Origin of the sequence: Nocardia sp. CA-128927, assembly GCF_050955855.1 — a bacterium.
GTDB lineage: Bacteria > Actinomycetota > Actinomycetes > Mycobacteriales > Mycobacteriaceae > Nocardia.
Genome location: NZ_CP192087.1, coordinates 2517735 through 2575405, shown reverse-complemented (window position 1 = coordinate 2575405; position 57671 = coordinate 2517735). Strand labels below are relative to the sequence as shown.

The window sequence follows — 57671 nt, the reverse complement described above, 5'->3', positions numbered from 1 at the left end:
ACTCCCGGACCATCCACATGTCGAACGCGTAATGCAGGAACAGGTTCGCGAGTACAGGCGAGACCGCGGACCCCTGCGGGGTACCTCGATCTCGTTGCGCCACAGTGCCATCGGGCAGTTGAAGCGGCGCTTCGAGCCACCGCTTCACATACAGCACCACCCAACGCTGATCGGTGTGCGCCTGGACCGCTTTGAGCACGAGATCCCAAGGGACACTGTCGAAGAACTTCTCCACGTCCAAGTCGATGACCCAGTCGTATCTCCAACACCGCTGCCGAGCCACCCCGACCGCGTCCAACTGCGACCGCCCCGGCCGGTAACCATAAGAATCCGGATGAAAGATCGGCTCGACCCTCTTCTCCAGCCTCGCGGCCACCACCGTTTGAGCGATCCTGTCCGCAATCGTGGGCACCCCGAGCATCCTCGTGCCCGCGCCATGCGATTTCGGTATCTCCACCGCTTTGACCGGAGGCGGAAAGTAGCTGCCCGACGACATCCGATTCCAGATCCGATACAGATTGTTCTTCAGATCGGTTTCGAACTCCGCCAAGCTCACCGCGTCCACTCCCGGCGCACCCTTGTTCGCTTTGACCTTCTCGTATGCCTCCTGAACTTCCCACTTGAAAATCTCGAACGACTTCGCTGACGACTTCAGCTCGCTCACCACAGCTCCTCCCGGACCACACGGCCCGGTTGACAGGACAAACAACAGCCACAGACGACCCGGCCCCTTCGCTCCACACCCATTACAGAAGCTTCACCACTACTACGAGCCGGTCCGCCGGCGCACCCCGCGACGGGGGTTTCCCTCTCGCCGCCGATCTACTCGACGAAAACGGTTTCAGGGCACGCCTTCCCACGTTCCATGCCAAAGCCGCAGACCAGGCTCATGCCGCCTCAATGCCGGACGCCACCTGACCATCAATCGGGACAACCTGTCAGGCCCAGCTCCCGCAGCCCGGAACATGGCCACGGTTTCGACGTCACTTCGAACGTAACGACACGTCAACAGCGGTTCGGGTTCACTCATCTTCCTGGTCCCCACCTGACGCCTCTCACGACGCCTTTTCCACATCGCTCACCACGACGGTCTTCAGCCAACGCAGCATGTGGCGGTTTGAAGCCTCCGCCCGAGCGGCGACTCCGAAGGGCCAAACCTTCATCTCTGGCACAGCATCAACTCCAAGCTCAGCTACCTACACTGACCTCCTCGTTGTTCGTGGCACACGCTCCGGCGTTGTCGAATCCGTTGCGCCGGTATAGCGCAATAGCGTGTTCGTTGTCGGGCGAGACCGTCAGCAACAGAACGCGGGCACTTGTCTGCGTTGCCCACTGCTCGACAGTCTTAGTTCCCCGTGATCAGCCGACCAACTGCGTGAAGGCTCAGGCTGGGATGAGGCCTAGTTGTTGTCTGAGGGTGAGGGTGTCTACGAGGCCCCAGATTTCGGTGATTCGGTTGTTGGCGAAGCGGAGGAAGAAGACTTCGTTGTAGGTGACGGAGTTGCCGGTTGGGGCTAGGCCGTGGAAGTCGCCCTTGTGGGTGCCGGTTACCACTGATCTGCAGACGACCCTGTCCCCCTTTGCGATCAGGTCTTCGACTGCTACGTGAATGTCGGGGAAGGCCTGCAGGAGCATTGCCCAAACATGCTCGAGTGCCTCCGCGCCCGTTGCGGTTATCGGAAGTGGCGTGTGCAGCAGTGCTTCTGGGGCGACGACCTCGTGGATCGTTTGCGAAATCGCTTCCAGGTCATCGGTATTCACGATGTCGTGAAAGCGCCGGAAGATCGCGGTGTTGTTTGTTTCTTGGTCCGATGACATCAGCTTCTCCTCGTATCGGGCGAACGGGCTGTCCATAAGACCGATGCCAAGCGAGAAATGTGACACGGCGGGCCGTTGTCCAGGGCCCTGAAAACCAGTGGCTCAGGGGTTTCGGGGCGGGCTACGTTACGGCGATGACGGAGATCCAGGGCCGGTTCGATGGACGGTTCAGCGCGGTGGCGGAGGCGTTGGCGGACTCATTGGATGTTGATGACGTCGGCGCTTCGGCAGCGGTATATGTCGATGGTGAAGCGGTCGTTGACGTCTGGGGTGGGTCTGTCGACGCGGAGCGCAGTGTTGCGTGGGAGCGGGACACGATTGTCAATGTGTGGTCTACGACCAAGACGATGGTGGCGTTGTGTGCGTTGATTTTGGCGGATCGGGGGGAGCTCGATTTGGATGCGCCGGTTGCGTTGTATTGGCCGGAGTTCGCGGCTGCGGGGAAACAGGATGTGCGGGTTCGGCATTTGCTCGGGCATACGGCGGGGCTGCCGGGGTGGGATGGATCGATCACGGCGGCTGAGCTGTATTCGTGGCCGACGGTCACGGCTCGGCTGGCGGCGCAGGCGCCGGAGTGGGAACCCGGGAGTGCTGCTGGGTATCGCGCGGTGACGTTCGGGCATCTGGTCGGTGAGGTCATTGCGCGGGTGAGTGGGCGCAGTGTTGGCACGTTCTTCGCGGAGGAGGTGGCGGGGCCGTTGGGGGCGGACTTTCATATCGGGCTCGCTGCCGAGCATGATCGGCGCGTTGCGACGCTCATTGCCTCGCCCGAGGGTGACAAGCCGGAGGGGTTTCCGGTCGGGGTGTCCGATGCGAACACGCTGGCCTGGCGGCGGGCCGAGATACCGGCCATCAACGGACACGGCAATGCGCGTTCCGTTGGCGCGGTGCAGTCGGTGCTGGCGTGTGGTGGGACGGTCGGCGGCGTTCGGTTGCTGTCGGAGGCGGGGTGTGAACGCGTCTTCGAGGAGCAATTCCGCGGGGTCGATCGTGTTCTGGGACAACAGATCTGCTGGGGTATGGGCTACCGGCTGGAGGGGCGCACCTGCACGTGGGGCGGGTGGGGTGGGTCGCTGGTGTTCGTCGACTTCGAGCATCGGATGACGGTGTCGTATGTGATGAATCAGGTGCTGTGGGACGAAGGCTACGACCGGGCCCTCAGCATTCTGATGGCGGCCTACGAAGCGGTCTGAGTGCGATTCAGGCTGAGTCCGATTCAGGCTGAGTCTCATTCAGGACGTGGCACCGATCTGGGCTCGTAGCCGTTCGGCGAACGCGCGTGCTGCCGCGAGATCCGCGCCGTTGGGGCGGTTCTTTCTGATACCGCCGACGAGCTTGAACGGCGCGTAGGTGTCGAAGGCGCGGCAGGAGAAGGTGCCTGCTACCTCGAAACCCTTCTGCTGGAGCAGTTTTACCAAGGGGCGGGTGAAGGGCTGGAGACGCGCTTCGGGAAAACCACTGGTGGCGAAGACGAATGCCTTGCGTCGTTGTTCTTGTGGGAGGGATTCGATGAACTCGCGCAGCTGAGAGTGGAAGGCGCCCAGGAAGATTCCCGAACCGAATCCCACGATATCGTAGGTGGCGAGTTCGGCGGCATCGACCTCGTCGGGGGTGACGACGCGGGCCGATAGGACGTGGCCCATGAGGTCGGCGATTCGTTTCGTGTTGCCATGGGACACCGAGGTGCACACGATGATTGCCTTCATGACGATGCTCCTTCACATTGTGCTGATCCGGTCGTCCTCGGAGACACCGCTCGATCCGCGACCGTGACTGTGGTCTCCATCACTACGTCGGGAGGCGGCGCTGAAGCGTTGCACCGGAACGTGTTTGCCTCAGTTGTCCCGATCGAGCGGGCGCAGGACGTCGGCGGCGCGCAGCTTGTCGGGATTGCGGACCGCATAAAGCCCGGTGATGAGCTCGCCGTCGATTTCGATCATGAGGACGGTATCGAGATGCTGATCGGCACGGGATCGGAGCAGGAGCGCGGGCAGCGCGTTGAAGCTGCCGAACTCAACGGTCATGTCCGCCATGCTGTTTTGAGCGAGCGCGATGAGGAATCTGGCGACCCGCGCGGCACCGACGACGGGCCGCCCGGCGACGATGACGCGGCCGCCGCCGTCGGATATCTGCACGACGTCGGGTGCGAGCACGTCCATCAGATCTTGCACCGCACCGGTGCGCGCGGCGAGCAGGAACCGGCCGATCACCGCCTGATTGGTTTCGGCGTCGGGCTGGAAGCGTTTGCGGCGGGCCTGCACGTGTTCACGGGCCCGGTGCGCGATCTGGCGCACGGCGGTATCGGTCTTGCCGATCATCTCGGCGATCTCGACGAGGCTGTGGCCGAACACCTCGGACAGCAGGAACACGGCCCGCTCGGTCGGGCCGAGGGTCTCCAGCACGAGCAGCATGGCCATCGACACCGATTCGGCCAGCAGGACGTCGTGGCTGGCGTCGTGTTCGGTGCGGATCGGTTCGGGCAGCCAGTTGCCCACGTAGTCCTCGCGGCGGCGGCGCACGGACCGTAACTGGTTGAGCGCCTGGCGCGTAACGATCTGTACGAGGTAGGCGCGTGGGTGCTCCACCTCATCTTGGTCGATGTCGCGCCAGCGAAGGTAGCTGTTCTGCAACACATCTTCGGCGTCGGCGGCGCTGCCGAGGATCTCGTAGGCGATGGTGAACAGCAGCGGGCGGAACTGGTCGAACGCGTCCGGCGCGCTGGCGGTGTCTTCGGATCGCTCGGTCATCGGACCGCGGTCGGCGCGGGCACAGTCGGGCCCGGCAGCCACCGATAGGCACGCGGGAACCGCATCGAGGTGAGGGTGAAGCGGCACACCTGTTCCTTGACCACCGCGGCCACCCGTCCGGACAGCACGAATCCGCTAGCGGTGTCGTCTCGGTGCGCGGCTTGAATGAACCCGTCGCGCCGTCCCAGGCTGATCGCCTGTCCGGCCATGCCTAGCGACAGCGGTTCCGGGCGCTCGCCCCGGATCAATGCGAGCACTGTGTCGGCGCCGTGCGCGCCCATGGGTATCGCGGCCTGGCAGCTCATCCGCAAGTGATCCCCCACCAGTCGAGGCGGTGCGACGGCGTCCCCGACGCCGACGATCCGGCCATGGTCAACAGACACCAACGTATCGTCGGTGCGCAGTCGGCCGTCAGCGGCCACCGACAGGCCGCTGCGCAGTGCTAGGTCCGGCACCCCGAACGAACCCGCCCACACGGTGCAATCGCTGGGCAGCGTGCCCGCGTCGGTCACGACGCCGTCAGGGCGGACTCCGGTGACCCGCAGCCCGGTCCGCAGCCGAACGCCAGCCTTCACGAGCTTGCCTTCGATGCTCGCTCGACTCGCTTCGGGCAACCATCCGGCGACCGACTCCGAAACCAGCTCGACCACCAAAGACGGGTACCGGTAAGCGATTTCGGCGGACGTCTCGATCCCGGTCAAACCACCACCGATCACTACGACCCGCGCCCCCGCTGACAGTCTCGGCAGTCGCCCGCGCAACGCGTCTGCACCAGCGAGGTCGGCGATACTGCACGCGTATTCGGACCCAGGCAAGCCTCGGGCGGCCGAACTGCCCACCGCGTACACCAGATAGTCGAAATCGAGTGCGGCACCATCATCGAGCCGCACTGACCGCTCCCCGATCGCATCCACCGTCGCTACCCGCAGGCGAACGTCGCGGTGCAGCAGCCCTCTTCGCCGCTGCACCGCGCTCGACCCCCCCTGCCGCATGCTCGTGCAACCGGATACGTTCCACGAACTCCGTCCGCGGATTGACCACCGTCACGCGCACATCCGACTGCCCAACGGCCGCAAGCCGATTCGCCGCCATCAGCCCCGCGTACCCCATGCCGACGACCACCACGTTCGCCACCGCAACCACCTCCGATATCTCGAAGACACCGCCCGAACGGCAACCGTGACATCGGAGCATGTGGTGACGATCACAACCGGCCCCAAACGAAAACGGCGCTGGCCACGGAACCCGAGAACGGGATCCTGACCAGCGCCGGAACGCTTCTAATTCGTTGTCGGGGTGACAGGATTTGAACCTGCGACCCTCCGCTCCCAAAGCGGATGCGCTACCAAGCTGCGCTACACCCCGTTGTCCCTCGCGGCGGTTATCGGCCGCCGCCGAGGCTGAATTCCGTGTGGAGCGGGTGACGGGAATCGAACCCGCACCATCAGCTTGGAAGGCTGAGGTTCTACCATTGAACTACACCCGCAGGCATACGACATCGATGGGATCGCCACGATGTCGTGTGCGTCCCGACTGTACCGAACCCTGCTTCGCAAATGCCAATCAGCCCCCGCGCACGGGGATAGCGCGGGTGCGTGTTCGGTTGTCAGCGCAACGCCCTATGGTGAGTCTCGCATGCCAGTCGCCCCGGTCAGGGCGGGGCGCGCGGTTCAGAACTTAATGAAATTAAGAGGGATCTCTTCCTTGAAACTCGGGCGTGTCGGACCGGAAGCGGGGAGCATATGGGACGCGTGACGACTCCTGTCGGGGGGAGCCGTGGCCCACGGGGTGGCCACCAGTCACGCCCGACCGGTCGCGGAGAGGATGCCACCCTTGGGGACATCACGACTCGCCGATATCGCACTAGCAGGAATTTGCGCTGTGCCACCGACCGCCGGGTGTGCTGTGGGCAGGAAAAACCGGCTCCACACCCCTACTGGGCAGAAGACCCGCAGACCTTCGGCTACTCACACCGCTACTTCGACGCCGCGACCAGGCAGGCGGCCCAGCGGGCCGACCGCTCGGCCACATCGCGCCGAGGTGTCGCGAGTGGCCGGGGGGACCCGTTCGGCGCACCGCTACAGCGTGTCGCCAGCGTGTCTCGGCGCGACTTCTCAGCGAACGAAATCCAGGTGTAACGCCGAAGCGATTGCAGCGATCACATATCCGATCGCCATTCGCGAGGCATCGAGAACACGTTGCAAAACAGCGTTTTTTGATGCCGGGTGGCTTGCTAGGATCCTTTTTGCCGGACGGGGGTATCTGGAAAGGGGGCGGTGAGCGTGCGCCGAGCGAGGTGGACACAACCGCGTAGCAGTGCGAACGATCGGGGTGACGTCGGCACCTGTGTCAGCACAGGGCCTCTGGGTACCGACGCCACCTGCGCAGGGTGAGTTCGATGTCGATAGATATCGAGCCCCCTGTCGCCGCGATGGCCCGCGCCTGGGCCCGCGCGGTGTGCGCCGAGCCGGGTTCCGGCGCGGCGCCCCAACAGCTGGAACCGGTACTCATCGAGATCGTCGAGCAGTTGCTCTCGCTCGCCAGGTCGGAGCCGTTCCCGGTGCCGCAGGCGCGGCTGCTCGGAGCCAGGCTGTCCGAGGCACCGTTCGACCGGATTCGGATGCTCGCGCAGGCCTCCAGGTGGCTGCTCGGCTTCCCGTCCGGCGCGCCGGGTTCGCTGGTCGCCACCCGCTGGCCGTTCGTCGCCAGTCAGGCCATCGACAGCTACGCCCAGGCGCTGCAGGAGCGTGCGCTGGCACAGCAGGAACAGAACCTCTCGGCCAAGGTGTCGCTGCGCGTGCAGGAGATCGCGGCACTGCAACATCGACTCCGGCACGAGGCGACCCACGACGCACTCACCGACCTGGCCAACCGCACCCTGCTGCAGGATCGCGTCCGGCTGATGTCGACCGACCCGAACCGCGGCGTCGGGCTGCTGCTGATCGACCTGGACCGGTTCAAGCAGATCAACGACGGCTACGGGCACGCCATCGGCGACGAAGTACTGGTCGAGTTGGCCAACCGCCTGCGCGAGGTATGCGCGCCGGACACGGTGATCTGCCGGTACGGTGGCGACGAATTCGTGCTCGCCGTCAACCCGCCGCACAACACGCTCGGCGACCTGGCCAGCAAGATCGTGTCCGCGCTGCGCGACCCGGTGTGGTCGACGGCGGGACCGGTGCCGGTCTCGGCAAGCGTCGGCACCGCCTTCAGCCCACCCGGAAGTTCCTGCGACTTCAGCGATCTGCTGCGCCGTGCGGACCGCGCGATGTACTCGGCGAAGACGGCGGGCGGACGACGGTTCGCACTGGCAGACGAGCCCGCGATCGACGAGGCCGTCGCGGGCTGAGAGGCTAGACCGGCTGACAGGTGGGGCACCAGAAGAGGTTTCGGGCCTCCATGACCGCGTGGGCGATCGGGGTGCCGCAGACGCGGCAGGGTGCGCCCTGGCGGCGGTAGACGTAGGTGCGTGGGCGGTCGGGGGCGTAGGACGGCTCGCCGTGGTCGTCTTCGGGGCGGACCACGACCATCTTGCCGACCCGGACGCCCACCTTCATCAGGGCGACCAGATCGACCCACATCGCGGCCCACTCGTCGGCGGATAGCGCGGTGCCTAGCCGGTACGGCGAAACGTGGTGCCGGAACAGCAGTTCCGCCCGATAGACGTTGCCCACCCCGGCGAGCACCTGCTGGTCCATCAGCAGCGCGCCGATCGGCCTGCGCGAGCGGTGCATTCGCTGCCAGGCCCGGTCAGGGTCGGCGCCGCGGCGTAGCGGATCGGGACCGAGCCGATCGGTGAGCGCGGAAACCTCTGGGGCGAGCAGCACTTCGCACGCGGTCGGCCCGCGCAGATCGGTGCCGAAACCGGGCTGCCCGTCCGGCGCGCCGAACAGCCGCATCCGCACCTGCCCGACCGGCTCCCCCATCGGCAGCTCGGATTCGGTGAACTTGCCGTACAACCCGAGGTGCACGTGCACGATCAGACCCGAGTCGTAGTGGTGCAGTAGATGTTTGCCCCACGCCTCGGCGCGGGTCAGCAGATGACCGTCGACGCGGGCCGCGCCCGCCGCGAACTTGCCCTGCGGGCTGGACACGCGCACCACACCGCCCGCGAGGCGCTTCTGGTGCAGCCTCGCGAGCCGGTGCAGCGTATGACCTTCAGGCACAGCCGGTTCAGTACGCGGGAACCGCCGGGGCCTCGCCGGACTTCTCGTACTCCGCGAGGATGTCGATGCGGCGCTGGTGCCGGTCCTCGCCCGACCACTCGGTGCTGACGAACGCGTCGACGATGGCCAGCGCCTCCTCGGTGGAGTGCATGCGGCCGCCGATGCCGGCCAGCTGAGCGTTGTTGTGCTGCCGGGCCAGCTGGGCGGTCTCCACGCTCCAGGTCAGCGCGCAGCGGGCGCCGGGCACCTTGTTCGCGGCGATCTGCTCGCCGTTGCCGCTACCGCCGAACACCAGCCCGAGGCTGCCGGGGTCGGCGACGGTGCGGCGGGCCGCCTCGATGCAGAAGGCCGGGTAGTCGTCGAGCGCGTCGTACTCGAGTGCGCCGCAGTCGACCACCTCGTGGCCCGCCTTTTCCAGATGGTCTTTGACGTGATTCTTGAGTTCGAAACCGGCATGGTCGGCACCGAGGTATACGCGCATGGCTGGCATTCTGTCAGGCCGGTTTCCGGCCGGTTACGAAGGGGCATGCGGCCTCGCGCATTCGCGCTCGCAAGCGCTCCCGGCGGCCCGGATTAACACCGGCGCCCGCTACCGCGAATCAGAGATACCTCGCGAGTGTCCTGAGCCACAGCGTTCCTGTGGACATCACCGAGGGCCGCTTCCGTTCCCAGCAACTGAATAGAGTTCATTTCATGCAGCCGCACGAACCCCAGCCCCATCAGACGGGCCCGCACGTCGACCCGTATGCCTCGGCCGGGTGGGCGCAGGCGCAGGACGCGCCCCACGGCTCGCCGCCGCCCTACCCCGTTCCCCCGCAACACAGCCCCTATCCGGGCGCTCCGGTTCCGTCGAACGTCCCCCCGCAATACGGTCCGTACCCGGGCGCTCCCGTCCCGCCGAACGTGCCCCCGCAGCAGCAACCGCGCGGACTGTCGCCGTTCGGCATGCCGGCCAGGCACAGCTGGGAGATCCCGATGCTCATCGTGGTCGTCCTGCTGACCGTGCTCGCCTACGCGATCGCGGTGGTGCTGCTGGCGACGGGCAACTTCGACCAGTACGTGCTGCTGCTCGTGTTCGCGCCGGTGCTGATCTGGCTCGGTCGCGGCATCCTGTATTCGACCCAGCGGGTGAACGGCGTCAAGATGTCGCCGACCCAGTTCCCGGACGGGCACCGAATGGTCGTCGAGGCGGCCGCGCGGTTCGGCATGGCCAAGGTGCCGGACGCGTACGTGGTGCTCGGCAACGGCCAGATCAACGCGTTCGCCAGCGGTCACGGATTCCGCCGTTTCGTCGCGGTCTACAGCGACCTGTTCGAGATCGGCGGCGCCGCACGGGAACCCGACGCGCTGGCATTCATCATCGGCCACGAGGTGGGCCACATCGCGGCCGGCCATGTCTCGTACTGGCGCCAGCTCGGCATGTTCCTCGTCCCATTCCTGCCGCTGATCGGCAACTCGCTGATCCGCGCGCAGGAGTACACCGCCGACAACCACGGCTTCTGCAATCGGCACGCGGGCGCGCCCGCTGCGATGGGCACCCTAGCGGCGGGCAAGTACATGAACACGCTGGTCGGCTTCGACGAGATGGCCGACCGGGCGGCCGCGGAGAAGGGATTCTTCGTCTGGATCGTCAACGCCATGTCCTCGCACCCGGTGCTGACCTGGCGGATGTGGGCGCTGCGCGACCGCAGCAGGCACGGCAGGCTGTGGTTGCGGCCCAGCCCGCCCGTCGGCGCGGTACCACCGCCGGGCGGCTACCCGAGTAGCTACCAGACTCCGGCGCTGCCGCCGAAACCTGTTCCCTAGCTTGCCGAGTCCGAGTGCCGCGGGTGTCGAACCCCGCGGCACTCGGCGTCGATCAGTCGAACTCGGGATCTTCGGTGCGGGTGCGCTTGAGCTCGAAGAAGTGCGGGTAGTCCGCCAGCGTCACCGCAGCGTCCCACAGCTTGCCCGCCTGCTCACCGCGCGGGATCCGGGACAGCACCGGACCGAAGAACGCGGTGCCGTTGATGTGGATCGTCGGCGTGCCGACATCGGGGCCGACCTTGTCCATGCCCTCGTGGTGGCTCTTGCGCAGCGCCTCGTCGTACTCGGTGCTCTCGGCCGCCTTCGCCAGCTCGGCGGGCAGGCCCACCTCGGCGAGCGAATCGGCGATCACCGCGGTCAGGCTGTCCTTGCGAGATTCCCGCTCGTACTCGGCGCGACGGTTGTGGATGCGGGTGCCCATCGCGGTGTAGAGCGGCAGCAGCACCTTGTCGCCGTGCTCCTGCGCGGCGGCGATGGCGACGCGGACCGGACCCCAGCCGGTGGCCAGCAGTTCCTTGTACTGATCGGGCAGGCCCTCTTTGTCCTCGTTCAGCACCGACAGGCTCATCACGTGGAAGCGCGCCTCGATGTCGCGTACCTGCTCGACCTCCAGAATCCAGCGGGAGGTGATCCAGCACCAAGGGCACAGCGGATCGAACCAGAAATCGGCAACGTCTTTCGTGGAGCTCTGATCACTCACGACGGGTCCTCTCGAATCGCATGCTCGACGGGCGGCGCTCAGCCCCGCCGCTATACGGAACCAACCATGGCGGCGCTCGATTCGTTCCCATCCGGTGCTCGCGTTTTCCGGAGATGCCGCGGCCGGTCCCAGTAGGGTTTATCCGCAGGAGTCCCGGTTCATCTCTCGACAAGGAGTCCCCCGTGAGAGAGCGCAGCGAACGAACAAACAACACAGCTTCGGTCGAAGTCATGCCGGAGCTGAGCGTCAGCGAGGCGCAGGCATGAGTTCGGATCAGCGTTTCGTCATCGTCGGCGGCGGGCTAGCGGCGGCCAAACTTGCGGAAGCATTGCGCGCCAATGACTTTCCCGGATCGGTGACGCTGATCGGCTCGGAGGAATGGCTCCCCTACGAGCGACCACCGTTGTCCAAGGACCATCTGGCGGGCAAGAAACAACTCGCCGAATTCACCGTCCAACCGCGCCAGTGGTACCGCGATCACCGCGTCGAGGTCCGGGTCGGTACGACCGTCGAGGGGCTCGATCGGGCCGAGAAGACGATCTCGCTGCCGGACGGCTCCACGGTCTCCTACGACAAGCTGGCGCTGGCCACCGGATCGACCCCGCGCACCCTGCCGATCCCCGGTGCCGACGCACCCAACGTGTACACGCTGCGCAACATCGAGGACTCCGACACCCTGATCGAGTTCTTCGCCAGCGCCGCACAAAGCGTGGTGATCATCGGGGCAGGCTGGATCGGCATGGAGGTCGCGGCGGCGGCCCGGGCCGCGGACCTCGCGGTGACCATCGTCGAGACCGCCGAACATCCGCTGCTCGGCTCGCTCGGGCCGGAGATGGGCGAGGTGTTCGCCGAGCTGCATCGCTCGAACGGGGTCGATCTGCGTCTCGGCGCGAAGGTCAGCGAGATCACCACGGTCGAGGGGATCGGGACCCGGCTGGCCAACGGGGTGAAGCTCGAGGACGGCAGCGTGATCGAGGCGCAGGCGGTGCTGGTCGCGGTCGGTGCCAGCCCGAACATCGAACTGGCCGAGGATGCCGGGCTCGACGTCGACGGCGGCGTGCTGGTCGACGAACACCTGGCCACCAGCGACCCGGACATCGTCGCCGTCGGCGACATCGCCGAACAGCAGCATCCGTTGCTGGGCCGCCGAATTCGGGTGGAGCACTGGGCAAACGCGCTCAACCAGCCCGCCGTCGCGGCCGCGACCATGCTCGGCAAGGAAGCCAGTTACGACCGGCTGCCCTACTTCTTCACCGACCAGTACGACCTGGGCATGGAGTACACCGGCTACGCGGCACCCGGCGACTACGACCGGGTGGTGACCCGCGGCGATGTGGCGAAACGCGAGTTCGTCGCGTTCTGGCTCGACTCGGACAACCGGATCCTCGCGGGCATGAACGTGAACGTCTGGGACGTGACCGACCGGATCAAGGAACTGATCCTGGCGGGCGAACCGGTCGATCCGGAAGCACTGGCCGACACCTCGAAACCGTTGTGATGCAGGTCACTTCGACGATCGGCGAGATGTGTCGAAACGGCATGCTCGGTTCCGACCTCACCGCGAGAGCGCCACACAGGTAGCCGGAACGAGGACCCGATGAAATACATGCTGCTCAAGACCTACCGCACCCCCGCATTCTGCGACACACCGATCAACGAATGGTCCCCGCAAGAGATCCAGGCGCACATAGACTTCCAGCGCGCCCTCGGCGAGCAATTGGCCAAGTCGGGTGAGCTGGTAGACGCGCAAGGGCTCACCGGTCCGACCGAGGCCCGCATCGTCAGCTCCGACGGCCGCTCGGCGCCGGTGGTGACCGACGGACCGTTCCCGGAAACGAAAGAGTTCTTGGCCGGGTACTGGATCGTCGACGTGGAAAGCTCGGAACGGGCCTACGAGATCGCCGCGCACGCGTCGGCGGCACCGGGCCCGGGTGGTAAACCGATCGGCGAATACATCGAGGTACGGCCGGTGATGAGCGTCCCGGCCAGCGACCAGTGACCAACCGGCGAGTGGTGCCCGACGACACACCGCTCCCGGCGAGGGCCGAGGACCTGTTGCGCGAGTTGGCGCCACAGGTCCTCGGTGCGTTGGTCCGCCGGTTCGGCGATTTCGACACCGCCGAGGACGCACTCCAGGAGGCCATGCTCGCCGCGGCGACCCAGTGGCCGGTGGACGGGCTGCCGGACAACCCGCGCGGCTGGCTGATCCAGGTGGCGCAGCGCCGGATGGCCGACGCGGTGCGCGCCGAGGTGGCCCGGCGACGCAGGGAGACAACGGCCTTCGATCGCGAAGTACCCGACGCGCTGCCGGTCGACTACGACGACACCCTCGCCATGTTCTTCCTCTGCTGCCATCCCGCGCTGTCCTCGGCCAGCGCGATCGCGCTGACGTTGCGGGCGGTGGGCGGGCTGACCACGGCGGAGATCGCGCACGCGTTCCTGCTGCCGGAAGCGACCATGGCGCAACGGATCACGCGAGCCAAGAAGAAGCTGGCGACGCTCGACCGGCCGTTCGCGCGGCCCGGTGACACCGAATGGCATGCCCGGCTCGGGACCGTGCTGCACGTGCTGTATCTGATCTTCAACGAGGGCAGTACGAGCAACTCCGGCCCGGAGTTGCAACGCGCGGACGTATCCGGCGAGGCGATTCGGCTCGCCCGCGCGGTGCATCGGATGCTGCCCGACGACACCGAGGTCACCGGGCTGCTCGCCCTCATGCTGCTCACCGATTCCCGGCGGGCAGCTCGCACGGGCGACCGGGGTGAGCTGATCCCCCTCGCCGAGCAGAACCGCGCACTGTGGGACCGCGCGCAGATCACCGAGGGCATCACCCTGACGACGAGCACTCTCGCACAAGGACTTACCGGGCCCTACCAGATCCAGGCGGCCATCGCCGTGCTGCACGCGCAGGCAGGCAGCACCGAGGAAACCGAATGGACCAAGATCCTCGCCCTGTACGACCTGCTCGGAAAGCTCTCGGACAACCCGTTCGTCACCCTCAACCGCGCCGTCGCGATCGCGATGGTGCACGGACCCGAGGCCGGGCTGGAACTCGCCGCGACGCTGGACGATCAGCTGGCCGGCAACCATCGCCTCGACGCTGTCCGCGGCCATTTACACGAAATGGCAGGCGATTTCGACGCCGCCATCACCTGCTACACCACCGCCGCAGGCCGCACCCCCAGCGCGCCGGAAAACCACTATCTCACCCTCCGCGCCGCCCAGTTGCGTCATCGGTGAGTGGCACACGGCGGTTGCCGCAGCCATGTGTCACTCACCGATTGCGTCGTGGGGCAGACTGCGAGGGTGACGGATAAGACGAGTGCGGGGGTTTTGGTGTTTCGGCGCGGTGCGAGCGTCGAGGTGCTGATCGGGCATATGGGTGGGCCGTTCTTCGCCCGTAAGGACAACGGCGCGTGGTCCATCCCGAAGGGCGAGTACGAGCCGGAGCTGGAGGACGCGCGCGCGGCGGCCAGCCGGGAGTTCCACGAGGAGCTCGGACTGTTCGTGCCCGACGGTGAGTGGATTCCGCTCGGCGACGTGCGATACAGCAGCGGCAAGGGCAAGAAGACGCTGACCGTCTGGGCCGTCGAGGGCGATCTGGATCCGGCCGACGTGGTGCCCGGCACGTTCGAGATGGAGTGGCCGCCGCGCTCCGGGCGAATGGCCAGCTTCCCGGAGATCGACCGGGCCGAGTGGTTCGACATGGCCACCGCGCACGACAAGCTCGGCACGGGCCAGCGACCGTATCTGGACCGGCTGAACGACTACCTCAACGAGGCCTGACGGCTACTGCGGCACGCCGGTCCAGGCGCGGCCGGTGACGAGTTCGTAGGCCTCCACGTACTTCTGGCGGGTGGCCTCGACGATGTCGGCCGGAATCTCCGGGCCGGGGTACTCCTTGTTCCAGCCGGTGGAGGTCGACCAGTCGCGGACGAACTGCTTGTCGAAGGAGCGTTGCGCGCGGCCCGGTTCCCATTCGGCGGCGAGCCAGAAGCGGGACGAGTCGGAGGTGAGTACCTCGTCGCCGAGGGTGAGAGTGTCGCCGTCCCAGCCGAATTCGACCTTGGTGTCGGCGACGATCACACCGCGCTCGGCGGCGTGCGCCGCACCACGGGCGTAGACGTGCAGGGTCAGGTCGCGGAGCTGCTCGGCGACCTCGCGGCCCTCCTGGTTCACCACGTCGGCGAAGGTGATCGGCTCGTCGTGGCCCTCGGCGGCCTTGGTGGTCGGCGTGAAGATCGGCTCGGGCAGCTTGTCGCCCTCGCGCAGGCCGGGCGGCAGCACGACGCCGGACACCGAGCCTTCGCGCTGGTACTCCTTCAGCCCCGACCCGACCAGGTAGCCGCGGGCGATGCATTCGACCTGCACCATCTTCAGCGGCTTGACCCGGATGCCGCGACCGGCGAACTCGGCGGGCACGTCGGTGGCGGAGACCACGTGGTTGGGCACGTCGGTGAAGTAGTCGAACCACCAGTTGGACAGCTGGGTCAGCAGTGCGCCCTTGTCCGGGATCGGCGTCGGCAGCACCACGTCGTAGACCGAAACCCGATCGGACGCGACGAGCAGCAGGGTATCGCCGTCCTCGTAGAGGTCGCGCACCTTGCCGGCGTGCACATGCTTCACTCCGCAGCTCCGATCCTGGATAGGGTTCTAGGGCAGTCTTCAACAAAAAACTCCCGCGCGGGCAACCTTACCCAGGTGGCATCGTGGGGAACGCCCGAGCTAGTTCTTCGAACCCGAAGGAGCCCTATGTCCGCACCCAACCTGACTCGCGACCAGGCGATCGAACGCGCATCGACAGTGACGGTCGATAACTACCGCATCGACCTGGACCTGACCGACGGTGCGGGCAAACCGGGCGAGCAGACCTTCTTCTCCCGCAGCACGGTCACCTTCACGGCGACACCGGGCGCGAGCACCTTCATCGACCTGGTGGCGGGCAGCGTGCGTTCGGCGGTGCTCAACGGCACCGCGCTGGACGTCTCCGGCTACGACGAGTCCACCGGGATCGCGCTGCCCGACCTGGCCGCGACCAACGAGCTGGTCGTCGAGGTCGACTGCGTGTACTCACACACCGGTGAGGGTCTGCACCGCTTCGTCGACCCGACCGACGACTCGGTCTACCTGTACTCGCAGTTCGAAACCGCCGATGCCAAGCGGATGTTCGCCTGCTTCGATCAGCCGGACCTGAAGGCCACCTTCGACATCAGCGTCACGGCGGCGCCGGACTGGCAGGTCATCTCCAACAGCGCGGTCGTGGAAACCCTTGCGGCGGAACCGGGTAAGCACGTCTTCCGCACCACGCCGAAGATGAGCACCTACCTGGTCGCGCTCATCGCGGGCCCATACGCGCAGTGGACCGACGTCTACACCGACGACCACGGCAGCATCCCGCTCGGCATCTACTGCCGCGCCTCGCTGGCCGAGCACATGGACGCCGAGCGGCTGTTCACCGAGACCAAGCAGGGATTCGGCTTCTACCACAGCAAGTTCGGCGTGCCGTACGCGTTCGGCAAGTACGACCAGCTGTTCGTGCCGGAGTTCAACGCGGGCGCGATGGAGAACGCGGGCGCGGTGACCTACCTGGAGGACTACGTCTTCCGGTCCAAGGTGACCCGCGCGTCCTACGAGCGTCGCGCCGAGACCGTGCTGCACGAGATGGCGCACATGTGGTTCGGCGACCTGGTCACCATGAAGTGGTGGGACGACCTGTGGTTGAACGAGTCGTTCGCCACCTTCGCCTCGGTGCTGTGCCAGGCCGAGGCGACCGAATACACCAGTGCCTGGACCACTTTCGCGAATGCGGAGAAGTCCTGGGCGTACCAGCAGGACCAGCTGCCGTCCACCCACCCGATCGCCGCGGACATCCCTGATCTGGCCGCGGTCGAGGTGAACTTCGACGGCATCACCTACGCCAAGGGTGCGAGCGTGCTCAAGCAGCTCGTCGCCTACGTGGGCCTGGAGCCGTTCCTGGCCGGTCTGCGGGCCTACTTCGCCGATCACGCCTACGGCAACGCCACCTTCGACGATCTGCTCGCCGCGCTCGAAAAGTCTTCCGGCCGTGACCTTTCCGACTGGGGCACGCAGTGGCTGAAGACCACCGGCCTGAACACCCTGCGGCCGGACTTCGCGGTCGACGGCGACGGCAAGTTCACCTCGTTCGCCGTGCTCCAGGGCGGTGCCGAGCCGGGCGCCGGTGAGCGTCGCGTACATCGGCTCGCCATCGGCGTCTACGACGACCAGGACGGAAAGCTGGTGCGTACCAAGCGCATCGAGCTCGATGTGCAGGCCGCCGAGCGCACCGAGGTGCCCGAACTGGTGGGCGTCGCACGCGGGAAGTTCGTGCTGATCAACGATGACGACCTGACCTACTGCTCGGTGCGCCTCGACGCCGACTCGCTGGACGTGCTGGTCAACCGGATCGCCGATATCGCCGAGCCGCTGCCGCGCACCCTCGCCTGGTCGGCGGCCTGGGAGATGACCCGCCAGGCCGAGTTCCGGGCCCGCGATTTCGTGGCCCTGGTCCAAGCGGGTGTCGGCGCGGAATCGGAAATCGGTGTGGTGCAACGACTCCTGATGCAGGCGAACCTCTCGCTGCGCAGCTACGCCGACCCGGAGTGGGCGGCGAACACCGGCTGGACCGTGTACGCGGACCGGCTGCTGGAGCTCGCCCGCGAGGCCGAGGCGGGCTCGGACCACCAGCTGGCCTTCGTCGACGCGCTCACCACCGCCAAACTGTCCGCCTGGCACACCGAGGTGCTGCGCGAGCTGATCGACGGTGACCCGGCCAAGGTCGGCCTGACCGGACTCGCGATCGACGCCGACCTGCGCTGGCGCATCGTGATCGCGCTGGCTGCGGCGGGCGAGATCGACGCCGACGGCCTCGAAACCCCGTTCATCGACCAGGAACTCGCCAACGATCCGACCGCGGCGGGCAGGCGGCACGCCGCGACCGCCGCGACCGCCCGCCCGCAGGCGGACGTCAAGGAACAGGCGTGGGCCAAGGTGGTGGAGGACGACACCATCTCCAACATCACCACCCGTGCGATCGTCGCGGGCTTCGCCCCGGCAAGCCAGGGCGCGCTGCTGGCGCCCTTTGTGGATCGCTACTTCGCGGCGGTCCCCGGCGTGTGGGAGCGGCGCTCCAGCGAGGTCGCACAGACCGTGGTCGTCGGCCTCTACCCGGGATGGGCGATCAGTGACGACGCCGTCGCGCTCGCCGACAAGTTCCTCGCCGGCGACCACCCACCGGCCTTGCGCCGCTTGGTGGTCGAGGGTAAGGCGGGCGTCGAACGTGCCCTGCGCGCAAGGGCTTACGACGGGCAGTAAACGACGATGTAGACCCGGCCGAAGGCGACCTTCATCCCCGGAGACGGGGCGAAGGTCGCCTTCGGTCATGTCTGCGGCGTGCCGGAATCAGCGGAACAGGTCGGTGTTCGCCGCAGCCCACTGGGCGAAGGTGGTGGCGGGTGCGCCGGTGAGGTCGGCGACGGTGGTGGTCGGTTCGGGCTCCCAGCCCACCATCGAGCCGGTGGCCTCCACGTACCACTCGGCGGTGTCCATGGTTCGCGCGAAGATCTCGATGGCTTCGTCGGTGGAGACCTGCCGGACGGTCAGTGTGCGGCCGAGGGCCGTGCCGATTTGGTGGATGCGGTCGGCCCGAGTGAGTGCTTCCGGGCCGGTGATTTGGTAGGTCTGTCCGCTATGCCCTTCGGAGAGTAGGACTTTCGCCGCGACGCGGGCGATGTCGTCCATGGTGATCGGGGTGCTCCGCACCTCCGGGTACGGGTCGCGGATCTCGTCGGACGCGCGGATCTGCTCGGTCCACACCGTCGCGTTTTCCTGGAAGTCACCGGTGAACAGGTGGGTCCAGTCGAGGCCGGAGTTCTCCACCGCCTCCGCGATCGGCGTCCAGTGCGCCTCGCCGGACAGATCCACGATCTGCTTGATGCCCGCCTGCTTGGCCAGCGAGACGACCTCGTCGATGGTCTCCAGCATCGGCGCGAGATACATCCGGTCCACCCCCTCGAACGCGGCGGGCAGCGACGAGACCCGGCCCAGGTAACCCTTGACGATTTCGACGCCTGCGGGCAGCGCGGCCCGCTCCGGCTTGTTGGTCAGTGCTTTGACATCCTCGGCTCCCCCTGCGAGCAAATGGTCGACGACCATACGTCCGATGTTCCCGGTGGCTCCTGTCACAAGAATCTTCACCCGACCACCGTGCGCGAGTCACGCCATCGCCAGCAACCCCCAAATGTGGTGCTAGCGAACAGAAAAATTTCCGTATCTGGCCGAGTAGGTCCCCGCAAACGCCACCGGCGCGCTCACCCGTTCGGGGTGAGCGCGCCGGTGGCATTGCTCGTGACTCCGCCGCAAGGGCGGAAGGTGTCAGCGGCCGATCGCGGCGGCCATCACACGGACCGCGGAAACCAGTCCGTCGATCAGCTGGCCCTGCCGGAACGAGCTGGACGCGGCGGTGACGCCGAGCTGGCAGACCCGATCGTTCGCGCGGTCGGCGACGTCGCGGCCGGAGCGCACCTCGATCGCCTTGTCGTTGGGCGAGACGGCGATGAGCACCGAACGCGTCGCCTCGGGCGTCGACGGGAAGATCGCGTCCGCACCGGCGGCCGGATCGGCGCCGAGATCGCCGATGTAGACGTTGAACCGCACCTTGGTCGCGCGGGTGGCCTCGGTGAGCACGTTGTCCATGGCGAGGCGCTCGTCATCGCTGAACGGGGCCTCCTTGAACACGTCGCCCGCCTCGTGCACGCCCGAGACGCGTCCGCTGGTGGTCACCACGTACCCGTGCGGCAGGTCGGCTTCGACCACCGCGGGCCAATTAGAACTTGCCACTTGCCCGGCCTCCGATCAGCTCCACCTTGGTGGCCTCGATCGCCGCATGATGACCATGCGACGACTCGGCCGAATCGTGATGACCGGTCGAGGTCACCTCGTCGGTCGCACTCCACAGCACCGGCGCCGCCGTCCACTGCTGACCGAGGTCGTAGTGGACAGGCTTCTCACCTGCGTATGGCTTACCGAGATATGACAATCCGGCGATCGCGCCGTAAATCACCAGCGGGATGCCGAGGAAGACCAGCACTGTCTCGAGAATGCTCACGGACCAACGGTAGACGATGCTGTGTAGTAGTTCCTCTTCTGGTCATGCCGAATGTGCTTCGTGTCGAGTTCGGCGGGCCGTCAGACCAGCCAGGCGGTGGCGTTCGGCGGCAGCTGACCGCCCTCCAGCGGGGCGCTGGCCAGCAGCACATCGCCGGGCGGGAGCTGGGTCGGCGCCTGCGACGCGTTCAGCACACAGACCAGACCGCCCTCGCGACGGAAGGCGAGACAGCCGGGCGGGCTGCCGTACCACTCGACCCGGTCGCCGCTGAATTCCGGTCGCAGGCCACGCAATTCGATGGCCATCCGGTACAGCGAGAGGGTGGAGCCGAGCTCCTCGAGTTGCGCTTCGACGGTGCGGCCGGCCCAGTCGGCGGGCATCGGCAGCCAGGGTTTGCCGGTGGTGAATCCGAACGGCGGCGCGGTGCCCTCCCACGGGATCGGCACCCGGCAGCCGTCGCGGCCGCGTTCGGTGTGTCCGGAGCGTTCCCAGGCCGGGTCCTGCAGTACCTCGTCGGGTAGGTCGTCCACGTTGGGCAGGCCCAATTCGGCGCCGTTGTAGATGAATACCGAGCCGGGCAGTGCCAGCTCGAGCAGCATCATGGCGCGGGCCCGGTCCACGCCCGCCGCGCCGCCGCCGTAGCGGGTGACTTCGCGCTTGATGTCGTGGTTGGACAGGGTCCAGGTGGGTGCGGCGGCGACCGGTGCGACCGCGGCGAGGGAGTTGTCGATCGCCGCGCGCACGTCGTCGGCGTCGAAATCGGTTTGGGCCAACCGGAAGTTGAAGGCCAGGTGCAGTTCGTCGGGGCGCAGGTACTCGCCGAACCGGACGTTGTCGTTGACCCACACCTCGCCGATGGACACCGCGTCCGGGTAGTCGTCGAGCACCTTGCGGATGCGGCGGTGGATCTCGTGCACGGCGGGGTTGTTGAAGCGCAGGTCGTCGTCGTCATTGGCGAGCAGGGCGGTCTTGACCACCGCCATGTCCGGCAGCCCCTCGGGCTTCGCCATGCCGTGTGCCACGTCGAGGCGGAATCCGTCCACCCCGCGATCGAGCCAGAACCGCAGCGTCTTCTCGAAATCAGCGGCGACCTCGGGGTTTTCCCAGTTCAGGTCGGGCTGTTCGGGGGCGAAGATATGCAGGTACCACTGGCCCGGCGTGCCGTCGGGTTCGGTGACCCTGGTCCAGGCGGGACCGCCGAAGATGCTCGGCCAGTTGTTCGGTGGCGCGTCGCCGCCGGGGCCGCGACCGTCGCGGAAGAGGTAGCGGGCGCGTTCCGGGCTGCCCGGACCGGCTTCCAGGGCCGCGAGGAACCAGGCATGTTCGCTGCTGGTGTGGTTCGGCACCAGGTCCATCGTGATCTTGATGTGCCGGTAGTGCGCCTCGGCGATCAGTTCGTCCATCGCGGCGAGTCCGCCGAAGAGCGGGTCGATATCGCGGGGATCGGCGACGTCGTAGCCACCGTCGGCCATCGGTGACGTCATCACCGGACAGACCCACAGGGCGTCGACGCCGAGCAGCTCGAGATAGCCGAGCTTCTCTCGGACGCCGCCGAGGTCACCTACTCCGTCGCCGTCGGAATCCGCGAAGGATCTGGGATAAACCTGGTAGAACACGGCCGACCGCCACCATGGTTGCGTGGTGCGATCCACCGGCACCAGTACGGCGGGTGTATCAGTCACAAACGTAATAGTGCCAAAGTTTTGCGGCAAAAACCCTTAGGCGGAGCACCTATCTCAACTTCGGGCAAATCACCAGCGTCCGATCGGACGCGCCGAAAACCCTCCGCACGACTCGGTTCTCGAGCCAAACGCCCTCACCAGGGGGCGTTCATCAGCGAATTCGCCGCCATCTCCAGGTAGTCCAGCAGGGCCTTGCGATGTTCGTCATCGAGTAGCTCTGGCTCGATCTCCGCTACGGCGATTCGCATGCAACGCAACCACGCGTCGCGCTCCAGCGGACCGATGGTGAACGGGTTGTGCCGCATCCGCAGCCGCGGGTGGCCGCGCTCCTCGCCGTAGGTGCGCGGGCCGCCCCAGTACTGCTCGAGGAACATGCGCAGCCTGCGCTCGGCCGGGCCGAGATCCTCCTCGGGGTAGAGCGGGCGTAGCACCTCGTCGGTCGCCACCTCGCGGTAGAACGCCGCGACGATCCGCCGGAACGTCTCCGCCCCGCCGACCGCCTCGTAGAACGACGCTGTCGCCTGCTCTGCCGAAGCCGCTGCTGTCTGCTCGCCCGAAGTCATAAACCCTCTCGATTCGCTGGATGCGCCGACGTCCATTGTGCCCGCGCTCGGCATCGACAGCCCACATCACGGTTTTCCCGGGCACCAAATCGCGGACCGGCGGCTCTTCAGCCACAGTTAACCGGACATTGTTGAAAATCACCGTGCAATAGCCGTCGTTCCATGGTCAACTGGGTGGCAATCTCTGCCGAGCTAACAGCATGATCCTGCCAATCATGAAATTGAGGTCCAGATGAAGCAGCGGCACAGCGCCAGATCACACGAGGCGCGGACACACCGACAACTCCAGCCCGCCGACGTCCACAATCGTGGCTCGGGGGCTACTCCGCTGCATATCCTGTCCGATCATTATCCGGGCGCGCATCACGGTCATCCCGATCATGCGCACCGCTCCGCACCGCCGCACAGTGAGACTCCGAGCTGGTTGAAGCGCCGGGTGCTGCTTCTCAACGCCACCTACGAGCCGCTTACCGCTCTGTCCGCGCGCCGCGCGATCGTCTTACTCATCTGCGATAAAGCCGACACCGTCCATCACGACGCCGAAGGCCCGGTAGTCCATTCCGCCGAAGCCGCCGTCGCCATTCCCTCGGTGATCCGCCTGCGCACCTACGTGCACGTTCCCTATCGGGCCCGCGTCCCGATGACCCGCGCCGCCCTCATGCACCGCGACCGCTATCGCTGCGGTTATTGCGGCGGCAAGGCGGAGACCATCGACCATGTCATTCCGCGCAGCCGAGGCGGCGAGCACTCCTGGGAGAACTGCGTCGCCAGCTGCGCGCCGTGTAATCACCGCAAGGCGGACAAGATGTTGAGCGAGCTGGGCTGGACCCTGCGCTCACCGCTGGTCTCGCCGAAGGGGCCGCACTGGCGGCTGCTGTCCACGTCGGCCGATCTGGATCCGGTGTGGTTGCAGTACCTCGGTGAAGGCGCCGCCTGACTCACGTGTATTCGATCACCAGGGTTGCCCAGGTAGCGGGCTCCAGGGCCTCGAAGACGTGTGGGAGATCGCCCGGGTAGGAGATGTAGTCGCCCGGGCCCAGTTCGACGGGTTCGTCGATCAAACCGACCTTGGCGCGCCCGCTGGCGAGTAGGACGTGCTCGAATACGCCGGGGATGTGTGGTTCCGAGCGGCGTGCGTGGCCCGGTTCGGCGGTGATGCGGAACAGGTCGCGGCGGGAGTTCGGCGGGCTGGCCGCCAGCAGAGTCGCGCGGTAATCGGATTCCGCGGCGGCAACGACCGGCCCCTCCCCCGCGCGGATCACCTGGACGGCGGGGCGTGGTGGATCGAGCAGGCCGGAGAAGGGCATGTCCAGTGCGACGCACAGTGCCCAGAGGGTCTCCAGGCTCGGGTTGCCGGTGCCCGATTCCAGTTGGGAGAGGGTGGATTTCGCGATGCCCGCGCGGTGTGCGACCTCGGTGAGCGAGAGACCGGCGCGGGTGCGTTCCCGGCGCAAGGCAGCGGCGATCACCGCCTGGGGTGTGCCCGTCGTCGAGTCCTGCTGTGCCACTTGTCCTCCCATTGTGTGGTTGACCACCCAACAGAAAACCATATTGACGGATCAGGTCATCGTGTTCACTATAAGCTACATGCGTTCGATATGGCGAACACTCGGGCGGGATACGTTCTCGGGGATCGTGGCGGTGTGCCTGGCGGTGTTTGTGATCGGGGTGTCCTACGGGGCGACCGCGGTCACCACCGGCCTGCCTGCTTGGCTGCCCATAGTGCTCGGCGTTGTGGTGCTCGCCGGGGGTGCGGAGTTCTTGTTCATCGGGATCATCGCAGCGGGTGGTAGTCCGATCGCGGCTCTGCTTGCCGGTCTGGTGGTGAATGCTCGGCATCTGCCTTACGGGTTGTCGGTGCCGGAGGTGGTCGGTACCGGGTGGCGGCGGTTTCTCGGGGTGCATCTGATGAACGACGAGTCGGTGGCGATGTCGCTGGCTCAGTCCACTGTCGAACGTAGACGAGCTGCGTACTGGGCCTGCGGGTTCGGGGTGCTGCTCGCCTGGCCCGGAGGTGCTGTGCTCGGGGTGCTGATCGGGACCTTTGCGCCGGATACCGCCGCGTTCGGCTTGGATGCCGTGTTCCCGGCGGTGTTGCTTGCGTTGATCGTTCCGGCGTTGCGGGACATGGCGACACTGCGCGCGGCCTTGGTCGGTGCCGTTGCCGCTGTCGCCAGTGCGCCGTTCTTACCCGCGGGAATGCCTGTGCTGGTAGCCCTTTCGGGACTTCTGGTAGTTGGGCGGGATCGACGCAATTCAGATTCGGAACCTGTTGTACCAGCGGCAGTTACGCGTTGCGAGCTGAGCACTGTCGAATCAGGTGCCGAATGATATTGGTCGCCAGCATGATCGCCCTCGCCTTGGGCACCTATGCATTTCGCTGGTCCGGGCCAGCGCTACGTGACCGTATTCGCTTCCCCGCCCGCACAATTCGCTTGCTGGAAGTCGGGGCCGTCGTTCTGATCGCCGCATTGGTGGCCGTGACCACCCTGCCGACCGCCTCCGGCGAATTCGGATTCGCCCTCCCCGCAGGCGTTCTCATCGCCGCCGTCTTGGCCTGGCGCAAACAACCCATCCTCGTGGTGATCCTCGCCGCCGCCGCAACCACCGCCCTGCTGCGCCTGCTCGGGCTCCCCTGATCCCAACAGCCGCGTTATGGCGACGGGGTCAGGTTGGGGAGAGGGAGATGCTGCCGCCTAGGCGGCGGGCTACCGAGCCGTAGCGGGCGTCGATGCGGAGCCAGGTTTTGGTGGCGCGGACTCGGACGATCTCGGTGGGGAGGATGCGGCGGGAGTCGGCCTTGTCGCCGGAGTGCGGGATGAAATCCATTGCGGTGAGGGCGAAGACGACGCGCATCGGGACCTGCACCTGGGTGTCGGCGCCGGAGACGGTCAGCACGGTTTGGTCGAGCAGGGAGGCCGGCGGGCCGTGGCTGCTGCCGTGCTCCTTGGCCAATTGCGCGCCCTGCTCGGCGAGTTCGACCAGGGTGCGGGCGGGCACATCGTCGATGTGCGCGAACCCGTCCACCGGAGGCAGCGCGCCGCGCCAGGCGGAATCCATCGAGTAACCGAGGTCGATGGGGAGGCCGGAGCCGAGACCAGCCAGCACCATGTCGGCGCCGACGGTGACATCGTCGACGCCCAGCTCACCGACGATGGTGCGCACCGCGAGCGCCTCGAAACCCGTTGCCACCCAGGCGGAGACGTACTGCTCCCCGCGGCGGCGGATACGTACCACCGCCGCGGGGTCCAGCCGCACCGCCCGAGTCAGGAACGTCGCGAGGTTCTCTCGCTCCGCCGGATCGGACACGTGCAATACGCGTTGTTCTGCCATCACGGCTGTGCTGCCGTTCTCGACCAGTTGCTACCGATGCGGATCAGTCCAGCCACTCGGCCAGATAGTCGCGTTCGGCAGTGGTGAGCCTGCGCAACCGCTGCGCACTCATGTCGAACGCGGCGATCTGGGTGGAGGCGGTCACCGCGGCGGGCGAGTCCGGTGCCGCACCGGCGGCCCGTACCTCGTAGCCGATGGTGAAGTCGACCGCCCGCAGCTGTTGAATCCACATCGCGATATCGAGCGGTGTGTCCTCGTGCCGGAGCTGACCGCGGTAACGCACCCGCAGGTCGGCCAGCACGCAGCCGGTTCCCAGGGCGGCTGTCGGCCGACCGGGCTCGAGCAGCCACGGGATGCGCGCCTCCTCCAGCAGGGTCACCATGCGGGCATGGTTCACATGCTGGAAAGCATCCATGTCCGACCATCTGACCTCTACCTGGGTGTGAAAACGCTTGGGCAGCACGACATTGCCACCCTGCGCAGCATTCAGACCCTGGGCGTCCGGCACACTCGGCGCCTTCCCGTTACCGTTCAACGAGCTCGTCAACGTGGTACCTCCGATTGGGCGCCCACCCCACTCACCATGCTTCGCACTTGCCGCGCGGCAACCGACAGCGTGGCGAGATCGTGGGTTCCGGACTCGAACAACTCCGACAGTGCGGCTCGGGCACGCCCGAGCCGGGACTGGTTCTTGGACTCCCAGTATGCAATCTTCTCGTCCGCGCTCTCTTCCGGGTCACCGGCGGAGAGCACATCGAGGGTCAGCGAGCGCAGCGAGGAGTACATGTCGTCACGCAGCGCGAGCCGAGCCAGCGAGTGCCAGCGGTCGCCCCGTTCGAGGTGGCTGACCGCCTCGAGCAGCCAATCGATCTTGAGGTGCTCGTTGAGCGCGTAGTAGAGCGCGCCGACCTCGTCGCCGTCGCGATCGGTGATGTCGGCGATGTCCACGATGTCGAGCAGCGGGAACAGGTTGAGCAGCCCGAACACCTCGGTGGCCAGGTCGGTCGGCGCACCGCGGGCGATGAGCTCGGCCGACTGATCGGTGAGCGTCGCGACGTGATGTCCGCGCAGCCAGCCCGGCACCTTCGGCGCCAGCGCCTGCACGTCCTGGCAGTACCGGTTGATCTCCGCACCGACCGCGATCGGCTGTGGCCGGTTGCTCAGGAACCAGCGCGATGCCCGGTCGAGTGTCCGCTTGGTTTCCAGCTCCAACAGGTCACGTACCGCGGTGGCGGCGTCGGCCGCACGGATCCGCGCCCACATCTCAGGCAGGGCGAAGATCTCGGTGGCCGCCGCGAACGCGCGCACCGAGTCGGTCGGCGTCGCGCCGGTCTCCTCGCTCAGCCGGTGCGCGTAGGTGATGCCGCCGTAGTCGACCATCTCGTTCACGATCATCGTGGTGAGGATTTCCCGGCGCAGCCGATGCTTCTTGATCGCGGCACCGAACGTGTCGCGGAGCGGCGTCGGGAAGTAGTCGGGCAACCTGGTGACGAAGAAGGGGCTGTCCGGCAGATCCGTGTCGAGCAGGTCGGCCTTGAGCGAAAGCTTCACGTGCGCCATGAGATTGGCGAGTTCCGGTGAAGTCAGGCCGATGCCCTCCTCCAGCATGCGCTTCAGCTCCACCTCGGACGGCAGCGCCTCCAGCTCGCGGTCGAGGCCGCGGCGCGCTTCCAGATCATCGATGAGCCGCATGTGCACGTTCAGCATCTGCGGTGCGTCGGTGCGGGACATGCCCATCAGGAAGTTCTGCGCCACATTGTCGTCGAGCACCATCTGCGCGACCTCGTCGGTCATCGAGGCGAGCAGCGGGTTGCGTTCCGGCTCGGGCAGTTGGCCCGCGCTGACCACGCCGTCGAGCAGCACCTTGATGTTGACCTCGTGGTCGGAGCAGTCGACACCGGCCGAGTTGTCCAACGCGTCGGTGTTCATCTTGCCGCCGTTGTGGCAGAACTCGATGCGGCCCAGCGCCGTCGCGCCGAGGTTGCCGCCCTCGCCGATCACCTTGACGCGCAACTGCTTTCCGTTGACCCGGACCGGGTCGTTGGACTTGTCGCCGACGTCGGCGTTCGACTCCGTGCTCGCCTTGATGTAAGTACCGATGCCGCCATTCCACAGCAGCTGGGCGGGCGCGAGCAGGATCGCGCGAACCAGCTCCGGCGGGGACAGCGATTCGACGCCGTCGGCCAAGCCCAGCGCCTGTCGAACCTGGGGACTGATCGGGACCGACTTGACCGTGCGGTCGTAGACGCCACCGCCCGTGCTGATCAGCGAAGAATCGTAGTCCGCCCAGGACGAGCGGGGCAGCTGGAACATCCGCTGCCGTTCGGCGTAGGAGGCGGCGGTGTCCGGGTTCGGGTCCAAGAAGATGTGCCGGTGGTCGAACGCCGCGAGCAGGCGGATGTGCTCGGACAGCAGCATGCCGTTGCCGAACACGTCACCGCTCATATCGCCGACACCGACGACCGTGAAGTCCTGGGTCTGAGTGTCGATGTCCATTTCCTGGAAGTGGCGTTTGACGCTCTCCCACGCACCCTTGGCGGTGATGCCCATGGCCTTGTGGTCGTAGCCCGCCGAGCCGCCCGAGGCGAACGCGTCGCCGAGCCAGAAGCCGTAGCGCTTGGCCACATCGTTGGCGATGTCGGAGAAGGTGGCGGTGCCCTTGTCGGCGGCCACCACCAGGTAGGTGTCGTCGCCGTCGCGGCGCACCACCCGAGCGGGTGGCACCACCTCGCCGGTCGCACGATCCACGTTGTCGGTGACATCGAGCAGACCCGAAATGAAGGTGCGGTAGCAGCTGACGCCCTCCGCGCCGAGCGCCTGACGGTCCGCGACAGGGTCGCCGGTGGCGGCCGGTGGCTGCTTCACGACGAAGCCGCCCTTGGCGCCGACGGGGACGATCACGGCGTTCTTCACCGCCTGGGCCTTCACCAGGCCGAGCACCTCGGTGCGGAAGTCCTCCAAACGGTCGGACCAGCGCAACCCGCCACGGGCCACCGGACCGAACCTCAGGTGCACGCCCTCGACCCGCGGCGAGTACACGAAGATCTCGAATTGCGGCCTCGGCTTGGGCAATTCGCTGATCTCGCGCGGCTCGACCTTCACCGACACGTAGTCACGCGACATGCCCTCGGCGTCGGTGACGTAGTAGTTGGTGCGCAGCGTCGCCCTGATCAGGTTGAGGATGGCGCGCAGGATGCGGTCGGCGTCGAGGCTGACCACGTCGTCGATCCGGCCGCAGACCTGAGTCTCCAGCTCGGCGGCATGGTCGGCCGAGACGGTGTCCGGATCGAAGCGGGCCGCGAACAGGTCGACGAACAGCCGTGCCACATCCGGGTAGGTGAGCAGCACCCGGGAGATGTTGGCCTGGCTGTACGGAAAACCGGCCTGCTGCAAGTACTTCGCGTAGGTGCGCAGAATCGACACCGCGCGCCATGGCAGCCGCGCCCGCAGCACCAGTTCGTTGAGCCCGTCCGCTTCCGCGCGGCCGTACCAGGCCGCCTCGAAGGCCTCGGTGAACCGCTCGCGCAGGCCGCGGACCTCCGCCTCCAGCACGGCCGCCCGCTTGGACGACTCGAGCAGCTCCGCGTCCAGATCGCGGTCGAGCGCGCTGCGCAGCAGTTCGGGGCGGGCGAGCAGACCGAAGTCGTAGATCCAGCGTTCCCCGCCGGTGCTCGGGTCGCCGCCGGGCTGGGCCTCCAGCTCGAGCTGGTAGGGCCGTTCGTCGATCACCTCGACGCCGAGGCTCTGCAGCACCGGCAGGACCTGGCTCAGCGAGATGCCGGGACCGGCCACGTAGAGCGAGAACCGCCAGGTGCCCGGATCGGAATCGCCGTTGCGGTAAAGGTATTGGTCGATGCCGCCGTCGCGCAGATGCTCCAGGCGGACGATGTCGGCGAGCGCGCGGTCGGCCTCGAAGTCCTCCTTGTACGCGTCCGGGAACGCCTCGGAGTAACGCTGCACCACCGCGGGGTCGAGCATTGTCGAGGTGCTGACCTCGTCGTTCAGCAGGTCTTCCCAGGTGCGGCTCGCCTCGCCGAGCAGGGCCTGGATCCGCAGCCGGTTGGCCTCGGAGGTGTCCGCGGGCGGTGCCGCGTAGCGCGGCGCACCGTACTCGGCCTCCGGCATGCGCACCGTGAAATACACACTGGCCAAGTCGCTTTCGCCGACCCTGGCGGAGTAGTCGATGGAGACGCCGCCCAGTTCGCGGACCAGGATCTCCTGCATCTCCAGCCGCACCCGGGTGGTGTAGCGGTCGCGCGGGAGGTAGACCATGCAGGCGACGAAGCGGCCGTAGCCGTCGGCGCGCAGGAACAGGCGGACCTGTCGGCGCAGTCCGATGTTCAGCACCGCGAGGGCGGTCCGGCGCATCGTCTCGGCATCCGAGGAGAACAGCTCGGTGCGCGGGAAGGACTGGATGACCTCGAGCATCGCCTGCCCGGAGAACGACTCCAGGTCGAATCCGCTCTCCTCGATCACCGAGCGCACCCGGCGCTCGATCACCGGGATGTCCAGCACGTTCTCGTGCACCGCGGTGACCGTGAAGACGCCGATGAACAGGTGCTCGCCGACGATGGTGCCCGAGTCGTCGAAGTCGGCGACGCCGATGAAGTACGGGTACACCGCGCGATGCACGGTGGCGGGCACCAGGCCCTGGGTCAGCATCAGCAGCGGCCGGTCGGCGGCGTTGATCGGCACCCGGAAATCAGTGCCGACGTCGGGCCGGAGCACGCCGAGGCAGGTGCCCGGCATCGGGTTGGACGACGCCTGCCCCTGCTCGGCGCTGAGCTGGTAGCGGGCGTAGCCGAGCACGGTGAAGTTGCCGCTGGCCAGCCAGCGCAGCAGGTTCGCGGTGTCCACCAGGTCGGTATCGGAGAACGGCGCGGTGCCCGACTTCGCGGCCAGCTCCAGATCGTCGGCCAGCCTGCTCTGCACGTCCTTGATGGCCTCGGTGTCACCGATGACCTGACGGACGTCGGCGACCACGTTCGGCATCGCGGATTCGATCCGGCTCAGCTGCGCCCGGCTGGTGGACGGGTGCAGTTGCAGGTGCATCCACGACTCGCGCAACGCGGTCGCGCCGTTGGTCCCGTCCACTTCGTGCGGGGCGGCGTGCTGCAGCAGACCCTCCGCATCGCGCTCGACCTCGAAGATCGGGTGGATCACTTCGCTCACGCTGACACCGAGCCGGTTCAGCGATGAGGTGATCGATTCGACAAGTAGCGGCATGTCGTCGGTGACTAGCTGTACCGCCGCGCCGAGGCCGGAGCCGTCGTCGGGGTGGTACACCCGGACCAACGCCCGGTCCGCCGGGCGGTGCATGGCCAACTCCATGTGCCGCCGGAAGATTTGAGTGATGCCGGTGATCGCGCAGTCCACATCGCCAGCGTCGACGTGGCGGAAATACGCCTCCTCGAGAGTCGCGAGTTCGCCGCGCAGTGCCTGCGGCAAACTCGCGGCCCACGCCGCACTGGACAATTCGGACGAGACCGTCATTTTTTCGCCAACTCCTCGGATTCGGTTCCGTAACAAAGCGACGCCGGTCCGAGAGTAGCTGTGCGTGGAAGACGAGGGGGTGAAATCCCTTCCAATCCTGGGGTGTTCACCATCACGGCCGTGTTCGCCACGCGATTGCCCAGCTCGGATGAATGATCTCGGCACAGCATCGTTCGGACTCGCGAACGTCAGGTGTGCGCGACAGGGTCTTTCTGCGGCGGCAGCGGGGCCGAAGCACCTCGGTTCAGCTCGGCCACCAGGTCGACGGTGGGGACCGCCGATTGCTCGAACTGTGCCTGCGCATTCACGTGTCCCACACTAGCGAGATTCGGGATGACCGTGGGCGCGGGTCCAGTGCCGTTGTGCCGGATACGAGACATAACGGCCGTACGGTATTGCGGCGAGAGCCGGAACCGAGTCGCGACGTCGGATTGGACGGTACAACTCGGTCCCGGATCGGGTCCGCTGATGACGGGCGGGCACCCGTCATCGGATCAGTCGCGGGTCAGCTTGCGGTGCGTAACCCGGTGCGGGCGGGCCGCTTCCAGGCCGAGGCGCTCGATCTTGTTGGCCTCGTAGGCCTCGAAGTTGCCCTCGAACCAGAACCACTTGGCGTCGTTGTCGTTGTCGCCCTCCCACGCCAGGATGTGGGTGCAGGTGCGGTCCAGGAACCAGCGATCGTGGGAGATGACCACGGCGCAGCCGGGGAACTGTTCGAGCGCGTTCTCCAGCGAACCGAGGGTCTCCACGTCGAGGTCGTTGGTCGGCTCGTCGAGCAGGATCAGGTTGCCGCCCTGCTTGAGGGTGAGCGCCAGGTTGAGCCGGTTTCGCTCACCACCGGAGAGCACCCCGGCCGGCTTCTGCTGATCCGGGCCCTTGAAACCGAACGCGCTGACGTACGCGCGCGACGGCATTTCCTGGTTGCCGACCTGGATGAAGTCGAGCCCCTCGGACACGACCTGCCAGACGTTCTTCTTCGGGTCGATGCCCGCCCGGTTCTGGTCGACGTAGCTCAGCTTGACCGTATCGCCGACCTTCACCTCGCCGCTGTCCGGCGCCTCCAGCCCGACGATGGTCTTGAACAGCGTGGTCTTACCGACGCCGTTCGGGCCGATGACGCCGACGATGCCGTTGCGCGGCAACGTGAACGACAGATCCTTGATGAGCTGACGATCGCCGAAGCCCTTGTCCAGGTGCGCGACCTCGACCACCACATTGCCCAGGCGCGGACCGGCCGGAATCTGGATCTCCTCGAAATCCAACTTCCTGTGCTTGTCGGCCTCGGCCGCCATCTCCTCGTACCGGCCGAGGCGAGCCTTGTTCTTGGCCTGGCGGGCCTTGGCGCCGGAGCGCACCCAGGCCAGCTCGTCTTTGAGCCGCTTCTGCAGCTTCTGGTCCTTCTTGCCCTGGACCTCGAGCCGCTGGGCCTTCTTCTCCAGGTAGGTGGAGTAGTTGCCCTCGTACGGGTAGGCACGGCCGCGGTCGAGTTCGAGGATCCACTCGGCGACGTTGTCCAGGAAGTACCGGTCGTGGGTGACCGCGAGCACGGCGCCCGCGTATGCGGCCAGGTGCTGCTCGAGCCAGAGCACGCTCTCGGCGTCGAGGTGGTTGGTCGGTTCGTCGAGCAGCAGCAGATCGGGCTTGCTCAGCAGCAGCTTGCACAGCGCGACGCGGCGACGCTCACCACCGGAGAGGTTGGTGACCGGCTCGTCCGGCGGCGGGCAGCGCAGTGCGTCCATCGCCTGCTCCAGCTGGGAGTCGACGTCCCACGCGTCGGCGTGGTCCAGGAACTCCTGCAGCTTGCCCATCTCGTCCATGAGCTCGTCGGAGTAGTCGGTGGCCATCAGCTCGGCGATCTCGTTGAAGCGATCCAGCTTCACCTTCACCTCGCCGAGGCCCTCCTCGACATTGCCGCGGACCGTCTTCTCCTCGTTCAGCGCCGGCTCCTGCATGAGGATGCCGACCGTCGCGCCGGGCGCGAGGAACGCCTCACCGTTGTTCGGCTGGTCCACTCCCGCCATGATCTTCAGAACGCTGGATTTACCGGCGCCGTTCGGGCCGACGACACCGATCTTGGCGCCGGGAAGGAAGTTCAGGAAGACATCGTCGAGGACGACTTTGTCACCATGCGCCTTGCGAACCTTCTTCATCGTGTAAATGAACTCAGCCATAAGGAGGAAGCCTATCGGTGTCGGAAACGGTGAGTTGAACCGGCGGATACCCCTCGCAACGCTCGGCCAGAAGTCCGCCGCGCCGGGGTCAGGCGTCAGCGGGCTCGGGATGGGTTGTTCGAGGCGGCGCCGCAGCGGCGGCTGCGACATTCTCCCCCCGCCCGTCGCCTGCCGGCACCTGAGTATCAGCGCCGAAGCGGTCTCCAGTATTCCGCATCTCCGACCACCTGGTGACCTGGGCGGTGCAGCGGCCGAGGTCGGGGCCGACGGCGTTGGCCCGCATCTCCAGGTCACGCCGTTCCACCCCATCCTTGCTGCGATATTCGTGCGACCGCAGCTGGCCGTGCGCGATGATCGGATCGCCGCGCCGCAATGAGGCGTCCACCCCGGACAACAGCCTGCGCCAGCAACTCACGTTGAGAAACAACGTGCCGTTGTCCACCCACTCCCCCGTGCTGTGGTCCAGTCGGCGCGAGTTGCTCGCCATCCGGAAGCTCAGCACCTGCTCGCCGTTCGGCAGGTCCCGCTTCATCGGATTGTTGACGATGGTGCCGATCACGGTCGCGTTCGCCTCGTACATGATTACGCCCCTTCGCATTCGGCCCGTGGCGGTTGCCCGGGGACCTCCTCCCCTCGAGGAGTGCCCCTCCAGCCTCACCGATGCGACGGGCGATCGGGCGCCTCGATTCGAGAATGTGGACAACTTTCTCGAATGTGGATATCCGGTGCTTCTTTTACTGTCACCGGCGAGTCCGACTGCGAAAGTGGCTACAGCACCGAAAGATCGGTGTTGGCGCCGCAGAGCACGATCACCGGGCGCTCGTCCGGCGCGGGGACGTAGACGCCGCTCTGCACCGCGGCCAACGCGGCCGCACCGGCGAACTCCACCACGATCCGGAACTCGCGCCACAGATAGTCACGGGCCGTCGCGATCGCGTCGTCGGTCACCAGCAGCGAACGCACCTGATACCGGCGCGCGATATCCATGGCGATGTTCCCGATCCTGGTGGCGCCCAAGGACTCCGCCGCGATGCTGGACACCCCGACCTCGACCGGCCGGTTCGCCGACAACGCGGCGTGCAGCGTGGGAATGCCTTCCGGCTCGACGCCGACCACCTGTTGGCGCCGCCCGATCGCGGCCGCGATGCCCGCGACCAACCCGCCGCCACCGACCGCGGCGAGCACCGACGGCCGCCCGCGCACCTGCTCCTCGATTTCCAGGCCGATCACCCCCGCGCCCGCAACGATGGCGGGCAGGTCGTAGGCATGCAGCTGCAAAGCGTTGCGTTCGGTGGCAAGTTGGTCGGCGTAGCCGAGCGCCGCGGCGTAAGTCGTTCCGTGCCAGAGCACCTCGGCACCGTGCGACCACATCGCGGCGACCTTGGTGTGCGGGGCCGACTCCGGAACCACTACGGTGCACGACTTTCCGAGATGCGCGGCCGCCAGCGCGGCGGCGATCCCCGCGTTGCCGCCGGAGGCGATCACCACCTGATCGGTGCCACCCGGGGCCGCCAGCAGCGCGTTGAAGCTCCCCCGAACCTTGAAAGTGCCGCCGTACTGCAGATATTCGAGCTTCATCGTGACCGGCACCGGACCGTTGGGCCCGGCGACGGAGGTGTGGAAGACCGGTGTCTTGCGGATCCGCCCGGCCAGCCGCCTACGCGCGGCCCGCACATCGGATCGGTAGATCCGATCGATCGGTCTGTGTTCGGAGAAAACTACGGACCGCTCGTTCACAACCACACCTTGACCAACTCGACTCCACCATGACCTGAGACTTCATGCCCGAAGGCATTGCGCCGTCACCTACTTATGTACCCCTCGGTCACGTTTGGCCAGCTCAGCGAACATCGCGTTGTGCGCGGAGAGGGCGGCGTCGTGGTCGCGGTCGGCGGCCCGATCGGTGCGCTGCGCCAGCTTCCGATCGCTGCGCGACCACTGGATGAGCAGCGCGAGCATCACCACCACCAACGGCACCTCGCCGCTGGCCCAGGCCAGGCTACCGCCGGTGCGCTGGTCGCCGAGCAGGTCGCCGTTCCAGCCGAGGCCGAGGCCGCGGTAGAACCAGCCGCCGAGCACCGTGTTCATGCTCATCAGCGCGATACCGAAGAAGGCGTGGAAGGGCAGCGAGCCGAACACCATGCCGAGCCTGGTCAGCGGTTCCACTTGGCGTGGTTTCGGGTCGATGCCGATGACGACCCAGTAGAAGAGGTAGCCGCTGAGCAGGAAGTGCGCGTTCATCATCAGGTGCGCCGCGTGCGAGTCCGCGTATGTGTCGAAGATCCCGCCGAGGTACAGCGCGTAGAAACCGCCGACGAAGATGACCGACGCCACGATCGGATGGGTCAGGAAGCGTGACACCGGATTGTGTACGGCGGCAAGGATCCACTCGCGTGGACCCGGTGCGCTGCCGCGTCCGGCGGGCGGCAAGGCCCGCAACGCCAGCGTCACCGCGCCGCCCAGCGCGAACAGGATCGGCGCGAGCATGGACAACGCCATGTGCGCGCCCATGTGCACGCTGAACATCGCGGGCGCATACCGGCCGACCCCGGACGAGGTGGCGATCAGCAGCACCGCGCAGCCGGACAGCCAGGCGATGGTCCGCCCGACCGGCCACGCGTCGCCGCGCGCCCGAAGTCGGCGCACGCCGAGCAGGTACAGCACCGCGAGCACGATCGACAACGTTCCGAAGATCAGGTCGAAGCGCCAGTCGAACAGCAGCCGTGCGACATTCGGCGGCCCGGCCAGGTTGTAGCCGAGTTCGACCTCGGCCGGGGTGGGTCTGTAGGTCGGCGGTGGCGGCGGAGTGCGGCCGAGTCCGACCGCGAGGCCCATAGTCGCCGCGAAGACCAGCACCTCGACTCCGGCGAAGCGGACCAGCGCGCCGCGGTCCTGCGGGTTCGCGGCGAGCGCGGGCAGTGCGGCGCGCCGCTGCGCGAAGCCGATCAGACCGAGGATCACCAGCGCGGTGGCCTTGGCCAGCACCAGCCTGCCGTAGGTGGTGGTGAACAGTTCGTCCCACGGCACCCGGACCCAGGAGTTGATCACTCCGCTGACGCCGATGGTGACGAACGCGATGCTGGCGGTCAGTGAGAAACGCCGCGCGGCAAGGTCGGTGTGCGCGCCGCCGCGGCGCGCGTGCGCCAGTAGCGCGAACAGGCCGCCGACCCACACCGCGGCCGAAATCAGGTGCAGGATCAGGCTGTTGGTGGCGAGGTCGTGCGCGCCGCCCGAGGACGAGTGCCCGGTCAGCGCCAGCGGCATCATCGTCACGATGGACGCGGCGAACAGCACCGGGGTCCAGCCCCAGCGCAGCGCGATGCGGGCGCCGACCGCGACGATCAACGCGAAGAGCACCGTGGTGCGCCAGGCACCGGCCAGCTCGATCTGCGAGATCGCGCGCCAGAGCGCCTCCGGGCGCAGGGTGTCACCGACCGGCTGCCCGGTGGTGTCGGAAACGGTCAACGGAATGAGCAGCGCCGCACAGCAAGCCCAGATCAGCGCGAAATTGGAGGCCCGGCGCACCGCGCGATACCCGCCGACGTCGAGCAGCCCGCTCGATTGCGGCGGCACCAGGAACGCGGCGAACAACAGCGAACCGACGGTCAGCGCCGCGGACAGATCGGCGAGCGCACGCATCGCGGGCAGGCCGTATGTGGTGAGCGGGCCGGGATCGGGAATGCCGAGCAGACTCAATGCCTGCGCCGCCGACAGGCCGACCACCAGCGCGGCAACCACCGCCGCGATCGCCCCCGTCAGCGCGATCACCACGGCGTATGTCGCCGCCGTCCGAGTGACCTCCAGATCAGGTGAAGCGGACGGGTCCTGCGCTGACGACATACGACTGAGCGTAGTTCGATTGTTATCGCGTGGCCGCGTCGGGTTTGGGCCGATAGGGTGGTCGGCGGATCACGGAGGTGCAATGTCGATCGTTTCGATCGTGTTGATTGCCTTGGTGGCGTTGTTCTTCGCCGCCATGGGTGTTTACGGGCTGTTGCGGCCCAGCCAACTCGCCGACCCGCTCGGGCTGCTCGCCGACCGCGCGGACGCCCGCGCCGAGGTGCGCGCCGTCTACGGCGGCTTCGGCGTCGCGATCGCGGTGATCCTCGGATTAGCCGCCGCCGATGTCGGCGACCTCAGATTCGGGGCCTGTGTGACGGTAGCGGCCGCCCTCGGCGGCATGGCGGTCGGCCGAATCTGGTCCGGCTTCGTGGAAAGCCCGTCCGCCTTCTTCCCCGTTTGGTTCTACCTGGTGCTCGAGGTGATCATGGCCGCAATGCTCGTACTCGCGGTCACGCTGACCCCTTAGCCATCTGGTCGGTCGCTATAATTGGCGCGCTGGACAGCACGACCAATGTCGGCCATGGTGGAACCCACTGCCTCCGTAGCTCAGTTGGATAGAGCAAGGGCCTTCTAATCCCTAGGTCGCAGGTTCGATTCCTGCCGGGGGCGCTATGCCGCTTGACCATATAGACAGGTCAAGCGGCATACCCGCAGTTTTACCCTGATTTTGGATCCGATAAACCCCCGGTCACAGGTCGCAGGTTGGCGCCCCAGGGTGCTAGCTGAGCTAGCAGTCCATGCCATAGGTTGACGCCACTGACCGGAATGCTTCGATCGCGAAGCATGCCGTTTGTCATCGCTGCCGCAGCCGACGAACGCGGCATGATCGCAGGCTATGTGAATCTGGCGTTTCGTATCGCGGCGGTCACCGCGACGGCATCGGCCCGCATACCGGCGGCGTTGGGATGCAGGGTGATCGCCGTCTGGCCGGGCGCCACTGGTTCGATCCAACGGGTACCCGCGAGTTTGCAGGCATCGTGGCCGAGGCTGGGAGTGTAGGTGTCGACATAGGCGGCGTTGTTGAGTTGGGCTTGGTCGCGCAGCACGGTGTTGAGTTCGGTTTCGATGTCATCAATGTAGGCGGCATCGCCGTCGGTGATGGGGACCTGCGGATGGCAGCCACCGTTGCGCGCGATGATGGCGGGGTACCCTACGACGAAGACCTTTGCGGCAGGGGCGATCTGGTGGATCTTGGCGATGGCCGCACCGATGACCGGTGCGTCGGCGTGGATGTTGTCGACGAAGGTCGAGCCGTAGGTGTCTTTACACGGCGTGCCGGTGAAATTCAGGCTATCGGTGGCGATGCAGGCGGCGACCAGGTTGCGGAAGGTGTTGTTGTCGTTACCGCCGATGCCCAATGTCACCACCTTGGTCGTGCTGGTCAGTGCGGTGATCTGCGCAGGCTGATCGGGGAACTGTGCGGTGGTGGTGACATTCTCGGTCTTGGCGGCTGTACAGCTGCGGTCGTCCAGTTGCAACGCGAGGGCGGACGCGACCAGGTGGGGATAGTTCACCGCTGATCTGGCACAACCCGACGAGGCCATCCGATCTGGCGGCGCAACATTCGGTCCCGCCGTGTACGAGTCGCCCAGGGCCACATAACTGTCATCGGCAGCGCCAGCGGCGGGCAGGGGAAACAGTGCCGCCGCAGCCGCAGCCGCAGCAGCGAGCAGGACGGTGGCCGGGGACCCTAAAACATTCAACTTCATCATCACATCTTTCTCGAACAATCCTTTGCGGGATTGGCAGCCGATCGGCTCCGACCCGTTGGTCGAGGACGGATTGGCCATCAACCCAAATTTCTATCAAGACTGGCTAAAAATACCCTTGAGTCTGTCCAATATTAAGCAAACCAGAATATCGCCATTCAGAGCACTGCTCATTTCTGGCACGAAGTGCCGGAGATGAGATTAACGGCCAAAGCTAGTGGCCGGCTCCGGAATGTCGGGACGTGTGTTCCCGTCCCGACATTCCGACGGCCGCACTTAGGGGAGAGTGGCTGGATGTGTGCCTACAGCCCCACCACCGACATCGATGTATTTATCGCAGCCCTCGCCGAGACGATAAGCTCAGTTCGGCGGCGAGATCGTCCTGACTGGGCAAGATCCCCGCGGCCCCCAGCGGCTCAGCTTCCGTCGGCGAGGCAGGAGATAACCGTACATACAATGACGTACGCTGAGTATCCGATGGTCTCGGTCCAGCGTGACACTCTCCCTCTCAGGAAGCCCCACGAAACCCACCATGTAGTCATGGTATATACGAGAGGATAAGAAAATATGTCCCGCACCCTAACGTCTCCATGGACCATCCAAACGAGCGCGGCCACGAGAATCCCCGCCACTGGAGGTACGAGGAACTCATGCGACGCAGTGTCGTCCATCCAAGGGTGGGTGTTCTTTTCAACGCAGCCAGAAACCGTTCGTGCTCTCTTCTTTTGCCAACCGTTCCACAATACGGCGACCGCGGAGACGACCATCAAAAGCGCGGCGCCGACGTACATTATCGAAGAAAGGTAGTACATTCAACCCTCCAATCTATTGACAATGCTTTACGATGCCGTCGATCCCGAGGATCTCGCCGGCGACACTGAGCCTTTTTCATCCTGCTTGATGCGGGACTGCGGGATCTGTTGCCCTGCAAGGTAGTTCGACTGGACGTATGGCGAAGCCCCTGGTAGATCGGTTGTTTACCACAACCTCCGAACACCAAGGGCTTCGATGCTTTTCTACCGTGCCGCGCTGCCGTTGTCACGTCAGACCCTCGACTACGTGGCCGGGGTGATCCGGCGACACCGTGGCGCGATCGGGTCGGTGTGGCGGCGGTTGAACCCGGGCCGGCAGGCGTTGCTGGTGCTGGCTTACCTGCGTAAAGGCGAAACTTTCGGTGATCTGGGAGCCGGGTTCGGGGTGTCGACTACGACGGCGTGGCGGTATGTCGAGGAAACCGTGGAACTGCTGGCCGGGCGTGCTGTGGGTCTGCGGAAGGCGTTGCGGCAAGCCAGGACTGACGGACATGCCTACCTGATCCTGGATGGCACGCTGATCGCTATCGACCGAGTGGCCGCGGATCGGCCGTTCTACTCGGGCAAACACCGCCACCACGGCATGAACGTGCAGGTGATCGCGACACCTGACGGTGACATCGCGTGGGTATCGGGCGCGTTGCCCGGCAGCGTGCACGATCTGAAGGCGGCCTGGATCTGGCGGATCTGCCACGAACTCGAGGCCGCTGGCTGGATCACCTTGGCGGACAAGGGATATCAAGGCGCTACCGCGCTGCTGACCCCGTACAAGGGTAAGAACAAGCCGGAATCCCAGAAGGCCGCCAACCGCGCGCACGCACGACTACGCGGCTGCGGCGAACGAGCCAACGCCCAGCTCAAGAGCTGGCGGGTGCTGCGGAAACTCCGCTGCTGCCCCGACAAAGCCGGACAGCTGGTCAAGGCCATCCACGTGCTACAGGATCGCGAAATCCGGACTGCCCGACAAGGATGAAAAAGGCTCACTGAGTGAGATTTTTCCAGTTGCCTCCCATGCTTTCGCTCGATCCTGTGCGATGGATGCACCTCGCCAAAGCTCGTAGGCTTCTTTAGCGCCACCGACAGCTTTGACGAATTTTCTGAATTGAGCAATCTTCGCAGCTGGGAGGGCAAGCGAGCCCGCAGCGAGCACGATCGCCGCCATACATTTTCCATCTTTCCAAGAAACGCCGTCGCCGAATCTACATCCTCCGCCCGGGCCGCCGTATGTGCCGAGCACACAGAAATCTCCGAACGGCCAGGTTCGCGACTCTGTATCGTTAGGAGTTGCACCCTTGGGAGTTGTCGGCTTCGTGCCGCTTGCGCTCGGCGGGGTCGTCCCCGATGGGCGTTCACCCCCGCCGTCTCGGGCGGTCGGACTCGGTTCCCTGTATCCGTAGGCGGGGACCTTCATGTCCACCACCTGAATGTCACCACCTTGGAAGTCTTGACGATAACCGTCTTCATACTCTTGGTTCTTATACTCGTCGCTGGACGGATAGCCGTACTGCTTATTCTCCCAGCCATTTTGCGCCCAATGATCGCGGGTCATTCCCCATACCGAATGCGCGCCGGTGTTACCCGACCAGTAGACGGATCCACCGTCGAAGTGTTGTCCCGCGCCGTTATTGTTGCCTTTGAACTCATCCGTGGCAGGGAACCCGAGTGGCCCGGCCTCCCAGTTGTGCTCGGCCCACTTGTCACGAATGAGGCCCCAACTGCTGTGTGCTCCGGTATTACCCGACCAATAGACGGATCCGCTTTCGAAGTGTTGTCCCGCGCCGTTGTTCTTGCCTTTGAACTCATCCGTGGCAGGGAACCCGAGTGGCCCGGCCTCCCAGTTGTGCTCGGCCCACTTGTCACGGATCAGGCCCCAACTGCTGTGTGCTCCGGTATTACCCGACCAATAGATGGAACCACCCTCGAAGTGGTTGAAGCGCCCCGGTTTACGGGTAGCCGACTCTCGAGTCGTCGGATACTTGAGAGTGCCATTCTCCCAGTTCAGATCGCGCCACTTGTCGCGAATCGCACCACCGACCTGATTGGCGTGACCATTGGACACCCTCGGGTGCCAGTAGATCGAGCTACCCTTGTCGAACGCCTGCCAGCGACCTCCCCGCGCGGCGTCTGATTCCGCATTCGCGGGATTGCCGAAGAGCTTGAACCCGCCGGCTTGGTCGTACTCGACCTCGATCGCTCCGTAAACGTCATACGAACCGATCCGACGCGCGGATGCATCGACCGGAGTTACCAAACCTACGGAAAGCGCAGCGACGATCATCGTTGTCAATACGCCCAGCCGACGTCGACGACGTTGCTGGCGTATTTTCTGCATTCGCGCTGATGGTAAATGAGTGCTGCTTGTGCCCGAGGCGCGATTTACACCAGGGGGGCGAGTTTGCCGTGGGATCATTCCACTTCCCGTGTCGGCGGCGGCCCGGGTGCGGTCGCCGTGAATCAGCTGCCGCATGCAGGCAGACATGCTCCTCGTGCTCGATTTGCCTGATGCGCAACCGGTCAAATTACTACCATACGGAATCATAAATTTAAAAGGACGCTGCGTGAACCTTTCAGGAAGGGTAATTTGTCTTACGGAGACCTCCGTGTGGGGTGCCAGCGTGCCGGGGCGGACCACTACGGTCAGGTGACATCGGCCCGCAACTGCACCAACTCCGTCCGCCTCATCGGCTGCGCCATCTCGATTCGCCACCAACGTGTGTGGATAGCGAAAATTGAAGAGCAACAAACGGTTTGCATGCTGATCCAGCCAGGGATGCATGGTGTCATGCTTCCTCGGCACAGATCACCACCCACCGGCAGCACACATCTCGATGCGCCGGTGGATTGCGAACAAAGTGAGAAGTGAAACGCAGCGACCGAACGAATCGTCGGACCAAACTCAAGAGGTCCAATTCGATATATTTGTGCTGGCAAACGTCTACGTAGGCACGCAATGACGCCGATCGAACTTTCATCGGCATAGAACGGAAGTGCGCTCGCAAAGCGATATGCCGATCGAATACGCGGCAGGCGCCGAATTATCTCCGAGTGTTCGTAGCCAGCAGTGCGGACGGGTACTCGCTGATGTCTGATGCACCCCCTTATGTGGTGTAACTGGTTGCTGCTGCGTGTATCTGCCTCACATAAGAGTCGCAGTGGGGTCCGCGTCCGCACCCGATGACCGCAGCCGTCACCGCGCCTACCGACACCAGCAACGCGACACGAGCCACGATCCCCGCCGCCCGCCCGCGCTGCGGATATATCTGCTGTTCGTCAGCCCTCGAAGCCCATCGCCGCCACCGTGCCGGGGCGGCGTGTGGGTCATCTACTCGCATGGACGGGCCGCGGTCGTGGTCGGCTTCTTCAATGCCGGGGGCGGTGTGGTCGTGCGTTGTGGACTTGTCTGTGGACGTGTGGTCGTCGGGGGCGGTGTGGTCGTCTTCGGCTTCAGAGTGGTCGTGGTTGCCGTCGGGCACCCGGTCGGCTTCGGGATCGACGACTTCGTCGGTTGTGGAGTCGTCGTATCGGCCGGAACGACTACGGTTACCGTGGACGGTTTCGGTGGCGTCGTACCAGCCGGGACAATCACGGTGACCGTGGACGGACCGCCATCGGAAACCGGCGGCGGAGGTTGCCGGGATACCTGCACCGAAACGCTGCCATTGATCGAGAAGCTAGGCCCCGGCCCGGCGGTCGGTGTCTCCGCAATCGTCGATGGCACAATGGTTTCGGTGGGGAGGCTGGTGGTCTCCGTCGCGACCGGGTCACCGCTGACATTCTCGATCGGCGCCGAATCCATCACCGTCACAGTCGCCGGAGCGATCGACTGATCGACTGCACCGGGCTCCGTATCCGGAAGCTCGCCCGGCACAGGCACCTCACCCGGCGCCTCCGTCACAGTGCTCGGCACGACCGTCTCGAGCGGTGCCGTGTTGCCGAGCCCGCCCTGCGGAAACTGTGTGATGTCATCGAAGCTCTGCGTGCCCGACTCCTCCGACAACGCGGTATCGGTCACCTCCTCGCCGCCCTTCGAGCCGATTGAGGTTCCCCCCAAATGGTGGACGGGGGGTTATGCGGCCGAAGTGGCCGCGAGGAGTGACCGCTCATAATTGTCGGGGCTGAGCATCCCGATCGTGGAGTGGCGTCTTCTACTGTTGTAGAAATTCATCCATTTGTCAACTGCTGCAACGAGTTCCGCTTTGGTGGCGAAGGTGTGTCGATAGTAGTATTCGTGTTTGAATGTCGACCACAGGCTTTCCGCGCCGGCATTGTCCCAGCATATTCCGGTCGATCCCATGGATCGGCGCAGACCGTGCCGATCGCAGGCGGCAGCCATGTCGTTGGCGGTGTACTGGCTACCTCGGTCCGAATGCAGAACCGTGCCCGCACACGACCCGCCACGCGCCGCTACCGCCCGGTCCACGGCGTCGGTGACCATCTCGGTCCGCATGTGATCGGCCACGGTCCAGCCGAGCACCTTCTTGGAATGCTCGTCCTTGATCGCGCACAGGTACATATCGCCTTCACCGCAAGTCAGATAGGTGATGTCGGAAACCCAGACTGCGTCTACACGGCCCTGGTCGAAAAGACGTTGCACCAGGTCGTCCGGGAACGACGCGGTCGGGTCCACGATCGTGGTCCGCACCTTGAAGGTGCGCGGGCTGATCCCGGCCAGCCCGATCTCGGCCATGATCGCCGCGACCGTCTTCTCCGACACCCGATCACCGCGATCGCGCAGCTCGGCGGTGATCCGCGGAGCCCCGTAGGTCCCATCGGAGTCTTTATGGACGGCAAGGATCTTCACCGTCAAGTCGGCGCGCCGCTGCTGCCGATCGGTCAACACAGGGGCCGTCTTCCGCTTCAGGTACGCGTAGAACCCTGAGGTCGATACACTCAACAACCGCGCCATGCGCGTGATATCGGCTGTGCTGCCGTTGATTTCGGTGGCGGCGCACTGCGCTGCCATCAGCTCGAACCGGGCCGGTTCTGCTGCATCGCCGCGAAGTACGCGCTCGCTTTTTTTAGGAAACTGACGTCTTTCTCCAGCTCGCTGACCTGCTTGCGTAACCGGAGCAACTCTGCCCGCTCGGCCGGGCTCAACGGCTGCTCGCCGTGTACCTCGGCCGCCGCTATCCGGCGGCGTTCGTCTTGGACCCATTTAGCGAGAAGGCTTTCATGCAAACCCAACTCGCCAGCCACCGCGGCGATCGTGCGACCGGAATCGATCACCCGATGCGCGGCCTCGACCCGGTACTCGGCCGTGAACGACCGGCGCTTCCGAGACGATGACATACTGGACATCCTTCCAGCAGGACCGCGATCCCGCTAAATCGGTGTCCACTGCTTGGGGGGAGCCTCAGATCGACGTCGCGACCACCACCCCGATCACACCAACGAGCACCACAACGACCGCCACGGCATACGGCACACGCCGGCGAACATCACCCGCCGTGGCGAATTCGGTGACACGCCGCCGTCGCCGCAGCATCGGCGACACCGACTCCTCCTCGACAGTCTCGTCATCGTCGGAGACATCCCGCTCCGACACATCATTTTCCAAGTCGTTGTCATCGAAGGCGTTCAGATCATCCGAAACGCGCGCATCGCCGAAGGCACCTTCGGGAACGCGGATGACGCTGGTCACCTCAGGATCATCGAAGTCGGGTTCATTGTTGTGGGGTGGTCTCACCACGTGATGCTTTCTACTCAGGACGATCTGCTCCCGCAGACCGATGGCGTGCGGGGGGTGAATGGTCGACAGCTCACACGGGAACGCACGGCAAATGACGGACTATTCGATATGTTGCGATCTGCGGAACCGTGCTGCCCGCACGGCCCGCAAACCACTGCCAACAGAGCCGCCCGTGATGTGGCTTCGAATATCAGGAACCGGTCACCAAGCCACGCAGGAACCGGCCGAAGAAACGCCCCGCAGAAGAGACCGACCCGCCGTCCTCGTCCGCACTCTCCTGTGATCCGGTGTTCAACGAACCCGACGATCCGCTCGTCGACGAACCCGAAACCCTCGGTCCGGAAAACGACGACCCGGTACCCCCAGCGCGAGGGCGCCCGGCCTCATCCGAACCCTGATCGATCGGCTCGGCCGCCGCCGTGTACGACGTCATCGGTACAGGCGTTGCGGCCGCCTCCACCACAGGCACAGCGAGCGCCCCCAGCACGGCTACAGTGACAATTCCCGCCGGGATTACATTCATTCGCTTCATCGAATCCACTTACCTTTCAAATCATTTAGGACACAGCGAGACGGGACCTCGACGATTAACTTCGACGGGTCCTGAGGAAATCCAATGTCGATCGCAATTGATCACAAGGAGGACTTCAGTTTTACTACATTTGACAGCAACCCAGAAATCCAATGATAATTCAGCACTCCAAACCAGGTAAATATGCGGCGGCAACGCGTGGCCTATAGTTCCGGGGTCGATAACAGTGCTGCCGGACCTCAGAACAACCCCGCCGAATCCCACACCTCGATCGCCGGCAGCGCCGCTACCACCTTGCCTGTTTTGTCGGCGGTCTTACCGTCCACTTTGGCGTCAGCGCACCGGTATTCAACTTAACCACGCAGCGTCCACCGCGGAAGCAGACTTCAGCACAATCGACTCATTGATCGCATCCGCAAACGCCACCTCGCAGGTCCCGTCGGCGTTCGGCAGCACGTTGGCTGGCGTACGTCGCGGCCGAACCGCTGACCGTGCGTCCCGCCTTACCCGCGCCCTTCAACTCAAAGGCGATCGAGGTGCCGTTCTGGTTCATCCGGAACAACTTCGGGTGATCGGCGAACTCGGCGAGTTCGATCCCGACGCCGGTGCGTGCCGCGCTTGTGAGTCCTTCTGATCGACGAGGCGGGGTCGATCGGATCCCAACCGGCCGACCGTTGAGCACACTCACCGACACCTGCGACAGCACCATCGTCCTGGCGCCATCGGCATTGGTGAACTCGATCGAATCCTCGGTCCGTGCCGACTCCTTCGTCGTCTTCGGATCGAAACCACTCTTCACCACGGCAGCAGCGGTACCGTCGGCGAAACGATCACCTGCACCAACGCGGTGACCAACACGGCCGACCACGAAACCACTTCCCCTCGATACCAACTGGCCGGGAAACCAACGCGTCAACGCGTCGCCCTGACGGCGAACCCTCATCACACTCCACAACAGCCGAGCCCGTCCGATTGACGGGCCATCCCCAAATCGGGCGAAAGCGTAGCAACGCGACAAACCACTTCCAGTCACTTCCAAACGGAACCAGTCGTACAACAATTACCAGTGGCGTTATACGCGTCACAGCGGAATCCCTACGACCCGAATTCACCGGCCTTGCAAGAACGATTACTCAACCGTGCTCCAGGACAATCGATTTGATCTATACACCGAACACCTTGCCGTACCGGCCGCTCGAACCGCCAAGCAGCACAAATGGATCAATACACCTCGAACCGCATGCCGACTGAGATCTATCGGACCAATCCAGCCGAAATCCCAGAATCGATACGACATCCCATTCATGCACGGCCCTCCATCAAACACGTCGGCGAGGGAACCTTCAGACGTAACACCTTGACACACAACATTTTTCGGCATAGCCGCTTCATGCAGTAGCGATCACGCCGCGCCCCCCGGATCGCCATACTGCTTGGCTCTGAACAACATCGGCCCTCCCGTCTATGACCTAACAGGTTCCGCATGCTGGACACGACGCTGACGATTTCGGCTGCAGCCCGCCAGTCACCGAACGCAGTCCAACCGGGCCACACAGCCACCAATACGGATTCTCACCCATGCAACGAGATCACTTGCTTAGCTTAATATTTGACCGCCACATCGCGCGACAGCTCAGCACATCGCGCGATCAGGCAACCGCCTAGAATCTGACCGAGCCGAAGCGGCATATCACTCAGCCTCCCCCAGCTTCCACTCGGGCTCCTCATGAGACTCGCCGCGGCTTCGAAAATCACCTGCTGCACAAGAAGGGCTTAAACCGTTGCGACACAACAACTGTCAGGAACTGATAGGCCCTCGGCCATCAATAACAACACTCCCGGAGCACTGCAGCGACGCCGGGCGCCGGGCGGTATCCGACACGCCGAACGCATCAATAGTTAGCCTATGATATATATCACCCTTAAGGGTCTCTTAAGCAACTTAACCGAAAATACCTAAGTCTGAGACCAAGCTTCGGTCCGTTGGGCTCACCCGGTTACCCCGACACAGCCACTTCAGAAAGACATTCCACCGCCGATACCTTCGCTCGGCGTCTGCATCGCACCAGCTCAGGCCGACTTGTCACGAGACCACTCACCGCGCAGCTTCCTGAAGCCAGATCGACGTCGAGATCATCCGCTATCGCAGCTGAAGTGGTCGACGCGTAGTGGTGTCGCCACACCGCTCCTGCGCCACCGGCGTCTGACGAGGCTCGAACAGCCAGGTCACGCAGCCAGAATGGACCTGGCCAGGTCGTACCGCAGGTTAAACACTAGGAACTTCGCCGAATCGATTTCGCCGCAGAGCTATCGATCGTCCGGTCGCGAGCCTTGGCCTTGGCCTTGGCCTTGGCCTTGGCGCGCTCGATATCGTCGGCGGCACCCCCGGCTGTGTTGAGCAGATCCGGTGTGGCCGAGTCGGGGGTCAAGGGCTCGACGTTGTGCGATTCGAGGACGGGTGGGCGGGTATCACCTGGGACGCAACGTGGCGGCCGCGGGCTCGTGGTCGACTCGATGGTCGACAATTGGGATTTTGTCGCGATGGTGGGTTACCGACCGAAAGGGCTGTTGGCGATGCTGCGGAAGTTTCTGGATAAGGGTGTTGTCGCGTTGATCGACAAGTCGGCGCGGGTGCAGGCGCCGTTGGTCGGCAAGTACACGGGGTTCATTCGCGGTAGGCATCCGAGTGAGTCGCCTGAGCAGATCGTCGATCGGCTCGGGCGGCATTACTCGGTGGTGGTTACCGCGAGTGGCGTGGTGGTCGGGTTGAGTGCTGCTGTTCCGGGGGTGGGCACGCTGGTGGGTTTGGCTGCGGCCGGGGCGGACACGCTGTTCTTCCTGGAGGCGTCGACGGTGTATGCCGTTGGGGCGACGGAGGTTTCGGGACGGAAGGCGGCGGCACCGCAGCCGCCGCTGGTTTCGGTGGTGGTGCTGGGTCAGGCGGGAACCGAGTCGCTCGGGGCGGCGGGGCGGTCGGCCAAGCAGTGGGATACCAAGTTGGCCAACAAGCTTCCGATCATCCGGCGGATGAACGACTCCCCCATCAAGCGGTTCGTCGTGCAGTTCATCGTCAAACGCGGGGCGCTCGCGTTCGGCAAGGTGATTCCCGCCGGTATCGGTGCGGTGGTCGGCGGCGTGGGTAATTACGCGCTCGCCAGGGGCGTCATCAAGAATCTGCACGAGGCGCTCGACGACGCGGAATCGGGTCAGGCGATTTCGACCGTGGACGTCTAGCCTGCGGCTGGCACCGCCGGGAGGAGACTGGGCGCGTGACGGATGACTTGGTTCAGCTGATCGTGGTGGATGCCGCGAATGTCGTGGGCTCGCGGCCCGATGGCTGGTGGCGCGATCGGGCCGGCGCGGCGCGACGATTGCTCGAGCGGCTGACGAAGTTGGCAGCACGTCTGGAGCAGCCCGCCGAGGTGGTTGTCGTGCTCGAGGGGAAGGCGAAGGCGGCGGATTCGGACGTCGACGGCGTGCGGGTGGTGCTGGCGGATGGGTCGGGTGATGACGCGATCGTCGACGCAGTCGCGGCGTCCGTCGAGCAGGACAACGCGCGATCGATCATCGTCGTGACGGCGGATCGCGGACTACGCGATCGCGTCGAAGCACTGGGCGCCACCACCGTCGGCCCCGGCTGGCTGCTCGACCGCATCGAGCCGTAGCGGACCGACCAGTCCTGGATCCGACGACGCAGGTTTGCCAACTGCCCCATAACAATCGGCGCACTGGGTAGTCCCCGGGTATGAGCGATGTATTCGAGGAACGCGGCCAACCGTCGCTCGGGCGCGCCTCTCCCGATCTGTTGGCGGCTCGGGCGGTGATCGAGCAGGCCAAGGGCGCGTTGATGCTGGTCTACGGCGTCGACGCCGAGCAGGCGTTCACCATGCTGCGGCGCCGCTCCCAGGCGACCAACGTCAAGCTTCGCGCGCTGGCCGCGCAACTGATCGCCGAACTCCCCGCGCTGGACCTCGCCCCACCGGAACTCCGTGCCAAGGTCGACTACCTGCTGCACATCGCGCACACCCGCAAACCCAACCCCTGAACTCTGACCAGCGCTGATCCCCGCCGAGCCGAACCGGATCAGCGCGAAACCTGTTGGGACGTATCGGACATTCCGACAACGGGCGGTGCGCTAACCCAGGCCCCGATGCGACCGGGTGCACCCCGCCCGCTACGGTGCGCGAGTGATCCTGCTCACCGTCGGCTTGGTTCTGTTGGGTGTTTTCGCACTGCGGTTCCATCTGGACCGGCGGCGGCTGAGCAATGGCGTCTATCTGCTGCTAAGCGTGGCGGTTCTCGGCGCCTGGGCGATCGGCTCGGGTGACGACGCGGATCTGACCCTCGCGCTGGTCGGGCTGCTCGTGGTGTTGTCACCGCTGGTGGTGCTGGTGCTGGCCGGGTTGCTGATCGCGAACGGCATGCAGATGGTGCGCCGCGAAGGACTGCGGATCGCGAACCTGCTCTCGATCGGCCCGGGGATCGTCCTGCTGGTGCCCTACGTGCTGCTCGGTGTCGCCATCGCGACCGGCAGCCTCCGCTCGGTCCTGATGGCGTCGCTGGCGATGGCGGTGAGCTACTTCGGGTTCGTGTTCACCAGCTTCGTGCTGTATTCGGTGCTCTACGGGTGGCTGCCGTACAGGCCGGGGATGGACGCGATCGTCGTGCACGGTTCGGGTCTGGTCGGCGCGCGCGTGCCGCCGTTGCTGGCCAGCCGATTGGACCGGGCGATCAACATCTACTGGGAGGAGCTCGCGGAGGGCCGCCGTCCGGTGATCATCACCAGCGGCGGCAAGGGCTCCGACGAGGCGGTGTCGGAGGCCGCCGCGATGGCGGACTATCTGCTGGCGCGCGGCATTCCCGAGGAAAGCGTGGCGCGCGAGGAGCGGTCGACGTCGACCCGGGAGAACCTGCTCTTCATCAAGCGGCTGCTCGGCGAGCGCGGGACGACCACCCGAATGGTGTTGGTTACCAGTAACTTTCACATCCTGCGCACGGCGATTCTGGCCCGCAGGCTGAAGCTGGACGCGGAGGTGACCGGCGCGCGCACGGCGCTCTATTATCTGCCGAGCGCGATCCTGCGCGAGTTCGTCGCGATCGTGGTCGCCTACAAGTGGACCAACGCCATCACCTGTCTGACGCTCGTCTCGTTGCCGCTACTGCTCGCCTTGGCTACCGGCGGGATGCCGACCCACCGGTGAATCAGGAACCGTCGACGCGTTCGTGGACGGTCAGCAGCAGGTGATCGAACCGGGTGCGGAACCCGGCGGAATCCTTGCTCAGCATCCTGAGCTCGTCGACGAACTGTGCGGCGAGGTCCCGCAGCTTGGTGTTGGTCTCCTGAGAGCGCCACCGGAGCACCCGGAACGCCTGCTCTGCGTTCACCCCGTACGCCAGGATCAACGCGCCCTTGGCCTGCTCGATCACGGCACGCGCCTCGATCACCTCCGGCAGGACCTCCTCCAGCACCTCCTGCCGCTGCGCCTCGAGCCGGTCGCTCACGTCGACGTAGTAGCCGGAGGTACCGATCACGGCGCCCGCGTCGTCGGCGATGAGATCACCGACCACGACCACCTCACGCACCTCGCCCTGGGTGTCGACGATCCGATGCCGACCGCAGAACGGCTGGCCGGTTTCCAGCGCCGCGGCGATGCAGCTCGCCACATGCTCCCGGTCATCGGGGTGTTTGTGCGACAACAGCAGGTCGGTCGTCGGTTTCGCCTCCCCCGGCTCGTAGCCGTACATCGCGGCGAGTTCGTCGGACCATTCCCACCGCTGGTCGGCAAACCAGAAGCGAAACCATCCCGGCTCGGCGCAGGCGTCGATGCCGATGGTCTCTTCCATCGCGCTCACCGCCTCGGGTGCAACCTCTTCGCCCAGCGTCACCGCCCCAGTATCCGCCGAAACGGTCCCGCTTCGGAACCCGACCCGGGAATTGGGTGAAGAATGACCGCGGGGATCGCTGTTCCAGCCGTACGCGCAGGGCTGAAACGATCGGGCTACAGACCTACATTCCGCCGTGCGCCCGCGAATGGTCATATTCGGCGCCCGCCACCTCCAAGTCGTATTCATCAGCGGGAAAACGGAATTCGGGTGATCGATCGCTCAGCGTCGGCGTCTCCCAGTCCCGCCAGACCACGTGATCGCCGTCCCGCAAGATCGTGACATAGAGTGCGCCGCAACATTGTTCGGTGCAGTGGGCCTCGGCCAGCCGCACCCTGCGCGGCTGTTCGGTGGCCCGTAGCCCGGTTCGGTGCAGCAGCTTCTCGGGCGTATCCCCTACCCCCATCGGAAAGAGGTCGGCGATGATCGGGCGGCCGTCGAGCAGAATCCTTGTCGTCGCATCGGCGTACGACCGTCCCGGTGCGACGGGTACGACGACGTGAATCTCGAAGTGGTTGCGGCCCATAGCTTCATGCCGCCGATCGAGGACATCGCGGATCCACCGGTTTCGCCCCGGCACGCACGAATCCGCGTACCCGGGAACGAGTTCCAGCGTCCGGAGCCAAGGCGGTGATCGCAGGACCGAGAGGAACCGGTCCAGCACGGCTTCGCGCTCGTACTCGGCCCAGTCGAGGCACGCCGCGGCACCGGTGCGCAGGTCGACGACGAGTGCGGCGAGGTCGGCGCATCGCCGCGAAGTCGGTGCTACGCGGGCGGTTTCGGCGGCGACGAGGGTGAACGTGCGCCGGGCGTCGGCGTAGCGGTAGTCGTTGACAGCGGCCATGCGCAGCAACACTGCGACACCTTGGTCGAAGTCCTGCGGCAGTGGATCATCCGGAAAACGACGATGCCGTCGCTCGACATGTTCGATCAGGGAAACCGGGTGCGCGAGCGCGCTGCGCTCGTGGACTGCACTCACCGGGCGGGATGGGACTCGATTCGCTTCATCACGAGCGAAACGATACCGCACAGTGGCAGAAGCACGCCCGGACCGCGATCGCTATGCCATGCTCATATCCGTCGGGCTCGGTGCTGGCGAATGTGGTTGAACCCCAGCCTGAATCGCGAGGAGAATCATGAGTTCTGTTCCGTCGTTGCGGCGCCTCGGCTCGGTGGCGCTGGCCTGCGTGGTGGTCGTGGCCGTCGCGGCGTGTGGGGATTCCCGCTCAGACACGCCCGTGACGTCCGACGCGCCCGCGACCAGTGCGCCGGTGGCCGATGAAACGGCGTTCGTCTCCGTCACCGATGTCGATCCGACGATCGTCGTCGATGCACGCTACTTCAGTGAGCACAACTTCCTCGGCACCCGCGTGACGGGCTATGAGGCGCCACGCTGTCTGCTGACCAAGCAGGCGGCGACCGCGCTGGCGCAGGTGCAGCAGGAATTGCGGCCGATAAACCTCACGCTCAAGACCTACGACTGCTATCGACCACAGCGCGCCGTCGACCACTTCGTCGCGTGGGCAAAGGATCTCGGCGACGTGAAGATGAAGAAGGAGTTCTACCCCACCGTGGAAAAGGCGAATCTGTTCCGCGACGGCTACATCGCCGAGAAGTCCGGGCACAGTCGCGGCAGCACGGTGGACCTCGCGATCGTCGCGCTGCCCGCCGCCGATCCCGAGCCGTATCGCGAGGGTGATCCGCTGCGCGAATGCTTCCTGCCCGTCGACCAGCGGTTCCACGACAACATGCTCGATTTCGGTACCGGCTACGACTGCTTCGACCCCGCCGCGCACACCGCCAACCCGGCCGTCGGCGGCACCCAGCGGGCCGTCCGCACGCTGCTGGCCGAGCTGATGGAGGAACACGGCTTCACCAACCTCGCCGAGGAATGGTGGCACTTCACCCTGAAGGACGAGCCGTTCCCGAAGACCTTCTTCGACTTCCCCGTGCGCTGACCCGGCCCGCGCCAAAACCGGCGCGCCGTACCTATATACGCAGGCAGGGGCGGGCTCCTACACTGAGGAACTGCGGCACGGTCGACCGTCGGAGCGCCACGGCAACTCAGCGATCGGCATCTCTCGAAGTCCCGATCCGTCCAGGGCCGGAACATTCGGCCCGTTTCCATGGAGGAGGCCACATGCCCGATCCATCGCACCGGAAAATCTGCCTGCTCGGCCACGGTTGCGACTGCCCCACCGTCACGCTGTTCCTCGCCCCCGAGCCGCTGATCCCCGGCGGCAGCATCCTGCATCTGCTCGAACAAGCACCGGTCGCCGCTGCCACGCCGACCCCCGACACGGACCTGGTCGACCTGGTCCAATCCGACTCGGCCGCCCAGCGCGGCCCGCTGGTGCACGCCGAATTCCGAGCGTTCCTATCCGGCCCACCCGATCCGCGCCGAATCCGCACCATCCTGCACGACCGCCACATCACCGACACCGCACCGGTCGGCCTCGACCTCGATGACCCCGCCGAAATGACCCGGCTCGCCCAGCTCCCGGAGCGTGCCATCGGCTTCCGCCGCACCGAAGACTTCCAAGAGGAGGCGATGCGCCGCGCCATGCTCGCCGTCTACCGCCATTTCGCGGTAGACCAACGAATCCGCCTGACCTACCACGGCTTTGCCGACCCGGCGACCGGCTGGTTCGCCCTGCGCACCGCGATCGCCTGAGCCGAACGCACTCAGTCCTTGCGGGCGACCCCGCCGTAAGCACCCGAGCGTTCCGGGTTCTCGCCGACATCGGCCGCGTTGTCGGGGCGCCACAGCGGCAGATGGACCAGGCCGGGCTCGAGCAGCGTCCAGCCCTGGAAGAATTCGGCGATGTCGGGCTTGGCGCGCAGCACGATCTCGGTGGAGGTGCGGCCGGAAAGCTTTTGCGCTTCCAGGACTTCGGCGGGTTGCCCGTCGGCCGTGGCGTGCGTGATCGCGAGGTAACTGCCGGGGGCGATCGCGTCGCGCAGGCGGGTGACGCAGCCGACCGGGTCGGCGTCGTCGGCCACGAAATGCAGCACGCCGAGCATCAGCACGGCCACCGGTTGGTCGAAATCGAGCAGCTGGGCAACCTGCGGGTCGGACAGAATGGTGTCGGGTTGGCCGATGTCGGCCTGGACGACAGTGGCAGCTGGATTTCCGTCCAGGATGGCCCGGCTGTGCGCGACCGCGACCGGGTCGATATCGATGTAAACCACACGCGCCGAGGGGTTTACCGCCTGCGCCACCTCGTGCACATTGCCAACCGTCGGGATGCCCGAGCCGATATCGAGGAACTGTGTAATGCCCTCGTCGACCAGGAATCGCACGCATCGACGCAGCAAATCGCGGTTGGCGCGCATGGTCTCGCCGACACCGGGGGTGAATTCCTCGATCTGGCGCGCGAGCATCCGGTCGATCTCGAAGTTGTGCATGCCGCCGACGAAGTAGTCGTAGACGCGGGAGGCGCTGGGACGATCGAGATCGATACCCTCGGGAGCCCAACTCGGTCTGGTCATCGATCGCCAACCCTTCTCGAATCGTCGCACGCCCGGCGACGAAAGCATCGTCATCGTAGCGGTGTTCACGGGCACGCGCAGTTGGGCGGAAGACCGCAAATCGGACTACCATCAGAGCTTATGGCGTGGGATGCCGGGAGCGGTTCAGATCCTGGCGGGCCGCACGCGGAACTGGCCGGGCAATGGGCGGCCGCACTCGGTGGCGGTCCGCGCAATCACGTCGTGCCCATGAGCTCGGCCGAAACCCGCAGTTTGCTCTCCACCCTGGCCAAGGAATTCGTCACGGCCGCCACCGGCCAGGCGCCCGCCGAACGTGTCGCCGAACTCGGCGGCAAGCTGGCCCGCTCGCATTTCGTCGGCGACGAGGTACTCGGACGCAGTCTCACCGTGCTCAACGCCTACCTGCTCGGCTGCGGCGCGGTCCCCGCCGGTCGAGCTGCCGAGTTGCTGGGCGCCTTTGCCACGGGTTATCTGCGCGCCTTCCGCGCGTGGCTGCTCGCCGAGCAGGAGAGTGTCCGCTCCGCCGATATCGCCGCCCGCCGAGTGGTCGAACAGCAGCTGCGGGCCAGCGAGGCCCGGTTGCGGGCGGTGTTCTCGCAGGCCGGGATCGGCACCGGGCTTTCCGATATGACCGGGCGGATCATCGAGGTCAACAACGCCTTCGCGGCCATGCTCGGCTATCGGCCCGAGGAGATGTGCTCGCTGTCGGTCACCGATCTGACCCACCCCGACGACGGACCCGACATGTGGCAGAAATACGCCGGGGTGCTCGCGGGCAAATACGACAACGTGCAGTTGGAGAAGGCCTACCGGCACCGCGACGGCGGCACGGTGTGGACCCACATCAACGTCTCGCTCATCCGCGACGAGCAGGGCCGGCCGCAGTACACGCTGGTGCTGGTGGAGGACGTGTCCGAGCGCCGCGCGCTGCGCGAACGGTTGCAGTACCGCGCGCACCACGACCAGCTGACCGGGCTGCCGAACCGATCCCGCTTCTTCGACGCGCTCACCGCCGCGTTCGCCGACTGCGCCAGGGTCGGCATCTGCTACATCGATCTCGATCACTTCAAGACCGTCAACGACACCTTCGGTCATGCGGTCGGTGACGAACTGCTCGCGCAGGTCGCCGCGCGGCTGAATGCCTGTGTCTCGCGGACCGATCAGCTGGTCGCGCGGATGGGTGGCGACGAATTCGTCGTGCTCATACCGCATTCCACCGGTGTCGACGAAATGGCCAATGTGGCCAGGACCGTGCTGCACGCGTTGGCGCAACCGTTCTATGTACACGAGCACCAGCTGACCGTCACCGCGAGCATCGGCGTGATGGAGGAACGCGCCGACCGCCTGTCCACGGGCGAGTTCCTGCAGGCGGCCGACACCAGCATGTACTGGGCCAAGGCCGCGGGGCGCGGGCGGTACGCGATCTTCGACGCCGACCGTGGCCGCCGCGAACACACCAGCGCCGAACTGTCCGCGGCCATGCCGTCCGCGCTGCGGCACGGCGAATTCTACCTCGACTACCAACCGATCGTCTCGCTCACCAGCGAGCGGACCGTCGCGGTCGAGGCGCTGGTGCGCTGGCGGCATCCGGATCTCGGCATCCTCAGCCCGGCCAGGTTCGTGGAAATCGCCGAGGACAACGGTCACATCGGCGCGCTCGGCGCCGTGGTGCTGGAGACCGCCTGCCGCGCCAGCCGCGAGTGGCACGACCGCTTCCCGCACACCCCGACCGTGAGCGTCAACGTTTCCGCCGCCGAGGTGGCCGATCCCGCCTGGCTGGACCACGTGCAACAGGTGATCGCGGAAACCGGCATGGACGCCAGCCTGCTGCAACTGGAACTCACCGAGCGCGCGTTCATGCAAACCACCGGACGGCCATTGCGCGCCCTGCACACCCTCGCCGACGCCGGTGTCCGCATCGCCATCGACGACTTCGGCACCGGCTACTCCAACCTGGCCTACCTCGGCCAACTCCCGCTGCACGTGGTCAAACTCGCGGGCCCCTTCATCCAGCGCATCCGCACGCCGGACACCGCGAGCCCTACTGATCTGCTCCTACTGGAGACCATCATCGATCTCACCCACGCCCTCGGCTTCACCGTCACCGC

52 protein-coding genes, 3 tRNA genes and 2 pseudogenes (2 of these 57 cut by a window edge) are annotated in these 57671 nt (G+C 65.8%); 22 read left to right on the top strand and 35 right to left on the bottom strand.

Annotated elements, in window-relative coordinates; genetic code table 11:
• The 3 genes and pseudogenes from ltrA to ACQPW1_RS12200 all read right to left on the bottom strand — a co-directional run.
• A protein-coding gene (ltrA, locus tag ACQPW1_RS12210) for a group II intron reverse transcriptase/maturase (RefSeq protein ID WP_433655162.1) crosses the window boundary here: on the bottom strand, positions 1-664 show its 5' portion. Its footprint begins 614 nt before the window's first position; 664 of the gene's 1278 nt are visible here — the first part of the coding sequence; the start codon lies at positions 662-664; its stop codon lies off the left edge, out of view.
• Positions 665-1188: 524 nt separating this feature from the next.
• A pseudogene (locus tag ACQPW1_RS12205) lies at positions 1189-1335 on the bottom strand (hypothetical protein); the annotation flags it as partial.
• 48 nt (positions 1336-1383) lie between these two features.
• The gene (locus ACQPW1_RS12200) at positions 1384-1854 is read right to left on the bottom strand and encodes an ester cyclase (protein WP_433662831.1); all 471 of its coding nucleotides are present in this window, start codon (positions 1852-1854) and stop codon (positions 1384-1386) included.
• A gap of 98 nt (positions 1855-1952) precedes the next feature.
• Here ACQPW1_RS12200 and ACQPW1_RS12195 point away from each other — a divergent pair, with 98 nt between their 5' ends.
• On the top strand, positions 1953-3011 hold the full coding sequence (locus ACQPW1_RS12195) for a serine hydrolase domain-containing protein (RefSeq protein WP_433662830.1): 1059 nt from the start codon (positions 1953-1955) through the stop codon (positions 3009-3011).
• 39 nt (positions 3012-3050) lie between these two features.
• Here ACQPW1_RS12195 and ACQPW1_RS12190 read toward each other — a convergent pair whose 3' ends face one another.
• From ACQPW1_RS12190 to ACQPW1_RS12170, 5 genes are all read right to left on the bottom strand, one after another.
• Positions 3051-3524 (bottom strand): flavodoxin family protein, encoded by a 474-nt coding sequence (locus tag ACQPW1_RS12190; RefSeq protein ID WP_433662829.1) that lies wholly within the window; start codon positions 3522-3524, stop codon positions 3051-3053.
• Between the two features lie 129 nt (positions 3525-3653).
• Complete coding sequence (locus ACQPW1_RS12185) at positions 3654-4565, bottom strand: RNA polymerase sigma-70 factor (RefSeq protein ID WP_433662828.1); 912 nt, start codon at positions 4563-4565, stop codon at positions 3654-3656.
• Positions 4562-5455 (bottom strand): NAD(P)/FAD-dependent oxidoreductase, encoded by an 894-nt coding sequence (locus ACQPW1_RS12180; RefSeq protein WP_433662827.1) that lies wholly within the window; start codon positions 5453-5455, stop codon positions 4562-4564. The genes ACQPW1_RS12185 and ACQPW1_RS12180 overlap by 4 nt, the downstream gene beginning before the upstream one ends.
• A gap of 401 nt (positions 5456-5856) precedes the next feature.
• A tRNA-Pro gene (locus tag ACQPW1_RS12175) sits at positions 5857-5930 on the bottom strand.
• A 47-nt stretch (positions 5931-5977) separates the two neighbouring features.
• Positions 5978-6051, bottom strand: a tRNA-Gly gene (locus ACQPW1_RS12170).
• A gap of 912 nt (positions 6052-6963) precedes the next feature.
• On the opposite strand from ACQPW1_RS12170, the gene ACQPW1_RS12165 reads away from it, so the two are divergent.
• Entirely contained in the window at positions 6964-7914 is a 951-nt protein-coding gene (locus ACQPW1_RS12165; protein WP_433662826.1) for a diguanylate cyclase domain-containing protein, read from the top strand.
• A gap of 4 nt (positions 7915-7918) precedes the next feature.
• On the opposite strand, the gene ACQPW1_RS12160 is transcribed toward ACQPW1_RS12165, so the two are convergent.
• Together ACQPW1_RS12160 and ACQPW1_RS12155 are read right to left on the bottom strand one after the other, a co-directional pair.
• Positions 7919-8731, bottom strand: coding sequence for an Fpg/Nei family DNA glycosylase (locus ACQPW1_RS12160; protein WP_433662825.1), 813 nt, complete (start codon positions 8729-8731; stop codon positions 7919-7921).
• Positions 8732-8738: 7 nt separating this feature from the next.
• Positions 8739-9212 (bottom strand): ribose-5-phosphate isomerase, encoded by a 474-nt coding sequence (locus tag ACQPW1_RS12155; protein ID WP_397144916.1) that lies wholly within the window; start codon positions 9210-9212, stop codon positions 8739-8741.
• Between the two features lie 212 nt (positions 9213-9424).
• Between ACQPW1_RS12155 and ACQPW1_RS12150 the strand changes: the two genes are divergently transcribed.
• Positions 9425-10537 carry a M48 family metallopeptidase gene (locus ACQPW1_RS12150; RefSeq protein ID WP_433662824.1) on the top strand — a complete coding sequence of 371 codons (1113 nt, stop codon included), beginning with the start codon at positions 9425-9427 and terminating at the stop codon, positions 10535-10537.
• 52 nt (positions 10538-10589) lie between these two features.
• On the opposite strand, the gene ACQPW1_RS12145 is transcribed toward ACQPW1_RS12150, so the two are convergent.
• Positions 10590-11237, bottom strand: a complete 648-nt coding sequence (locus ACQPW1_RS12145; RefSeq protein WP_433662823.1) for a mycothiol-dependent nitroreductase Rv2466c family protein — start codon at positions 11235-11237, stop codon at positions 10590-10592.
• Positions 11238-11499: 262 nt separating this feature from the next.
• Between ACQPW1_RS12145 and ACQPW1_RS12140 the strand changes: the two genes are divergently transcribed.
• The 4 genes from ACQPW1_RS12140 (at position 11500) to ACQPW1_RS12125 (ending at position 15023) form a co-directional block, all read left to right on the top strand.
• A complete protein-coding gene (locus ACQPW1_RS12140; RefSeq protein WP_433662822.1) occupies positions 11500-12735 on the top strand; it encodes an NAD(P)/FAD-dependent oxidoreductase in 1236 nt (411 codons plus the stop codon).
• 99 nt (positions 12736-12834) lie between these two features.
• The gene (locus tag ACQPW1_RS12135; RefSeq protein WP_433662821.1) at positions 12835-13236 is read left to right on the top strand and encodes a YciI family protein; all 402 of its coding nucleotides are present in this window, start codon (positions 12835-12837) and stop codon (positions 13234-13236) included.
• Entirely contained in the window at positions 13233-14477 is a 1245-nt protein-coding gene (locus ACQPW1_RS12130; protein ID WP_433662820.1) for an RNA polymerase sigma factor, read from the top strand. Before ACQPW1_RS12135 ends, ACQPW1_RS12130 begins: the two co-directional genes overlap by 4 nt.
• Positions 14478-14543: 66 nt before the next feature.
• Positions 14544-15023, top strand: a complete 480-nt coding sequence (locus ACQPW1_RS12125; RefSeq protein WP_433662819.1) for an NUDIX domain-containing protein — start codon at positions 14544-14546, stop codon at positions 15021-15023.
• A gap of 3 nt (positions 15024-15026) precedes the next feature.
• Here ACQPW1_RS12125 and ACQPW1_RS12120 read toward each other — a convergent pair whose 3' ends face one another.
• Entirely contained in the window at positions 15027-15863 is an 837-nt protein-coding gene (locus ACQPW1_RS12120) for a phosphoribosylaminoimidazolesuccinocarboxamide synthase (RefSeq protein WP_433662818.1), read from the bottom strand.
• A gap of 126 nt (positions 15864-15989) precedes the next feature.
• On the opposite strand from ACQPW1_RS12120, the gene pepN reads away from it, so the two are divergent.
• Entirely contained in the window at positions 15990-18569 is a 2580-nt protein-coding gene (pepN, locus tag ACQPW1_RS12115) for an aminopeptidase N (protein WP_433662817.1), read from the top strand.
• An 87-nt stretch (positions 18570-18656) separates the two neighbouring features.
• On the opposite strand, the gene ACQPW1_RS12110 is transcribed toward pepN, so the two are convergent.
• The 5 genes from ACQPW1_RS12110 to ACQPW1_RS12090 all read right to left on the bottom strand — a co-directional run bounded on the left by ACQPW1_RS12110 (position 18657) and on the right by ACQPW1_RS12090 (position 22606).
• On the bottom strand, positions 18657-19439 hold the full coding sequence (locus ACQPW1_RS12110; protein ID WP_433665214.1) for an NAD(P)H-binding protein: 783 nt from the start codon (positions 19437-19439) through the stop codon (positions 18657-18659).
• 189 nt (positions 19440-19628) lie between these two features.
• Entirely contained in the window at positions 19629-20093 is a 465-nt protein-coding gene (locus ACQPW1_RS12105) for a DUF5130 domain-containing protein (RefSeq protein WP_433662816.1), read from the bottom strand.
• A complete protein-coding gene (ctaJ, locus tag ACQPW1_RS12100) occupies positions 20080-20361 on the bottom strand; it encodes an aa3-type cytochrome oxidase subunit CtaJ (RefSeq protein WP_433662815.1) in 282 nt (93 codons plus the stop codon). Before ctaJ ends, ACQPW1_RS12105 begins: the two co-directional genes overlap by 14 nt.
• Before the next feature lie 80 nt (positions 20362-20441).
• Positions 20442-22043 (bottom strand): glycoside hydrolase family 13 protein, encoded by a 1602-nt coding sequence (locus ACQPW1_RS12095; RefSeq protein WP_433662814.1) that lies wholly within the window; start codon positions 22041-22043, stop codon positions 20442-20444.
• Between the two features lie 134 nt (positions 22044-22177).
• The gene (locus ACQPW1_RS12090; RefSeq protein WP_433662813.1) at positions 22178-22606 is read right to left on the bottom strand and encodes a globin; all 429 of its coding nucleotides are present in this window, start codon (positions 22604-22606) and stop codon (positions 22178-22180) included.
• Between the two features lie 232 nt (positions 22607-22838).
• Between ACQPW1_RS12090 and ACQPW1_RS12085 the strand changes: the two genes are divergently transcribed.
• Positions 22839-23543, top strand: coding sequence for an HNH endonuclease (locus tag ACQPW1_RS12085; RefSeq protein WP_433662812.1), 705 nt, complete (start codon positions 22839-22841; stop codon positions 23541-23543).
• A 1-nt stretch (position 23544) separates the two neighbouring features.
• On the opposite strand, the gene ACQPW1_RS12080 is transcribed toward ACQPW1_RS12085, so the two are convergent.
• Positions 23545-24114 (bottom strand): helix-turn-helix domain-containing protein, encoded by a 570-nt coding sequence (locus ACQPW1_RS12080; RefSeq protein WP_433662811.1) that lies wholly within the window; start codon positions 24112-24114, stop codon positions 23545-23547.
• 79 nt (positions 24115-24193) lie between these two features.
• Here ACQPW1_RS12080 and ACQPW1_RS12075 point away from each other — a divergent pair, with 79 nt between their 5' ends.
• Positions 24194-24937, top strand: coding sequence for an AzlC family ABC transporter permease (locus ACQPW1_RS12075; RefSeq protein WP_433665213.1), 744 nt, complete (start codon positions 24194-24196; stop codon positions 24935-24937).
• Entirely contained in the window at positions 24934-25245 is a 312-nt protein-coding gene (locus ACQPW1_RS12070) for an AzlD domain-containing protein (RefSeq protein ID WP_433662810.1), read from the top strand. The genes ACQPW1_RS12075 and ACQPW1_RS12070 overlap by 4 nt, the downstream gene beginning before the upstream one ends.
• Positions 25246-25273: 28 nt before the next feature.
• On the opposite strand, the gene ACQPW1_RS12065 is transcribed toward ACQPW1_RS12070, so the two are convergent.
• From ACQPW1_RS12065 to ACQPW1_RS12035, 7 genes are all read right to left on the bottom strand, one after another.
• The gene (locus tag ACQPW1_RS12065) at positions 25274-25939 is read right to left on the bottom strand and encodes a hypothetical protein (RefSeq protein ID WP_433662809.1); all 666 of its coding nucleotides are present in this window, start codon (positions 25937-25939) and stop codon (positions 25274-25276) included.
• A gap of 43 nt (positions 25940-25982) precedes the next feature.
• The gene (locus ACQPW1_RS12060; RefSeq protein ID WP_433665212.1) at positions 25983-26429 is read right to left on the bottom strand and encodes an acyl-CoA thioesterase; all 447 of its coding nucleotides are present in this window, start codon (positions 26427-26429) and stop codon (positions 25983-25985) included.
• 53 nt (positions 26430-26482) lie between these two features.
• On the bottom strand, positions 26483-31432 hold the full coding sequence (locus ACQPW1_RS12055; RefSeq protein WP_433662808.1) for an NAD-glutamate dehydrogenase: 4950 nt from the start codon (positions 31430-31432) through the stop codon (positions 26483-26485).
• 494 nt (positions 31433-31926) lie between these two features.
• Entirely contained in the window at positions 31927-33603 is a 1677-nt protein-coding gene (ettA, locus tag ACQPW1_RS12050) for an energy-dependent translational throttle protein EttA (protein WP_433662807.1), read from the bottom strand.
• An 88-nt stretch (positions 33604-33691) separates the two neighbouring features.
• Positions 33692-34183: a single-stranded DNA-binding protein gene (locus ACQPW1_RS12045; RefSeq protein WP_433662806.1), complete on the bottom strand. Its 492-nt coding sequence runs from the start codon at positions 34181-34183 to the stop codon at positions 33692-33694.
• Between the two features lie 188 nt (positions 34184-34371).
• Complete coding sequence (locus ACQPW1_RS12040; protein ID WP_433662805.1) at positions 34372-35340, bottom strand: serine/threonine dehydratase; 969 nt, start codon at positions 35338-35340, stop codon at positions 34372-34374.
• A 69-nt stretch (positions 35341-35409) separates the two neighbouring features.
• Positions 35410-37443, bottom strand: a complete 2034-nt coding sequence (locus ACQPW1_RS12035) for a cytochrome c oxidase assembly protein (RefSeq protein ID WP_433662804.1) — start codon at positions 37441-37443, stop codon at positions 35410-35412.
• A gap of 82 nt (positions 37444-37525) precedes the next feature.
• On the opposite strand from ACQPW1_RS12035, the gene ACQPW1_RS12030 reads away from it, so the two are divergent.
• Both ACQPW1_RS12030 and ACQPW1_RS12025 read left to right on the top strand, forming a co-directional pair.
• Complete coding sequence (locus ACQPW1_RS12030; RefSeq protein WP_433662803.1) at positions 37526-37912, top strand: DUF4345 family protein; 387 nt, start codon at positions 37526-37528, stop codon at positions 37910-37912.
• Positions 37913-37981: 69 nt separating this feature from the next.
• Positions 37982-38055: transfer RNA gene (locus ACQPW1_RS12025), tRNA-Arg, on the top strand.
• A gap of 224 nt (positions 38056-38279) precedes the next feature.
• On the opposite strand, the gene ACQPW1_RS12020 is transcribed toward ACQPW1_RS12025, so the two are convergent.
• Entirely contained in the window at positions 38280-39155 is an 876-nt protein-coding gene (locus ACQPW1_RS12020; RefSeq protein WP_433662802.1) for an SGNH/GDSL hydrolase family protein, read from the bottom strand.
• Positions 39156-40163: 1008 nt separating this feature from the next.
• Between ACQPW1_RS12020 and ACQPW1_RS12015 the strand changes: the two genes are divergently transcribed.
• The gene (locus ACQPW1_RS12015) at positions 40164-40940 is read left to right on the top strand and encodes a transposase family protein (protein WP_433656363.1); all 777 of its coding nucleotides are present in this window, start codon (positions 40164-40166) and stop codon (positions 40938-40940) included.
• Here ACQPW1_RS12015 and ACQPW1_RS12010 read toward each other — a convergent pair.
• Positions 40902-42299, bottom strand: coding sequence for an LGFP repeat-containing protein (locus ACQPW1_RS12010; protein ID WP_433662801.1), 1398 nt, complete (start codon positions 42297-42299; stop codon positions 40902-40904). The two genes, ACQPW1_RS12015 and ACQPW1_RS12010, sit on opposite strands and share 39 nt — an antisense overlap.
• Before the next feature lie 820 nt (positions 42300-43119).
• On the opposite strand from ACQPW1_RS12010, the gene ACQPW1_RS12005 reads away from it, so the two are divergent.
• On the top strand, positions 43120-43794 hold the full coding sequence (locus tag ACQPW1_RS12005; RefSeq protein ID WP_433662800.1) for a hypothetical protein: 675 nt from the start codon (positions 43120-43122) through the stop codon (positions 43792-43794).
• A 239-nt stretch (positions 43795-44033) separates the two neighbouring features.
• On the opposite strand, the gene ACQPW1_RS12000 is transcribed toward ACQPW1_RS12005, so the two are convergent.
• The 5 genes and pseudogenes from ACQPW1_RS12000 to ACQPW1_RS11980 all read right to left on the bottom strand — a co-directional run bounded on the left by ACQPW1_RS12000 (position 44034) and on the right by ACQPW1_RS11980 (position 48617).
• Entirely contained in the window at positions 44034-45122 is a 1089-nt protein-coding gene (locus tag ACQPW1_RS12000; protein WP_433653973.1) for an IS3 family transposase, read from the bottom strand.
• Positions 45014-45256: pseudogene (locus ACQPW1_RS11995) on the bottom strand (transposase); the annotation flags it as partial. The gene ACQPW1_RS12000 and the pseudogene ACQPW1_RS11995, both read right to left, overlap by 109 nt.
• Positions 45257-45320: 64 nt before the next feature.
• Positions 45321-45608 carry a hypothetical protein gene (locus tag ACQPW1_RS11990; protein ID WP_433662799.1) on the bottom strand — a complete coding sequence of 96 codons (288 nt, stop codon included), beginning with the start codon at positions 45606-45608 and terminating at the stop codon, positions 45321-45323.
• Positions 45609-46588: 980 nt separating this feature from the next.
• Positions 46589-47245 carry a hypothetical protein gene (locus tag ACQPW1_RS11985; protein ID WP_433662798.1) on the bottom strand — a complete coding sequence of 219 codons (657 nt, stop codon included), beginning with the start codon at positions 47243-47245 and terminating at the stop codon, positions 46589-46591.
• A 1216-nt stretch (positions 47246-48461) separates the two neighbouring features.
• Positions 48462-48617 carry a hypothetical protein gene (locus ACQPW1_RS11980; protein ID WP_433662797.1) on the bottom strand — a complete coding sequence of 52 codons (156 nt, stop codon included), beginning with the start codon at positions 48615-48617 and terminating at the stop codon, positions 48462-48464.
• 85 nt (positions 48618-48702) lie between these two features.
• On the opposite strand from ACQPW1_RS11980, the gene ACQPW1_RS11975 reads away from it, so the two are divergent.
• The 4 genes from ACQPW1_RS11975 (at position 48703) to ACQPW1_RS11960 (ending at position 51389) form a co-directional block, all read left to right on the top strand.
• A complete protein-coding gene (locus tag ACQPW1_RS11975) occupies positions 48703-49422 on the top strand; it encodes a hypothetical protein (RefSeq protein WP_433662796.1) in 720 nt (239 codons plus the stop codon).
• Positions 49423-49457: 35 nt separating this feature from the next.
• Complete coding sequence (locus ACQPW1_RS11970; protein WP_433662795.1) at positions 49458-49853, top strand: hypothetical protein; 396 nt, start codon at positions 49458-49460, stop codon at positions 49851-49853.
• Positions 49854-49933: 80 nt separating this feature from the next.
• On the top strand, positions 49934-50233 hold the full coding sequence (locus ACQPW1_RS11965; RefSeq protein WP_433662794.1) for an ANTAR domain-containing protein: 300 nt from the start codon (positions 49934-49936) through the stop codon (positions 50231-50233).
• 142 nt (positions 50234-50375) lie between these two features.
• On the top strand, positions 50376-51389 hold the full coding sequence (locus tag ACQPW1_RS11960) for a YdcF family protein (protein WP_433662793.1): 1014 nt from the start codon (positions 50376-50378) through the stop codon (positions 51387-51389).
• A 1-nt stretch (position 51390) separates the two neighbouring features.
• Here ACQPW1_RS11960 and ACQPW1_RS11955 read toward each other — a convergent pair whose 3' ends face one another.
• Both ACQPW1_RS11955 and ACQPW1_RS11950 read right to left on the bottom strand, forming a co-directional pair.
• A complete protein-coding gene (locus ACQPW1_RS11955; RefSeq protein ID WP_433662792.1) occupies positions 51391-52074 on the bottom strand; it encodes a PAS and ANTAR domain-containing protein in 684 nt (227 codons plus the stop codon).
• 121 nt (positions 52075-52195) lie between these two features.
• A complete protein-coding gene (locus tag ACQPW1_RS11950; protein WP_433662791.1) occupies positions 52196-53050 on the bottom strand; it encodes a hypothetical protein in 855 nt (284 codons plus the stop codon).
• 157 nt (positions 53051-53207) lie between these two features.
• Here ACQPW1_RS11950 and ACQPW1_RS11945 point away from each other — a divergent pair, with 157 nt between their 5' ends.
• Complete coding sequence (locus ACQPW1_RS11945; RefSeq protein WP_433662790.1) at positions 53208-54029, top strand: M15 family metallopeptidase; 822 nt, start codon at positions 53208-53210, stop codon at positions 54027-54029.
• Between the two features lie 182 nt (positions 54030-54211).
• Positions 54212-54745, top strand: coding sequence for a hypothetical protein (locus tag ACQPW1_RS11940; RefSeq protein WP_433662789.1), 534 nt, complete (start codon positions 54212-54214; stop codon positions 54743-54745).
• Between the two features lie 11 nt (positions 54746-54756).
• On the opposite strand, the gene ACQPW1_RS11935 is transcribed toward ACQPW1_RS11940, so the two are convergent.
• On the bottom strand, positions 54757-55563 hold the full coding sequence (locus tag ACQPW1_RS11935) for an SAM-dependent methyltransferase (protein WP_433662788.1): 807 nt from the start codon (positions 55561-55563) through the stop codon (positions 54757-54759).
• A 120-nt stretch (positions 55564-55683) separates the two neighbouring features.
• Here ACQPW1_RS11935 and ACQPW1_RS11930 point away from each other — a divergent pair, with 120 nt between their 5' ends.
• Positions 55684-57671 carry the 5' portion of a putative bifunctional diguanylate cyclase/phosphodiesterase gene (locus ACQPW1_RS11930; RefSeq protein WP_433662787.1) on the top strand. The gene runs 142 nt beyond the window's last position, so only the first 1988 of its 2130 coding nucleotides appear in the window; it begins with the start codon at positions 55684-55686; its stop codon lies off the right edge, out of view.

Coding starts and splice junctions, on each gene's coding strand:
- ACQPW1_RS12150 (WP_433662824.1), top strand. CDS start 9,425: ATGCAGCCGCACGAACCCCAGCCCCATCAGACGGGCCCGCACGTCGAC.
- ACQPW1_RS12055 (WP_433662808.1), bottom strand. CDS start 31,432: ATGACGGTCTCGTCCGAATTGTCCAGTGCGGCGTGGGCCGCGAGTTTG.
- ettA (WP_433662807.1), bottom strand. CDS start 33,603: ATGGCTGAGTTCATTTACACGATGAAGAAGGTTCGCAAGGCGCATGGT.
- ACQPW1_RS12200 (WP_433662831.1), bottom strand. CDS start 1,854: ATGGACAGCCCGTTCGCCCGATACGAGGAGAAGCTGATGTCATCGGAC.
- ACQPW1_RS12045 (WP_433662806.1), bottom strand. CDS start 34,183: ATGTACGAGGCGAACGCGACCGTGATCGGCACCATCGTCAACAATCCG.
- ACQPW1_RS12020 (WP_433662802.1), bottom strand. CDS start 39,155: ATGAAGTTGAATGTTTTAGGGTCCCCGGCCACCGTCCTGCTCGCTGCT.
- ACQPW1_RS12010 (WP_433662801.1), bottom strand. CDS start 42,299: ATGCAGAAAATACGCCAGCAACGTCGTCGACGTCGGCTGGGCGTATTG.
- ACQPW1_RS12030 (WP_433662803.1), top strand. CDS start 37,526: ATGTCGATCGTTTCGATCGTGTTGATTGCCTTGGTGGCGTTGTTCTTC.
- ACQPW1_RS12140 (WP_433662822.1), top strand. CDS start 11,500: ATGAGTTCGGATCAGCGTTTCGTCATCGTCGGCGGCGGGCTAGCGGCG.
- ACQPW1_RS12190 (WP_433662829.1), bottom strand. CDS start 3,524: ATGAAGGCAATCATCGTGTGCACCTCGGTGTCCCATGGCAACACGAAA.
- ACQPW1_RS12065 (WP_433662809.1), bottom strand. CDS start 25,939: ATGGCAGAACAACGCGTATTGCACGTGTCCGATCCGGCGGAGCGAGAG.
- ACQPW1_RS12195 (WP_433662830.1), top strand. CDS start 1,953: ATGACGGAGATCCAGGGCCGGTTCGATGGACGGTTCAGCGCGGTGGCG.
- ACQPW1_RS11965 (WP_433662794.1), top strand. CDS start 49,934: ATGAGCGATGTATTCGAGGAACGCGGCCAACCGTCGCTCGGGCGCGCC.
- ACQPW1_RS12090 (WP_433662813.1), bottom strand. CDS start 22,606: ATGACTTCGGGCGAGCAGACAGCAGCGGCTTCGGCAGAGCAGGCGACA.
- ACQPW1_RS12075 (WP_433665213.1), top strand. CDS start 24,194: ATGCGTTCGATATGGCGAACACTCGGGCGGGATACGTTCTCGGGGATC.
- ACQPW1_RS12155 (WP_397144916.1), bottom strand. CDS start 9,212: ATGCGCGTATACCTCGGTGCCGACCATGCCGGTTTCGAACTCAAGAAT.
- ACQPW1_RS12070 (WP_433662810.1), top strand. CDS start 24,934: ATGATATTGGTCGCCAGCATGATCGCCCTCGCCTTGGGCACCTATGCA.
- pepN (WP_433662817.1), top strand. CDS start 15,990: ATGTCCGCACCCAACCTGACTCGCGACCAGGCGATCGAACGCGCATCG.
- ACQPW1_RS11940 (WP_433662789.1), top strand. CDS start 54,212: ATGCCCGATCCATCGCACCGGAAAATCTGCCTGCTCGGCCACGGTTGC.
- ACQPW1_RS11935 (WP_433662788.1), bottom strand. CDS start 55,563: ATGACCAGACCGAGTTGGGCTCCCGAGGGTATCGATCTCGATCGTCCC.
- ACQPW1_RS12000 (WP_433653973.1), bottom strand. CDS start 45,122: ATGGGTCCAAGACGAACGCCGCCGGATAGCGGCGGCCGAGGTACACGG.
- ACQPW1_RS11945 (WP_433662790.1), top strand. CDS start 53,208: ATGAGTTCTGTTCCGTCGTTGCGGCGCCTCGGCTCGGTGGCGCTGGCC.
- ACQPW1_RS11975 (WP_433662796.1), top strand. CDS start 48,703: ATGGTCGACAATTGGGATTTTGTCGCGATGGTGGGTTACCGACCGAAA.
- ACQPW1_RS12085 (WP_433662812.1), top strand. CDS start 22,839: ATGAAGCAGCGGCACAGCGCCAGATCACACGAGGCGCGGACACACCGA.
- ACQPW1_RS12015 (WP_433656363.1), top strand. CDS start 40,164: ATGCTTTTCTACCGTGCCGCGCTGCCGTTGTCACGTCAGACCCTCGAC.
- ACQPW1_RS12135 (WP_433662821.1), top strand. CDS start 12,835: ATGAAATACATGCTGCTCAAGACCTACCGCACCCCCGCATTCTGCGAC.
- ACQPW1_RS12165 (WP_433662826.1), top strand. CDS start 6,964: ATGTCGATAGATATCGAGCCCCCTGTCGCCGCGATGGCCCGCGCCTGG.
- ACQPW1_RS12185 (WP_433662828.1), bottom strand. CDS start 4,565: ATGACCGAGCGATCCGAAGACACCGCCAGCGCGCCGGACGCGTTCGAC.
- ACQPW1_RS12035 (WP_433662804.1), bottom strand. CDS start 37,443: ATGTCGTCAGCGCAGGACCCGTCCGCTTCACCTGATCTGGAGGTCACT.